Genomic DNA, 57,671 nt, shown 5'->3' on the forward strand with positions numbered 1-57,671 from the left:
AATTCTTTGGTCAGAACTATTTTGAGTGTAGCACAAATGGCTTTTTTAGTTGTCTAGCTTAATTTTACAATCGGCGTAATAAAAAAATTTCATGCACAGAAAACTTTTTGCTCGTCACAGATAAAAATAACTAGTATAATCTAATAGACTAGGATTGACGGATATAAACTGAATAAACTAGTTGGATTCGTTGGTATATTTTGTATTTTTAGTTCATAAAGTAATGATTAGAAAGAGGGCGAGAAAAATGGAAAGAAAGGTACGTTATAAACTGCATAAACGTCGGAAGCAGTGGGTGAAAATTGCTGTAGTAGTTTTAGGTGGTTTTATTCTTTCTGTAAGTGTTGGTGAAGAAGCTAGTGCGAGTAGTGAAATAGAACAAACTCAAGATCCTACTAGCCAAGTAAGTCAAATTATAGAACCAGAGGAAGTTCCAATCTCAACAGAATCTACCATAGAGACTGATACTGTTGAGCCACAGGCTGTATCAATAGAAGGAAGTAAAGAAACAATTGAATCAACAGGGAGTTCGGTAGACACAACAAAAACTCTTGATACGACTTCTTTAGTGGTGAAGGATGAAACAGAACTTACAGGTAATCAGGTTGAATCAACAACTGAAGGAATCGGTGTGGAGCAATCATCAATTTCTGAATCTCCGATTGAAACGACTGGGGAAATCGAAGCAATTAGTGAAGAATCCAGCGCAATCACAGCATCAGATTCACAAGTAGAAACTCCAGTCAAGACACCTGTTGAATCAACTGATTTTAGTATAGTAGATAAAGAAAATGAAACGGTTATCGACTACACAAATGATCAAAAAAGTCATAACGTTTTAGTAAGCGCTAACATAAAAACGGGTGATAGATTAGAAGTGGTGACACCTTGGATTTTTAATGCAATGAGTGATGATGTTATGGGAATGGAAAAAAACAAAGTTGTGGTGGATGTAAGTGAGCAAACTATCACGGAACGTACAGAAGGAAATACTGTATTTACCTATCTAGCTGATAAAAATGGGTTCGTTCAATTTAATGTCACGTTATTAAGTAGGTGGACGGAGATAAGCGCTGATATTCTCAGTGATAATAGTATTTATCCAGTCACTTTGAAAGTAAATGATATCACACAAAGCGTATTGAATTATACTGTCGAAAATAAGACAGAAATCAACTATTCGAAGTTAGCGATTAATGAGACCCCGACAAAGTTAATTACTGATCAAGCTTATTCTTTTAGTATCGATTTAGTTCATAATCAAGTTTCACGTTCTGATTCTGTATTTGCTAAAACTTCTTTTGAACTGGAAGTTCCTGAAGGATTCGAACTAATAAATGGAACGGTAGATAGTGCTACGAACCCAGGTATTTTTCATTTGAGGACGGTAGACTCAAGGGGGTTCTCACAACCAAATGGTGCGGGGACACCGATTGTAATTACTGCTTCGTATTTTTTCAATCAGCCAGGGGAAAGTTTGACAGGATTTGATACGTATGAGTATACTTTTTGGGGGAAATATACTCAACCACTTACTAAAGAAAAAAATATTTTTTCTGTGACTGATGGTGAGGCAAGATTAGTTTTAAGCGATTACCAAGCGATTAGTAGTAACAAATTTTATGGAACAACACCCATCTCTAAGGAGGTCGGTGTAAGCAATGAAGCTTCAAAATTTAGTGAGATTTCACTTGTTGATTCTAGTAAAGAAACGATTTATAGAGATTATTTTACAGAAAGTGGTAAGAAACTATCGGAAACTGGAGAATACTCATTTCCACCTTCAACTTCAGGTACAATGACGGTAACAGCTGCTAATATTGGGAATGTTACACAAACCAATGTGAAAATTACTTATGAGATAGAGCCAGGAACAGAAGCGATAAATGACGACTATGGAAATGGTTATTATTATGAGTTTAGTAAAAATGATTTTAATCCCTTTGATATCTCTATTGTTTATGCAGATGGTACACAGACATCTTATACTACAGATAAGCTAATGAATGGACGACTTTACCTACCAGAAGGAAAAGATGGCTCAGATACAGTTAAAGTAATAGCATCGGCAGACGAGCTTTTTGCAGGAAATTCATTAGAATTTAAGTATGGGACCTATCGTCTTTTAGACACGTTGAAGCCTGTTAGTACTGCAAATTATACGGTTCACTTTGAAAGTGATTTGATACAAAAAGATTCTAGTAAAACTTTAAAAGTATCGGATCCAGAAAAGATTCCTCTATCTAGTTCAATCTTTGGGAGTATGATCTTTTCTAAGGAAATCTATCGCCCTGGAGAGGAATTTACTAACAACTTTTTTCTCACAACTAATTATGCTGCTAATTTAGGAGTGTATTATTTTATTATGCCAGAAGGAATGGACTACACAGACATTGCTTGGTCTCCCGACCCTGTGAGTGATCTTTCAGATCTTCCAGATATCCATAACTATCTTACGGATTTAGGTTATGTGGGTGAAAATGGTGAAAAAGTCCTTAAAGTGGATTTATCTAGTCTCTATTCTGATAAATTTGTTGCCAATTCAATGATTTTATACATGAATAAAATTAGTTTAACAATGAAAGTCAATGAGGATGCTTTACCAATAAACAAGTTGTTGGATGCAAGAGATGTTTCTTTCCTTGCCGTAACAGACACATATCCATTATTAGCTGATGAAATACCTGTATATAAACAATTTGGTTCAGAAAAAATTGAAGGTCATAGCAGTCGGGATAGAGGGAGAGCTATTCCTTATAGTATTGTATTACCAAGTTTTGTTGGAGTGAAAAATGGTATTGACGATCCTATGACTGAAAAACAGGAATTTCTAGCTTTTGATTCTTCAATACCCGAAGAAACGACGGCTCATTTTAATTCTGGAAAAACATTCAAAACAGAGGATGATCTAATAGATAGCCATATTCGCTTGACATCAATCAATGGAATGGCAGGTTCGCTTTCTACAACTCAAAATATTTTAATATTACCTACTATTGAAGCGGGAGATCCTTTTACAATGGTTCTTACTGGTGCCGGAATACTATCAGATAATTTAAGTACGGATACCTCAAAGGTACTTTACTCTTCTGACATAGTTACTGTAGATGGAAATAAAATAATTGATACGTCCGATTTTTTGACTGCGAATCAAGTAACAAATTGGTCAACTATTCGTACCGTTATTTTATCATGTGAAGAGCTCAATGAAGGGGGGTATACATCAGTTATCTTACCGGTTCAAGTTCTTAATATCAACCAAGTAGAAAAAGACAGTGAAGCGATGATCAAAACGGATTTTTTATTTAATTCAGCTGGAAAGGTCCTTTCAACAAGTAGCAATTTAAAAGCAAAAGTGACTGTCAGTGATGCTGTTTTCACGAATGGAATAACCATTATTGACGTAAAAACAAATCAAAGCCCAATTATCATCGACAATAGAGAGCAAGGCTCTTTAGTTCGAAGCTTAAATACAATGGTGCTTCAAAATATTGATGGGACTATTGATAAAACTGTAGATGAATTATTAACTCATTCAATAGAACAAGCATCCTTGAAATTTAACCAGACTGTTAATCTGTGGTCAAAGGTATTTTTACCAACATTGCAAAAAATTACCAATCAAAAACCTGAATTTAATGATTTTTCTTATGCGGTTGCACCGGAATTTATTGCTCAGTGGAATAAAGATATTGTCTTAGACAAGCAAACTTATGAAAAACTCCCAGAGACATTTGAAATTCCGTTAATCGCACAAAATGATCAGATTGCTTTACACTATACTGATGGAGATGGTCATGAACTAGCGGAAACAGATTGGTTTAAGCGAGAGCATAATACTCCAATGATGATATCCGATGTAACTGAAAAAATATCTAATGGAACACTGCAAAAGATTATTGTGGATATTAATGAAGGACAATCCTCTAATCTCTTGGAATCAAAATTTGAGTCAAATCATGATACTGAATTTGTTTTTGGTGATGTTATACCGGAGGAAAATGGGTATGTAGTTTATGATTTGTTCGATCAAACGATCACAACTGGTCACTATTCTATTGATGGAACACGCGTAGGAGGCCAGACGATTTCAATCCCAACGATAGTGAAAGAGATTAAACAGTTGATTTTAGAAAGTGATACAGGAGGGAGATATGCAAATCTTAGTGATGAACAATTAACCGAATTAATTCAAAGGACGTATACAAATCTCCTGGATTTAATTTATTCACCATTTTTATTACATCCTGAAGGTTTTGTGACACAACAGTTAACGAGTGTTGAAGAGAAGCTTGGTTTAAAATTAACTATTTCAGAATATTTCCCTGAAGAGTTTGCAGAAAATCCAGAAGCTGCATTTACCGAGATGGAACAAGTTATGAAATTCAGATTTTCTCAACTTAGAAACTTTGTTGGGCTACTAAATAGTTATCAGGTTACGTATGTGTATACAACTTCTCTAATAGATGAGGGAACAAAACATTATGAAAATACGGTAACTGAATCTGAAGCAAGTAAAGCAAGAGCAGAACTTGAAGTATTACAAGCAGAGAATGAAGCTAAAGGAATTCATACAACAGTTCAGTTAAATGTGCTGCCGAATGAAGCACCGTCTAAAATAACTGTAATACCAGAAAAGCCAACAAAACAGAAAGAAACAACATCGGTATCTGAGCCAGTCAAGAATACGGTAACTCTAAAAAAAGATAATCTAGTGCTGCTTGTTGCTCCAGAAAAAGGAGATTCAATGGCAATCAAGGATGTGATTGTTCCAATGCAAAATACAACTAATGGGGCATCCAAGTTACCACAAACTGGTGAAACTAAGAGCGCGACAGGCTTTATTACAGGATTAGGTATATTGCTAACGTTTGGCTCTGCACTCATTTTCAAGAAAAAACATGAATAGATTTCTTAAAAAAGTTCATAAATAAATAGAAATCTAATAAGAACTCTCAAGTTTAGTTAATGAACTCTAGATGTTAGACCAAAAATCTGATTTTGGAGTCAATTCATAGACTACTTGAGAGTTTTTATATGTTAGGTTATAGATCGTTTAGTAATTCATAGTATATTTATAATTAGTGAGAGTCTTCGTTACATAAACGTCATCGATTTTAAGAGTTCTTATTTTTTTGAGGAAATTGTAGGCGTATTATACGGTGGACGCTATAATAAGAACACTACATAAATAGTTATGAAGAGAGGTGACTTTCTTCAAAAGAGGTATTTAATGGAACAAAATAAAAAAGACCTATCAGTAATAGATCAAGATCTTCCACTGAAGAATAGATTGCCACTGGCGCTTGTGGAAAAGATTGAAGGCTATCCGGAAAATAAACGTCGGCCTGTAAATAAAACCGTTTTTAAAAATGAATATTTTCAATTGACCTATAATACGAAAAATGTTTCGTTGGCGATTTCTTCAAATGGTGATCTCGTGTATTCTGCGATTCCTTATGATACAGGAAGAAACTATATCCAACGAGCCGCTATTCAGTATTTGCTGCATCCTGGGGAAATTCGGCAATATATCGAACGTCATCAGTCCACCTTAGAGAAATATTTAATGCTAAGTATTTTTCAAGTAACAGGTCATCGAGTGATGGAAGATTCAATTGAGGTCAATCACGCTTACCAAGCGATTTTACAAAATCCACTGTTAGAAATACAGATTGCTGGCCGCTTGATGCAACATGATGAGACAGGACCATTATCTGCAAATCTTGCCGGGAAGTTTTTATTTAGAGATAATGTAAAAACAGGTATTGCCGGCTACATTTCTGAATATTTGACTTTTGTCATTCAACTGACTAATTCACTGCCTTTAATGATCGATGGTAAGGTGGTGACATTATTGGACAAACAAGACTCTTTACTAATTAGTAATGGTTTAACAAGTCATTCAGAGATCGACTCAGCTGTGTCGTTATTACCTCAAGAAGTACAAACTGGTATTAAACAGGGACTTGTGGCTGCAGAGAACATCCCAATGACAAATACTCAACCGCTTTTACGATCAAAATATGGTGATGAATTGGCAAATGTCCGCAAAAATTATGTGGCTCATAGTGTTGCACCAGCTGAAGCAGAAAAATATTTCAAAAATATCCACTCGATTGAAAATCAGCATTTAATCAATGTAGTCTCGGACATTCACACAAAGGATAAGAATCTGCCATTTGTGAATCGCCACTTTAATATTTTAGCCGGTGATATTTCAGATTCTCATGCTGTGGACAAAGAAATTGAAGGATTATATGTTATTGGCGGTCATGAGCTGGTCGATGTGTTACCTGAAACGACGGATCACTCAGATAAGCAATGGGATAAGTGGCGACCATTTTTCAACTATGAGTGGTTCACCACATTGTTGCAAAATCCTGATGAAGCTTGGTACCGACTACCTACAGGTGATCATCCCTTTTATGAAGTAGTCAAAACAACACTTGAACCACGGTTTCCTAAAATGAAACTGTTGAATAATGCTAGTTTAATCTATAACAATGTTCGTTATATCGGTTTGACGATTCCTGTAGCATTAACAAAGAGAAAACAAATGCAGCAACGATTTATTTTAGCTGCGCTGGAAAAATTATTAGGAGAAGATACTGCTATTCCAACTGTGATTGTCTCGCATGCACCGTTGTTTAATGAATTGAGCCTTCTATCTGAGTCAAGTAGTGCCTATAACAAAGCATACGTCTGTGATGAACCAAAGATTGAACAGTTATTCCAGCAATACAATATTATTGGTGCAATTCACGGACATCATCATATTCCGGCATCGTCAAGACGATTCAACAAAGTCCAATTTGCTGGAAAAAAAATATTTGTTGTTTGCTCAATTTATTCAAAAGTGAACACTGGTTTTGAATTAATGAGTTTATTAAATAAACAAGGTTGATTAGAAAACTGATTTAATGATACAAGTAGCTGCTAAGTTGGAACGAAAAACCCCCTCATCGTCATTTTTAACGGTGAGGGGGTTTTGTTTTAAGCTAAGACAGCAGCAATCATGTCAGGCAATTCTTTTTTCATGACACGTTTAGTAGCTAAAGCATCAGTATACGTGATTGTTTGATCAGCTGTGATTGTTGCTAATAATTGACGCTCTTTTTTTGGTGGGTTATAAAAGACCTCGATTGCTTTGTCGGTATCTGACCATTCAGCAGAATAATTCGCTTTTGTTTTTAGCGCTTGGTTCAAAACTTCTGCTTGTGTAGCTGTTACGGCTGTGTCAGTCGGTTCTTTGACAACATCGGCTAAGATATCTTGTGCAAGTTCCGCTGCTTTGTCAGTTGTCTCATCGACAGGTTCCGCTGTTTTAAAACTTTCTGACCACAAGTTGTAAATACTATTGGTTAGTTGATTCAACGTATTTGTTTGTGGTTTTTGGATGTGGGCATCGACCAAGTCTTTGAATGAGTGATCCTGCTCGGCACTTTGAATATGACGAGTCTTGCCATCCGGTGTTTTTTCCTCAAGATGGATGCGATGAGTATCTGCTTTGTCGAAATAGATTTTTACATCGCTGTGGATATGGTTTGCAAGAGTTTCTTCCACTTGAGCAAAAGTTTTGTTGATTTGTTTGTTACGATTTTTGATAGATTTTTTGATACTTTTCAAATTCACGAGTATAATTCAGTCGCTTTCTTTTAAGAGTTGTACTAATCCGTTTGTATTATAGCATACTTCGTTAAAAGTGCAGTAATAATACAAAAAAAGGCGGAGATTTCTCCCCACCAATTCTTTTTTTAACGTAAATCATCCAAAAATTCAGTTTTTTCAGGATTAATCTCATCGCGCATTTTAATAATCTTAGCAGGAGTCCCAGCAACAACAGCACCAGCCGGGACATCTTTGGTCACGACAGCACCAGCTGCGATGACTGCGTCTTTTCCGACATGTACGCCTTCTAAAATCACTGCGTTAGCACCAACTAAAACATTGTCTTCTACAATGACTGGTGAGGCACTAGGTGGTTCTAACACACCAGCTAACACGGCACCTGCACCAATGTGGGCATGTTTGCCAACTGTCGCACGTGCGCCTAAAATAGCGCCCATGTCGATCATCGTGTTTTCTCCGATTGAAGCGCCAATATTGATGATAGCGCCCATCATAATTACTGCTTTTTCGCCAATCGCTACTCGTTCACGAATCAGTGCCCCTGGTTCGATGCGTGCATTGATGGTTGAAATATCCAGCATCGGAATAGCAGAATTTCTACGATCGTTTTCCACATGAACAGCACGAATCTTTGCTTGTTGTTCAGTCAAGACTTCTTGGACTGCCTGACTTTCTCCAATCAATATCCAAGTCTCAGCTTGACCAAAAAATTGAACATTTTCTTTGCTAATATCAGTTAAATCTCCTTGGACATAAGCTTTAACCGGTGTGGTTTTCTCAGCATTTTTAATATATTTTGCAATCTCATAAGGATCAGTTAAAGTCATTGAATATACTCCCATCTCGTACTAAAATGCTTCATATTTCAAAATAGGAAAAATGAAGACTGATTTGGCTACCAATACCATCCACTGTAAATGAAACAGCTTGGTAGGGGTTAGGATTCATTTGCATTCTTGGCCAGTGTTAAATTTTTTGAAACATTAGCTCTCGTCAATTAATTTTTCCATGTCATATAAACCAATTGTTTTTTTGCTGATATATTTAGCTGCTTTGACTGCGCCACTAGCAAAAATATTACGTGACAAGGCTAGGTGATTCAATTCAATCACTTCATCTGGCCCGGCGTAAATGACGGTATGTTCGCCGGGAATCGTTCCTCCACGAACAGCGTGGATTCCTAACTCTGATAATGGATTTTCTAAATCATTTCCATGACGGCCATAGACATATGTTTTTTCTGTTTGAACAGCATCATTGACTGCATCAGCTAACAATAGCGCTGTACCGCTAGGGGCATCTTTTTTCTGATTATGGTGTTTTTCAACGATTTCAATATTGAATTCTTCTTCTAAAACAGGAGTGATCTCACGAATCGCTTTCGCTAACAAATTGATTCCTAAAGACATATTGGCGGAAAAGAAGACGGCTGTTTGCGTAGCAACATTTTTCATCTGTTCTTGTATGTCATTTGTCAAGCCAGTCGTAGCGATAACAACGGGAAGTTTTCTATCGGCGCAGTAATCTAAAACTGCTGGTACAGCAGAATAATGAGAAAAGTCGATGACCACATCGGCGTTGATTTGACACGCTGTGATGGTTTGATAAGTAGGGAAATCTGCTTCAAAAACATCACGATCAATCCCGGCAACAATTTGCATTTCAGACTGCTGAGAAATCATTGTCTGTAATACTTGACCCATTCGTCCATTGGCACCACTCAAGATGATATCGATCATTTTGAGACCTCCAAACCATAAGCCGTCATTTCTTTTTTCAAACGTTCTACCGTCTCTGCTTTAGCCGTATAAAGAGGCAGCCGGAAATTTGGCTGAATCTTGCCTAATAAGCCAACAGCAGTTTTGACTGGGATAGGATTTACTTCGCTGAAGATTGTATGGATTAGTGGTAACTGAGCAAGTTGTAGTTTTTTCGCTAGTTGGAAATCACCATCTAGCAATGCTTGAGTCAATTCGTGGGTTTGTCGTGGTGCAATGTTGGCAATCGTTGAGATTGCTCCTTGTCCACCGAGCGCCATGATTGGCAATACTTGATCATCATTTCCGGAATAAATCGCAAAATCATCAGGTGTGATACGAGCAATTTCAGCGATTTGTGAGATATCACCGCTCGCTTCTTTTATAGCGACGATATTAGGAATCTCACTTAGTCTTTTGACCATTTGAGGCGTGATGTTCATATTCGTACGTGAAGCAACAGAATATAAAATAATCGGTAGTTTCACACTTTGGGCGATTTTTTGGAAATGTAAAAAAAGACCTTCGTCTGATGTTTTATTGTAGTAAGGAGTTACGATCAATAGAGCATCAGCACCAACTCTTTCGGCTCCAGTCGATAATTCGATGGCGTGGCGGGTATCGTTTACACCTGTTCCAGCAATTACTGGGATTCGTCCGTTCACCTTTTTGACAACTGCCTCGATTACAGCAATGTGTTCATCGTTGGTCAAGGTGGAGGCTTCGCCGGTCGTTCCACAAGCGATGATTGCATCGGTTCCTTCGTTGATTTGCCATTCAACAAGCTCCTCTAACTTCTTGTAATTTACGGCACCATCGGCTTCCATTGGAGTAACTAAAGCGACACCGGATCCTTCAAATATTTTCAAGGGAGACAACTCCTTCATTATTTTTTCAAAGCTCATCTAAAACTAAGCTTTAATAGTGAAATTATAGCCTAATTATGAGTGAATGCCAACGTAAATCTCATGAAAAATTTAATCGTCTAAGTTTAAAGAGAAGGATGAAAAAACTTGTATAAAATTATTTATTTGAAAACTCCAGAATTAAAAACAAAAATAACTGAGTAACTGAATAAAAATCCTCCAAAAATAAATTAATGACCAAAGAAGCAATTTATACTATAATATGAGAAACTATCAATGGTTTTTTAATCTAATGAACATTATTCTGAGTATATTTATGGAAACGAGTGAGAGAATGATTGATGCAGAAGTCAAAGAATTAGAAGAATTAGTAACTACGATGCGCCGTGAATTGCACCAGATCCCTGAATTAGGCTTGCAAGAAAAACAGACGGCAGCATACATCCGGCAAAAGTTAAATACTTTTGGAATCAACGAGACTTATGAAGTTCTTGGGACTGGTACGATTGCGGTTCTACGAGGAACAAAACTTGGAAAGACACTAGCATTTCGTTCAGATATAGATGCGTTACCCGTGACAGAACAGACGGGGTATAGTTTTGCTTCGAAAACACTAGGGAAAATGCATGCATGCGGTCATGACGGTCATATGGCAACATTATTAGGTTTTATTGCATACTTACATAAGCACCCTGAAAAAATTCAGGGGACACTTGTTTTTGTATTTCAGCCAGCTGAAGAAGGACCAGGCGGGGCAGAATTAATCATGAAAACAGGAATCTTACAAAAATTAGGTGTTGAGGAGATTGTAGGCCTGCATGTATTTCCTGATTTGCCAGCCGGGAAAATCGCTTGTCGTCCTGGAGCGATGATGGCGCGTAATGCGGAAGTGACGATTACAATCAAAGGAGTCAGCACACATGGTGCGCAGCCGCAACTAGGCGAAGATGCAATCGTTGCTGCTGGGGGAGTGATCACTGGGCTAAATAGTATTTTAGCAAGAAATATTGGTCCATTAGATAATGTCGTGTTGACCTTCGGGACAATCCATGGCGGCGAAGCAATGAATATCGTTGCCAAAGAAGTTGTTTTGCACGGGACGATGCGCGCATTTGATGATACAGTTTATGATGAAGTCGTTCGACGAATTGATCTATTGGCTAGCGAGATTGCAAAAGGTTATGGTTGTGAAGCAGAAGTAGTCTTTAATCATATGTATCGTGTAGTCAATAATGATCCAAAAATGGTGAGAACATTGGAAAAAGTTGCGGCTGATTACTATGAAGAAACCTTGCCCTATTTGATTGCGGAAGATTTTTCGATGTATCAGCAAGAGATTCCTGGGATGTTTTTCTTTCTTGGTATTCGTGATGAAGCAAAAGGGTATACGTATCCATTGCATAGCAGCAAGATGAAATTTGATGAAGTGAACTTATTGTTGGGAATCCAGACATATGTAAACTTAATCGCTGGATTGAATGAAATTTAACTTAGGAGGCTTACAATGGAATTTGAAGCAAAAAATGGGCATTTGATGTGGGATGGCTGTGATACCGTCACGTTAGCTGAAAAATTTGGTACACCGTTATATGTCTTTTCACAAACAATGATCGAAGAAAAATGTCAAGAATTGAAACGAGATTTTGTCGATAAATATAAAAATGTTCGAGTTGCCTTTGCCAGTAAAGCTTTTTCAACCTTGGCAATGTTAAAAATTATTCAAAAACAAGGATTCTCCCTTGATGTCGTTTCTGATGGCGAACTATATACGGCGATTAAAGCTGCGTTTCCAGGAGAGCATATTGAAATGAACGGCAATAATAAATCGCTTGAAGAACTAGAAATGGCTCTAGATTATGGTGTCGGTCGAATAATTGTCGACAGTTTACAAGAAGTTGATTTGATTGCAGGAATTGCCAAAGAGAAACAAAAAGTAGTGGATATTTTATTTCGGATAACACCTGAAGTCAATGTTCAGACTCATTCTTTCATTTCAACTGGTCAAAAAGATTCAAAATTTGGAATTCCAATTGATGAGTCGATTTTATTCCCTCAGATTCAACATGCAATTGAGAGACCAGAAGTAAACTTCTTAGGATTTCATTTCCATGTAGGCAGTCAATTATTTGATAATCAATCCCATTTGGCAGCAGTGGAGATCGCCTTGGATTTAGTGAAGATGGTACGAGAACGTTTTGATTATACGATAAAGGAACTAAATTTTGGTGGCGGTTTTGGTGTGCGGTATACTGAAGCAGATCAGCCCAAACCGTTTAGTTATTTCACAGATCCAATGATGGAAAAAGTTTTGGCTTTTTGTCAAAAAGAACATTTTCCGCAACCAGCAGTGGTCATCGAACCAGGGCGCAGCATTGTAGCAGAAGCAGGGATCAGCCTCCACAGAATTGGAGCAATCAAAGAACTTCCAGGTTTACGAAAATATGTTAGTATTGACGGCGGCATGACGGATAATATCCGTCCCGGACTTTACGAAGCAAAATATACCGGTGTTTTGGCTAATAAAGCGGAGTCTGCACCAGCTGAGAAAGTAACAGTCTCTGGTAAGGCTTGTGAGAGCACCGACATCTTAGTCAAAGACATTGAATTACCAACAGTTGAAACTGGCGATCTCTTTGCCACGTTTTCAACGGGTGCATATGGGTATTCCATGGCGAGCAACTATAATAAGCTGGCAATCCCTGCAGTTGTGCTGACAAAAGAGGGGCAGGCAGAAATTATCGTAAAACGGCAAACGTTGGATCAAATCATCCAAAATGAAGTCGTTCCTGATTTTCTAAAATAGAAACAAATGAAATGAGGTTAGCAAATGAGCGTACCATTTTATAAAATACAAGGTGCTGGAAATGATTTTATCTTGATCGACAATCGAGAATTGAATTTTTCTAGTGAACAATTAACAAAATTTACTGCACGGGTCTGCTCGCGGCGTGTTTCAGTGGGTGCAGATACATTGATTGCTATTGAGACGGCTCGTGATAACGGAGATTTTTATGCACGTTTTTTTAATGCAGATGGTTCTGAAGCAGAAATGTGTGGAAATGGTGCGCGTTGTGTCGCACGCTGGGCTTATGAAACAGGTACTACAAAAGATAAAATGGTCATTGAAACAATTGCCGGCAATGTACCGGCAGAACGGTTAGATAGTCGAACATATCGGGTACAATTAAATTCACCGACTGTTTTTGAAGCAAATAAAATGATTCAAGTAGCAGGCAAAGAAGTGACAGTAGATTATGTTGAATTAGGAAGTCCAGGGATCCCTCATCTAGTTGTTCACATTCCAGATCTTGCGATGACCGAATTAGCATCGATTTTTGACTTTGCGAGAAAATTACGCAATCATCCTGCTTTTAAAAAAGGGACCAATGTAAACTTCTATGACATTTTATCTGATCAAACAGTCGTTGAACGTACGTATGAACGTGGGGTAGAAGACTTCACGTTAGCTTGTGGTACTGGGACCGGATCAACTGCATATGCATTGACCAAAAAAGGATTAGTCAAAAATGATCCTGTGGTGATTGAAGTATTAGGAGGACAACTTCAAGTAAATGTCATAAATGAAGAGCTTTACTTGATTGGTGATACGAATTTAATCATCCAGGGTACAATCTTAGATGAAGATTTATAAAACAGCTATTAATCAAGTGAAATCTGAGATTCTATTGTAATCAAAGAGTGTGGCGCTTATGCGTCACCTCTTTTTTTGTGTTCAGTGATTGATTTAAGCTTCAGTTTTAGATAGACAATGACATTACAGCCGTTTGTTGATGGATTTTTTTGCTTCATTTCTGGGAAAGTCGACAGATGAAGATTTTTAGCTATTTTTATTAATAAAAACGGTTATTTCAGTTATAAAAATTGGAAAAAGATGGTAAAATTATGAAAATAATCAAAATAACACGCGTAATAATGATGTATTCTTTTGTTTGTATCTTAGTTCATAAGAGGGTGAATCAATGGATTAGAAAGGATGGAATAGAGGGAAAGGCCAGCTTTGACTTGAATCTAATAGAATTAAAAAATCTCAGTTAGGGTGCACCGAAAAAGAGAAAATTTTAGTAAATCTATACATTTTTTGGAGGAAATTAATGGAAAAGAAACGTTTTAAGATGTACAAAAAGAAAAAAACATGGGTTGTAGCACCGATAGTATTTTTGGGTATATTAGGTGCCGCTGCGTTTTCAACAGATAAAAATACTGCATATGCAGCGGAAACTATGAATGATCAAACTGTGGAAGTGGTTGAACAAGCACCAGCGACAATAGAATCTTCTGAGAGCAGCATCCAAGTTGCAGGAGAACATTCAAGTGTAAGTTCCGAAGCAGCAGTGACACAAAGTAGTGATCAAGCAGTCACTGCATCAGAGCAAGAAACGGGTGAACCACTAGTTACGGTCGATGCTGCTCAATCAGAACCAAGTAAACCATTAAATGAAGCGGCAGTAGAAACTACTTCATCGGGCGAGTCGACAGATAATACTACAAGTGAGCGAACTATCAAAGATACTACCAGTGAGAGCAACGACACTGCGGAACAAAAAACACTAGTTACGGAAACAACTACTGAATCCAATGAGGATACAACAGTTAGTAAGGTACCGATGATAGCTAAGTCGCTTACTCAAAGTAAAACAAGCAGCACAGTTACAGTGAAAAAAGCAAAAGCATTCGCGGTAAAATCAAGTTTGGCTGTTAAGGCCGCACCTAAGGCAGCGCCTAAGCCAGTTAGTGTTCCTAAGATATCCATTTTTCGTGTATATAATCCCAATTCAGGGGAACACTTGCACCACACAATGAATTCGTATGAAAAAGATCATCTCGTGCGATTGGGTTGGCGCTATGAAGGGATAAGTATGGTTGTTTCTAATACTGGGAAACAATTGCTTAGAATTTATAATCCCAATTCAGGGGAACATCATTTTACCTTAAACAGCAATGAGATCACTATGTTAAAGCGTGCTGGATGGCGTTATGAAGGTGTCGCTTGGTTGACACCAACGAGTGGTGTAGCAATGTACCGCGTATTTAATCCAAATGCTAGAGGTGCCGGTTCACATCATTACACTATGAATGTAAGTGAACGAAACAAATTACTTAACGTAGGTTGGAGAAATGAAGGCGTTGCTTGGTATACATTAGGAACAAAAAGCAGACAAGAAGTGATGCTAGATTGGTTCTATGCACGCAAAGGAAAAGTTACTTATTCAATGGCGAATAGAAATGGTCCAAACTCTTACGACTGTTCAAGCGCTGTCTTTTATTCATTAATCGAAGCAGGATATTTATCACCAAATACTTGGATAGGAAATACAGATACTTTGTTCTCCTATGAAGGAAAATTGTTTAAAGCTATCTCTAGAAATGAAGTAAGACGAGGAGATGTCTTCGTTGCTGGTGAAAAAGGAAGTTCTGGGGGAGCCTTTGGACATACCGGTGTTGCTACAAGCGGCAATACAATTATTCACTGTAATTATAAGGATAATGGAATTTCAGAAACGGTGATTTTGAACCGAACAGGAGATCCTTGTTACTGGTTCAGATTTATCTAAACAGATTCTTAAAAACGCACTGAGATTACAGATACATCCTATTGGAGGCTAATGAAATGAAAAGCAATCGATTAAAATTATTTATTGCAACATTATTAGTAGCCGGTGGAACATTCGTCTTTGCTGATAAGGCAGAAGCTTCCACCTTATATCGTGCTTATAATCCCAATACTGGGGAGCATTTATATACTCAAAATCACAATGAAATTCCGGTTATTGTTTCTCATGGCTGGAAAAATGAAGGAACTGCATGGGAAGCGCCTAATAATGGCGCGCTTGTTTACAGAATGTTCAACCCTAATAATGGTGGGGATCATTTTTATACATTAAATTCAAATGAGCGAGATCATTTGAAAAAAGTCGGCTGGCGTTACGAAGGAATCTCTTGGCATTCCGGTGGTTCTATCCCAGTCTATCGCCTGTATAATCCAAACGCAAAATCAGGTACCCATCATTACACGGTACTGACTAATGAACGAGATCATTTGAAAAAAGTTGGTTGGCGTTACGAAGGCGTTGCTTTTTATGCCAATGGTCACTCTGCACCTTCTTCTAGTGTAAAGCCTAGACATGTAGATGTTAATGTGACCGGTGTTGGCGGGAAAGAGCAAAGCATTCCAGGATCTTATCGTTTGCTGTATTCGAATAAACCTTTTGATCAGGCTCAGTTATCAAACGTTGCAACAGTTGATTTCTCAGCAGATGTTACCTTGACAGGAAATTCAAATGATTATGAAACCCAATTTGTCATTGCTGGAAATGGAGAGGGTAGTGGACAAGTAGGCGTAGAATTACACTATCAAGCAGGTTCAGATGCTAATTTTGCACAAGGTCGGATTAACACAACAAATATCAATTTTCCAGCTGGAGCGGGAACGGCTGGCCAACAATATTATTCTGTAAATACAAATGCGCCAAGAGTAGCTAAAGGCCAACAAGTCCATCTCCAAGTGAAATATTTTGCTTCAGGTTATATGCAAACAATTGTGGGTGGAAAATTAGTCGGTCAATATAAAACAAAATTGGTTCCCGGAAGCAATGCGTATATCTTACATGATAGTACTAGAGGGACAGTTAAAATAAGAAACTTAAAAGTACTTAAAAACGGAATAGATGTTACTCGAGAAGGACAAGTTCCTTTTAAAGCTACGTCATTTGATTTTTCAAATGGATCTATTTCTGGAGCGTACTAAACTAGCTAAATAAATAAGAAGCAATTCCAACTGGAATTGCTTCTTATTTATTTTTTAATTGTTTAAAGGAATTCTCAATTCAACTTCAGCATCTTTGGGATTCCCGTTTAATAATGCTTCGACAACAAAGGTATCTTCTTTATATAAGTCAGGATTTTCTGGTACAATCTCTCCGAAAAAAGTTCGAATCAATTGGTCGAAAAGTTGACGGCTAGGCCCGCCAGTTGCTTTTAAAACAATATATTCACCTGCGGGAAGGATGCGTTCTTCAGCTTTGGGATCATTTGTCGTAGTATTGGCACCAGCAAAGTATTCTAAGTAATCTTCTTTCGCTTCACTTAGAGCATAGCCAATCTTATCCGTACTTTCGGCCATCAAAGCAGGAAACTTTCCGCTCGTTGCTAATGAGAGAAAATGGTGGCTCTTTTTTTCTGAAACCTCGCTGATATTTTTTATTGTAGGCAGCGGCAAAACTGCAGCATAACCTGTAATCACTGTTTCGTTAAAAGTTTTAATTTCATAATTAGTCATTTTTTTTGCCTTCTTTCTGTTAGGATGGGTATACTATAACTGATTAAACATGACAACTAGCTGTCATATATTATAAAAAAGAGGAAATCTATGCGTATCGAACGACTGATCAGCATGATCAGATTTTATTAAAACAGGAAATTGTTTCTACTCAGGAATTTGCGGAGCGTTTTGGTGTTTCCAAACGAACGATCCTGCGAGATGTAGAGACATTGAGTCTAGCCAATATTCCAATCTATACTCAAAGAGGGCGTAACGGCGGGATTGGATTGTTGCCGAATTATAAAGTTGATAAAAAATTATTGACTGCTCAAGATATTCAAAATTTATTGATTGCTCTAGCTGGAGTTCAGCAGTTGATTGAAAGCCCGGAAATTCAAGCAACTATTTTAAAAATTCAAGCGATGCAAGACGAACAAATTTCTCCAGAGTCTTTATCCATTCAGCATATAGGATGGCTTGGTTCAGCGGAGTTAAAAAAATTAGCTGAAGAATTGAGTCAGGCAATCAAAAATCATCGATTGGTTACATTTGATTATTTTGATCGGGAAGGTCGGCTCAGCCAACGGACAATCGAACCCTATCACTTGACTTACAAAGGAGAGCGGTGGTATCTGCAGGCGTTTAGTTTAGAGCGTCAAGATTGGCGGATTTTTCGGCTTTCACGTATGACCCATTATGAAATCAGGGATCAGATATTTATCCCACGAGCCTTTCAACCACGAACCTTGACTCTTGATGCAACGATTCATCCAGTTTTTGCTACGCTTACATTAAAAGCAGATCAACAGATTCGGGATGTGCTAGTCGAACGCTTTGGCAAGAAATCACTAACACCAATTGATCAAGAGAGATTTTTGATAGATGTCCGACTACCGCAAAATGAAGATTCTTTTCGTTTTTTACTTTCTCTAGGAAGACACGCACAAATTGTTCAAAGTGACAGCTCCTTTTTTGATGCTTTTAAAAAGTACCTTCAAACTGTTGGTGCGATGTATACGTAAAAAATCAAAATATTCATTGCAAGCTCTTCTAAAGAGGGAGGGCAGTATTTTAGAATAGAAATGGGAATATGTAAAAAGCGTCTACAGATAATTTTTCAATATCTGTAGACGCTTCTGTTTTATTTGTGAGCACAAGTTCCTGTTTCGTGTCACTGAACATTTTTATAGCAGTTGTTTTCTAACGTAGTTTCATGGGGAAGGGTACTACATCAAACTATGCTTCTTTTACTTTTGTTGATTGAACGCCATAACCTAATTTTTCAACAACAGCAGATAATTGTTCTGGACTAACTTCTTCTGGATTGAAATTTGCCTTAATCTTGCTGGCGTTAAATAAAACTTTTGTATCACTGACACCAGGTAGTTGAGAAACAGCATGCTCAATTTTTTGCATACAGCTTGGACAAGATAGCGTATCTAATTGCATAATAATCTTTTTCATAATGATTCTTCCTTTCTTCTTTTGTTTATTATAAGGCGTAACTCGTGGGAAAAAATTGATTTTTATCAAGTTTTCTCTATTTTTTGTGTCCAAAATACAGTAGACGCATAGCATTAAAAATTACTACCAAAATACTTGCTTCATGAACGAACATACCACTAGCCATGTAGATAAAGCCGGCAAACAAACCAATGAGTAAGAATAAAACGACACCAATCGCAATCACAACGTTTTCACGAGTATTCAGCACAGTTTTCTTAGCTAGACGGTAAGCGTGAACCAAGGCTTCAAAGCTTGATTGCATCAAGACAACATCACTGGTCTCAATAGCAACATCGGTTCCTGATCCCATAGCGATTCCAATATCTGCAGTAGCTAAAGAAGGAGAATCATTGATTCCATCTCCAACAAAGGCAACACGGCGACCTTGATCTTGGAATTTTTTGACAAATTGTACTTTTTCATCTGGTAATAACTCAGCGTGAACTTCATCGATTCCTAAAACATTAGCTACATATTCAGCAGTGATTTGGTTATCACCTGTCAACATCACCAAGTGTTTTGCACCAGCTTGTTTCAAACGAGCGAGTTGTTCTGCAACTTCTGGGCGAATGATATCGGAGACACCAATGATTTGAGTGATTTTTTTATCGATCACTACTATGATAATAGAGCTGCCGTTTTTTTGTAATTGGAGCAGATCTTGTTCTTGTTGCGGTGTCAACGAAAGATTATGGGTCGCAATCAATTTAGCATTACCAGCACAAACTTCATGACCATCAATTTCAGCTACAATTCCTTGACCTTTAATGGTCTGGTTGTTTTGGATTGTTAATTGTTGAAAGGCCAGTTTTTTTTCAGTGGCGTAATTAATTACGGCACGACCAAGCGGGTGATCAGATAACATTTCTAAGCGGGCAACTAAGGCTAAACTCAGTTTTTCATCTGTCGTATAATTTTTGATAGTAGAAACAGCAGTCGTACCTTTCGTTAATGTACCGGTTTTATCAAAGACGAAAGTATCGATTTTAGAAAAAGTATCCATCGCTTCGCCGCCTTTGACTAAAATCCCGCGTTTTGCCCCATTACCAATACCTGCAACATTCGAAACAGGTGCCCCAATAACTAAAGCCCCAGGGCAACCAAGCACTAATACAGTGATAGCTAAACGAAAGTCACGACTTATCAAACCGACGATCAACGCAATGAATAATACAGCAGGCGTATAGTATTGTGAAAAGCGGTCGATAAATTTTTCAGCATGTGATTTGGTATCTTGTGCTTCTTCGACCAATTCAATGATTTTTGCAAAGGTCGTATCGTCACCGACTTTGGTTGCTTCGATTTTCAAAAAACCATCGGCTAAGATCGTTCCAGAGAAAACTTCATCGCCAGCCATCTTCACGACTTGTTTAGATTCACCCGTGACCGCGGCTTCATCTGCATAACCTTTTCCATCAACAACTTGTCCATCGACGGGAATTGCACCGCCAGTTTTTACTAAAACGACATCGCCTTCTTCCACATCGTCGATTGCTACTTCTTCAGTCGTACCATCTGCTTGTAGGACACTAGCAGTAGTGGGAGCCATCTCTGTTAGCGCTTTGATGGATTCTCTTGTTTTAGTCAATGTTTTTTGTTCTAAGTAACTTCCAAACAAAAATAAGAAAGTGACAATGGCCGATTCATTGTATTCACCAATGATGAATGCACCGATTACAGCGATGGTAACTAATAAATCAATCGAGATGACTTTGACTTTGACTGCTTGATACGCATGAATCGCAATTGGAATCACAGCGATGATAGAAGCTACAGCCAATGCTATTTTGTATAAAAGGATGACACCAGCAATTTTCCCAACAAATCCTAAGGCAATCAAAATGGCTGATAAAACAGTAATGTGGTTACTATGATCTTGGATCCACTTTTGAACTTTCATTTTTTTTCCTCTTTTCTCTTTCGTTCTTACAAGACATAGTATAGGGCGGTTCTATTGATAAAAAATTGACCAATATCAAGTTTGGTAAAAAATCAGCAAAACTACTCTTGTTTTAATTGAATACTATAAAAGAGATTGATAAATAAGAAGAACATTGAGCTGTTTGCGCACATTTCATGAAGGTCGTCACTACAGTTTAATAAAAAACTTGCTGGAGCAACATTTTAAGTTAATAAAGTAGAGAATGATAATTCTGATGAACCTGTATATTTGAGGAAACAAGTGATGCGAAAAAAGACTATAAATACGCATGATCAGATGAAGTTCCGGAAGAAGAAAGAGGTAGTCATAAAAAAAGTAGAACGAACTTCTGCAGCACTAAACTCTGAAACACCAGGTGAATTTGATATTAATAGGCTAAAATATGGTACTTACTATTTACATGAAACAGTCGCACCAGATGGTTATGTAGTACCAAATTCTGATTTTGCTTTTACCGTTGAGGAAGGATTAGTTGCATTTCCTGATTTGAGAGGAGGACGGTATCGTCTGCAAAGTAAAGCGGTCGATTTATTCATCTACGTGAAGAGTGTCAAAGCCAAACAATTTGATCTTAAATTGAAACAAAAGGGAATATTTGTCTTGATTAATGAAGACGGCTACTGTTTAATCAAAAAGATTTAAGCTGAAATTATAGGGTGATTTTTCCAAAATGATTGTCCTTTTAGTCATATAAAAACTAAAGAATCTTAGTATCTATAACTAAAATCAATGGATAGTCATTGGAAATTAGCATTAGTCAAAACCATTACTGTACAGGTATAGTTAGTATACTGAACAATAAGTAGTTGAAGACGGAGGAGATCAAAATGGGAAAAATTTATCAATCAATTTCAGAACTAATTGGAGAAACACCCATTGTAAAATTAAACAAACTGGTACCAGAAAATAGCGGAGAGGTTTATGTAAAACTAGAATTTTTCAATCCTGGTGGCAGTGTAAAAGATCGAATCGCGTTAAACATGATCGAGGCTGCTGAGAAAAATGGAGAATTAAAACCGGGGAATACAATTGTTGAAGCTACTAGCGGGAATACCGGTGTAGGCTTGGCGATGGTAGGTGCGGCAAAAGGCTATCCAGTCATCATTGTAATGCCAGATACGATGAGTACTGAGCGAAGAAAACTTATCCAAGCATATGGAGCAACATTGGTGTTGACGCCTGGAGCTGATGGAATGAAAGGAGCAATCGCTAAAGCAACAGAATTAGCTAGTCAAGATGGCTTCTTCATGCCTTTACAATTCAATAATCCAGCCAATGTGGTAGCACACCGTGAAACAACTGCCAAAGAGATTCAAGAAGTTTTTGGAAATACAGGGATTGATGCATTTGTTGCAGGTGTCGGTACCGGCGGAACAATCACAGGTACCGGACAAGAATTAAAACGAGCATATCCTAATTTAAAAGTTTATGCAGTAGAACCAGAAGAATCTGCTGTTTTAAGAGGTGGCGCACATTCTCCACATAAAATCCAAGGAATCGGAGCAGGCTTTGTCCCAGAGATATTAGATACAACTATTTACGATCAGATTCTTCCTGTATCTGGTGACGTAGCATTGCAAACAGCGAGAGAAGTTGCTGCAAAAGAAGGAATCTTAGTAGGAATCTCTGCCGGTGCAGCTATTCAGGCAGCTATTCAAGTAGCTAAAGAATTAGGTCCAGATAAAAAAGTAGTGGCGATTGTTCCAGATAACGGGGAACGTTACTTGTCTACAACCTTGTATCAATTTGAGCAATAAACTTTCTTTTATTGAATTTTAGCCCAATCAGCAATGCTGATTGGGCTTTTTTAGATTTAGCAGATGGGTTGTTTTGAAATCAAAAAGTTGTGGGATACCGTGTGGTAAGGATGACGATTGTTGCAACTAATACTAGGAACAATAAACCTGAGACAATCATGTTTATTTTCACTGGTTTTATATTCAAGAGTTTTTCTTTACTAGAGAATAAAGGAATAATCGATAAGCTTACTGGGATAAAATAGCGTCCTTGGACACCTTCAATGGCGTCTGTTCGACCAACCTTGTTCCAAATTTGATATAAAGCAAAGAAGGTCAAAAATGTGTAAGCAACCAGCATAGTTATTAAGATCACACGTTGATGAATAGCTAAGGTCGATTTTTCCTCTTGCACAAGAGCGGCTAAAATAAAGCTAATAATGTACACTATGATCCAATGCAATCCTAATGGAGTATCTAATAATCCAAAATTACCGACAAAAGAATAAATAATGTCATCGCCTTTTATCCCAAATAAATAATTTTCGTGAAAATTATCAAAAAAGATTGCTGGTTTTTTTAAAAACAAGGTTAATTGTTTACCAGGATTGGCAAAATCACGATAGAGCGTCTGTTGATCAATCATGAGTTTATTCCAAGTAACATAAAAGAAGATACTGGCTATAAAAATCGCAATGCCCCAGACAGCTTTTCGTTTAGGATTAAATGATTTGTTAGGTATCAAAAAGAAAAGCAGTCCTAATGTAATCAGAGTTGGTTTCATTAAGACTAAAACGACCATTAAAAATCCACTGAATAAAAGCATCGGATTAGAAATTGTCTGTTTTTTGATCAGGCTTAAGAGCCAAGCAATAAATAAAAAGCTGACAGCGATGATCATACCATCCCCAGATGTTGATGAGGCTAAGAATAAAGCCATAGGATTAAGTGCTAAAACAGTGGCACCTAATTTTGAAAAGGGAAATTTCCAAATCGCGAAAGAGACGATTACGATATATGCAATCAAATTAAAATAGCGTGCCGCATAGTACTGTTCAATTATAGGTTTTCCTAGTACTTTTCCAAAGGAGATTCCGATGATTTGAGGAAGATAACTAAAAAAATGATAGTTTGTGATCCCGCCAGTAGGAACCCACTCACGTCCTTCTTTATTAGCTTTCTTGTTATGGATATAATGATAGGGAGGCTTTTCATACTTTCCAGCTTTATCCAGACTATATGAATTCATACTTTTTATTTCTTTTGGGAGTTTGAATCCAAAAGTATTCCAATTTTTTTTATTTGTTCTTGTCTTTTCGTGGGACTCATTTGAAAAAAATTTCGGTTGAATTTTGAATTCAGAAAAAGCAACAGCTTTAGCGAAATGCCCTACTTCATCGGGTGCTTGTAAGGGAGGGACAGTTTTGATCATTAGTAGCCCAAAGACTAATGCTAGTACTAAAAATAGTTTATTTGGAAAAGGTATTTTTTTTAGTCGCGCAATCATTCTGAAATCCCCAGCTAATATTTTTTCGATTAGAATCTCTCCTAACTTGATACTCAATCATCTAATTATACCTATTATTTTATAGAAATAAAACCGAATAAGTCATTTATTTAAACGGCTACTTATATAGTTCATAATGTATTTGATTCTCTGCTGATCAGAGCTACTTTCAATATGATACAATCGACATTATTGGACTGATATTTATCAAGTAGCCATAGAAAATCCTGTGTATGATTACTATATAAATGAGGTGAGGAAATGATTCAAGATTTGAATCGATTGATGGATTATATTGAAGAACACTTAACCCAAGAAATTTCATTGGCCGAAGCGGCTAAAACGATTGGGATATCGGAATATCATTTAAAACGAACGTTTTCTTTTATCGCGGGGTTATCCTTGATTGACTATATCAAAATTCGTCGTCTGGCGCTGGCAAATGAGGAGTTAGTCCGCGGTGAATCAGTGACAGATATTGCCTTTAAGTATCGATACCAATCAGTAGAAGGTTTCTCACGAGCTTTTCGTGAATGGTCGGGATATTTACCATCAGAGGTCATTAAAAATCGTCAACAAAAATCTTTTCCTCGATGCTCATTTTATATAGATGTTAAAGGAGGAGTTTCAATGGATTTTAAAATTGAAGAAAAAGATGCGTTCAATTTGGTAGGTGTTTCTAAGCGAGTACCGATCCAATTTGAAGGAGTGAACAATGCGATTCAAGAATTGGCACAATCGATTACAGAAAAACAAAAGACTGAAATGCATAAATTAGGTGATTTATACCCAAAACAAGTTATCAATGCATCTTATACTTTTGGTGAGGAACGAATGGAAGAAAAAGGGGAATTGACTCATTTTATAGGCTTTGCTACGACCCAAGAAAATCAGTTCGCTGATTTGACACAATTAAAGATAGCCAAACAAACGTGGGCGGTCTTTCCTAATAAAGGACCATTTCCACAAACGTTGCAAGATACTTGGGGGGAAATTTATTCAGAATGGTTGCCATCTTCTGACTATGAACTCGTTCAAGCACCAGAAATCTCATTTACCAATTTTAGCGACGGTTTAGAAAATTGTTATAGCGAGATTTGGTTAGCCGTAAAAAAGAAGAATTAGTTGATTTGTAAAGACTATTTAATAAAAAATAAATGGATGAAACTTGATAACTATCAATTTTTTTAGAAATGATTCGTTCTATACTTTGAACTGTAGAGAAGAAAAACTTCTCAGCAGTTGAATGAGAAAGAAGGAACGGACATGTCAAAAATTAGTAGCTATTTAAATGAAAATCGAGAAAAACTAGCCCTTTATACCACAGCGATTACCCGTGCACACGGAGCAAATCATCCAGAGGTATTTGAAGTGAAAAAAATTTACGATACTATTTGGGATCAGCTGCAAAATGAAGGATCTGAAGTAAACTTAGACACAGAATTCGAACAGTTACGAGAAACTACGAATAACTATGAGATTCCTTCTGATGTTTGTCAAACATTCGAAGCAACCTATACAATGCTAGCCGAAGCCGATCAATTAAATCAAAAATGAGTGAAATACAGCCTATGTAGGCTGTATTTTTTTGTAATTAATAAGTGAATAGGGATAGTTTATCTGCTTTGTCCTTCAGTTAATTGTATTAACTGCTTAAGAAAAAGTGAGGCAGCGTTTGAGAAGATTTGTTTCTTTTTCCAAATAAGACGGATTTTTGAGGTGAGAGCGGGCGACAGTGGGACAAAGGTCAGACCGCTGTTGTTTGTATTAATGATTCCGTCGATACAAAAAGCGAGACTAGTTCCTTCTTTGACCAATAAAGAGGCATTATAAAGCAAATTGTAACTGCCGACTACATGAAAATTGCTTAAACTTTCGCCTAACCAGTCAGACAGTTGATTATTAACCAGTGTTTGACTAGAAATCAGCAACGCTTGATTTTTTAGATCTTGGGGAGTTACGGCCGTTTTTTTGCTAGCTCATGATGATTATTGACTAAGATTCCCCAACAATCTGAGACCGGTAGGGAAATGTATTCATATTTTTGTTTTTCAACTGGATCGATTACTAGACCAAAATCTAAAAGTCCTTTATCGATTTTATTTTTTACGTCATCGGCATTGCCGCTATACAGATGAACATTGATGTCGGGGTAGGTTTTCATTAGGTCATTTAATACAGTAGCCAAAACCTGGAAGGCTTGAGATTCGCCGCCGCCGATGAGAATGTCTCCACCGATGACTTCATTTTTCTTAAGATTTGCAGTCGTTGTATCGACTAATGCTAGGATTTCTTTTCCACGATTTTGTAAATAGACACCGTCTTCAGTCAGTGAGATTTCACGATTTCCTCGAATAAAAAGTTGGACACCTAATTCTTCTTCCAAATCTTTTAATTGTTTCGACAAGGTGGGCTGAGAAAGATGCAAGACTTCAGCTGCTTTGCTAATAGTTTTTTCTTGAGCCACTGTTAAAAAGTAATTTAATACGCGTAAATCCATCATATCCTCCTATAACTAAAAACGATAGCTAACTATTCTATATAAGTATTTTTTATTGTAAGTATAACGAAGTATACTGGAATCATCAAATAAAGGAGGTCGATAAGTTGGCAAAACAGGAATTACTTGAAAAAATTCAGGGCATTGAAATCTTGCCTGGTTCTGCCATCTATGATGAGATTCATTTATTAAAAGCCAATAATGAACAACTGCTGATGAAAATGAATGGAGAATATCATAGTCCTAAAGAAATACGAATGTATTTGGGGAAAATCACAGGGAAAATGCTTGATGAATCTGTGGAGGTTTCGCAACCGTTTTATACAGATTTTGGCAAACATACCTCATTTGGCAAACATATTTTTATTAATCAGAACGTTACATTTGTTGATTTAGGCGGGATTGAAATCGAAGATCATGTATTAATCGGTCCGATGTGTCGGATTATCACAGTAAATCATCTTGTGGATCCAAAAAAAAGGCGCGGGCTATCTGTGGCAGCTGTTAAAATCAAAGAAAATGCTTGGTTAGGTGCTAACGTCACGATTCTCCCCGGAGTAACTGTAGGTAAAAATGCAATTATTGCCGCAGATGCGACGGTTACTAAAGATGTACCAGATAATGTGATTGTAGCTGGTTCGCCAGCTACAATAATCAAAGAAATAAGTTACTAGATAAATCACTAGTAGAAATGAGGAAAAAAATGACTGAACTTTCAAATAAAGTAATGATTATTATGGGGGCTTCTTCTGGTATCGGGGAAGCAACGGCAAAATTATTAGCTAGTAAAGGGGTAAAACTCGTTTTGGCAGCACGAAGAGAGGAACGTATCAAAACTTTAGCAGATAGTCTAGGAGACCAGGTTTTTTATCAAAAAGCTGATGTAACTGATCGTCAACAAGTACAAAAAGTAATTGATTTGACGATTGAAAAATTTGGACGAATCGATGTAATGTACAATAATGCTGGTATTATGCCACAAGGAAATCTGGCCAAGTTGGAATATGCTAGCTGGCAAAAAATGCTCGATATTAATATTATGGGCGTATTAAATGGAATCGGAGCGGTCTTACCTATTATGCAAAAACAACAGTCGGGTTTGATTATTTCAACAGATTCCGTTGCTGGACATGTTGTTTATCCAGGGTCTGCTGTTTATAATGGAACCAAATATGCCGTGCGAGCAATCATGGAAGGATTGCGTCAAGAAGAATTATCCAACGGTATCCGCTCTACGATTATCTCGCCAGGAATGGTATCTTCAGAATTATTTGATACTGTAGGGGATGCAACGACTGAAAAGGCATTAAGAGAAACTGCTGGAAAAGCAGGATTCAGCTTGGCCTCAGCAGATGTCGCTCAAGCGGTATTGTATGCAATTGAACAACCAGAACACGTAACAATCAGTGAAGTCTTGTTGCGTCCAGCCAAACAAAGTATTTAAACTAAAATATAGTTAGACTAATCGTTTTTCTAGTAATAAAATTCAATGAAAGGTAAAAGAGTAACTACCATACTAGCAGGTACTCGTTACACTTTGTACAAGCGCTTTCTTTGCTTTATCTTCACGATTCTTGCATAATGAATGAAAATTCAAGGGGGTGAACAAATTGTCAACGACGGTATTTGTTAATTTTCCTGTGAAAGACGTGCAAGCTTCGACTGAATTTTATGAAAAACTAGGATTTAAGAAGAATCAAGAATTCTCCGATGAACATGCCAGTTCTATGGTATGGGATGATGCTTTTTCGATTATGGTACTAGATCATGAGTTTTATCGTCAGTTTCTTAGAAATAAAGAAATTACGGATACAACAAGCCAAAGTGGTGTACTGACCGCCTTTTTAGTAGAAAATGCTGATGTAGTAAAAAAAATTGCAGAAGCAGCTAAAGCAAATGGTGGTGACTATTTTTCTGTTGATATGGGAATCCCAGAAGAGCAAATGTTTAGTTTGGAAGTATTAGATCCAGACGGCAATCAACTTGAACCAATCTGGATGAAAACATCTTAATAAAAAGACCACGATGTTAACATCGTGGTCTTTTTTGACTATCCTACAACAAAAATTTATTAAAATAATGGAGTAGAACTAATTTTCTTGGTCAAATGACGGCAATCTACTATTTTTTTGTTTTAATTATAATTATTATAAAAACAAAAGGGCGTTTTCCAGCTGTTAATGATTATCTTTCTCGTTTAGATACTATCATTTTCAATTAGATTATGTGAGTGCTAATCTAATAATGAAGAAAAATGGAGGCGAAAGAGATGAGTAATATAAAAAAACTCTTATTAACAGTGATGGTTGGAATCGTGGCATTGATTTTTGAATTTGGATTCCATCAAAGTCAGTGGGCCTTTTGGTTGGTTTCGATTATTGGTGGTATCATGACGATTTCTATGCTGATCGGTATGATCAAAACATTACGCTCTGGAAAATATGGAATAGATATTTTAGCGGTTACAGCTATCTTAGCTACATTATTAGTAGGTGATTATTGGGCGAGCCTAGTCGTTTTGATTATGTTGACAGGTGGTGATAGTTTAGAAGATTATGCTAGTCATCAAGCGAGTCGAGAATTGCGATCACTTTTAGATAACTCACCGCAGGTTGCTCATCGAATCGATGGAGAAAAAATCAGTGAGTTAGCTGTTGATGAAGTTCAAGTAGATGATCTAGTCTTGATTAAACCGGGTGAATTAGTTCCAGTCGACGGTCGAATCATTGCGGGTGAATCGTTTGTAGATGAGTCTTCGCTAACAGGAGAATCCAAGCCGATTGAAAAGAGGATCAATGATGAGTTGATGTCTGGTTCGGTCAATGGTGATGCAGCACTTCGCATGAAGGTGACAAAAGCTGCAAAGGATAGTCAATACCAAACTTTGGTAAAATTAGTAAAAGAATCTGAAGCCAAACCTGCTCACTTTGTTCGATTAGCGGATCGTTATGCGGTTCCTTTTACGATCACAGCTTATGTAATTGGAGGAGTCGCTTGGTTTGTTTCAAAAGATCCTGTTCGTTTTGCTGAAGTTTTAGTCGTAGCTTCTCCTTGTCCGTTGATTTTAGCAGCACCAGTTGCCTTAGTTGCGGGAATGAGTCGTTCAAGCCGGAATGGAATTGTGGTTAAAACTGGAACCACCATTGAGAAACTTGCTCGTGCAAAAAGTATAGCTTTTGATAAAACTGGAACTTTGACCAAAGGCAGTCTTTCAGTTGAAGAGATCCATATTGAATCGACTGATTTTTCTAAAGAAGAGTTGATTACCTATGCAGCAAGTGCTGAACAAGAATCTAGTCATATTTTAGCTCGTTCCTTAGTCGCTTATGGAAAAGCCAATAAAATTGCGCTATTTCCAGTAAGTGATTTAGAAGAAATCACTGGTCAAGGAATCCAAGCACAAGTCAATGGTAAAATGATTCGGGTCGGCAAAGCTGCTTTTGCTGGTTCCGCGCATGAATTAAGTAATGAGAAAACAGCTGTCTATGTCTCACTCGCTGATCAATACATCGGCTACATCACGTTTACAGATATTGTTCGCGAAGAATCAGCAGAGACGATTACAGAACTAAATAGCTTAGGAATCAAAAAAACGATCATGCTGACTGGTGATCATCAATCTATTGCGAATCAAATCGCAAATCAAGTAGGGATTTCAGAAGTCCACGCGGATTGTTTGCCGGAAGAAAAAATAACTGTTTTAAAAACATTAGTAGAAGAAGATCGTCCAGTCGTTATGGTTGGAGATGGAGTCAATGATGCACCAGCTTTGGCGGTTGCAGATATTGGAATCGCGATGGGAGCTCATGGTTCAACAGCGGCTAGTGAAAGTGCAGATGCAGTAATTTTAAAAGATGATTTAAGCCGCGTTTCAGCGGCAATTCGATTATCCCAAGATACCATGCGAATCGCTCGTCAATCAGTATTGATTGGATTGATTATTTGTGTGATTTTGATGTTAATCGCAAGTACGGGCGTAATTCCAGCATTATTAGGTGCGGCTTTACAAGAAGTAATCGATACTGTTTCAATCTTATCTGCTTTACGAGCACGAAAAGATAAATAAAAATTATGAATCCGCAAAATTTTGCGGATTTTTTTATTGTAAAAAATTATGTTCGATAAATAAAATAACTGAAAAATATAACAAAGAAGCAACGAATCAGCAAAATAATGTTAGTTATCCTACTTATTCAAGTAACAATACTTTAAAAGCGCTTTTTCGTTATGATACACTATTTTTATAAGTTTGATTGATTATTTTTGGGTAGTTTTAAAAAACTTACCGACCATACGTAAAATTAACCAACTCAGTATTGGAGTAATTTTTCAATTTTGGAAATAAATCAATTTGAAAGAATGAGGTGTTTACGCATGTTTTCTTTTCGAGAACGAACAAAACTGATTCAAAAATTGAGTGATCAGACCTTTGATTTAGTAATCATTGGCGGAGGGATCACAGGAGCAGGAGTGGCGCTACAAGCTGCAGCTTCCGGTCTGTCTGTGGCGTTAGTGGAGATGCAGGATTTTGCTGAAGGCACCTCTTCGCGATCAACTAAACTGGTCCATGGCGGGATTCGGTATCTCAAGACATTTGATGTTGAAGTCGTTTCAGATACGGTGGGTGAACGAGCGATCATTCAAAAAATCGCTCCGCATATTCCTAAAGCAGATCCAATGATTTTACCGATCTTTGATGAGCCTGGCTCAACTTTTAATCTGTTCTCTGTCAAGATAGCGATGGATCTTTACGATCATTTAGCAGGAATTACAGGCGGACGTTATGCAAATTATATGTTGAGTAAGGCAGAAATTCTAGAACGAGAGCCGCAACTTGAATCAGAAGGATTATTAGGCGGCGGTGTTTACTTGGATTATCGCAACAACGATGCGCGCTTAGTGATTGAAAATATCAAACAAGCAGTAGCTGATGGGGCTATCGCAGTTAGTCGGATGAAAGTAGAAGAAATACTCCATGATGAAGCAGGTCAGGTATCTGGAGTAAGAGCGAAGGATTTATTAAATGATCAAACGATAACAATCAATAGTCGCCTGGTGATCAATACCGCTGGTCCATGGTCAGATATTGTTAAAAAACTAGATCAAAAAATCGATCACAAGCCGCATATGCGGCCGACTAAAGGCGTACACTTAGTTGTAGATGGGGAGAAACTAAAAGTTCCTCAGCCAACCTATTTCGATACTGGAGAAAATGATGGACGGATGATTTTTGTCATCCCGCGAGAGAATAAGACGTATTTTGGGACAACAGATACGGATTATCAAGGAGATTATGACCATCCAAGGGTGGAAAAAGAAGATGTTGATTATTTATTGAAAATCGTGAATCGTCGTTATCCAGAGGTTGATCTAACGATTCATGATATCGAAGCTGCTTGGGCAGGGCTGCGACCACTAATCAGCGATGCTTCCGGTGATTATAATGGAACGAAAAAAGAAAAAATCAGTGACGCTAATTTTGAAAAAATCATTCAAGCAGCAAAAGATTACGCTGATGGGAAGCAATCACGTCCTAAAGTAGAAAAAACGATTGTTGCAGCAGCAAAAGAAGAGCCTGACGACAATCCATCAGCCGTTTCTCGCGGTAGCGATTTGACTGTCGCTGAAGATGGTTTGTTGATACTATCTGGTGGAAAACTAACAGATTACCGATTAATGGCTGCTGGGGCAATGAAAAAGATTATTTCTTTATTGCCTGATCAAAACTTTCAGCTGATTGATTCGGAAAATTATCCGGTTTCCGGCGGACGATTCGACCCAGAAAAAGTGGAAGAAGAATTAGAAAAAATTACCTTAGAAGGTGAAAAACAAGGATTGAGTACGGAAGATAGCCAATATATTGCCGAACTTTACGGCTCGAATGCGCCAAAAGTTTTTGCACTGAAGGATCAAGGATCGTTTAAGGGATTAACGTTAGCAGAATCGATGGCATTACGTTATGCCATGGATGCTGAGATGACGCTGACACCAGTTGATTATCTGTTGCGCCGAACCAATTACATGTTATTTATCAGCCATCGTTTGATGGAAATTAAAGATGCTGTTGTCGATGCAATGGCTGAATATTTTGCTTGGAATCTAACAATGAAAGAGGCATATCAAACAGAGTTAGACCAACAAATCAGAGAAACACAATTAATGGATTTAAAAAAGCAACAAAAATTATAATATAAGAGGAGTGGGAACATGGATTCATATATCATGTCGATCGATCAAGGGACAACATCAAGTCGAGCAATCATTTTTGACAAAGCTGGTAAAGAAGTCAGTTCTTCGCAAAAAGAATTTACTCAACATTTTCCAAAACCAGGCTGGGTGGAACATGACGCCAATGAAATCTGGAATTCGGTTCAATCCGTTATTGCTGGGGCGTTAATCGAAGGCGGCTTCCGCCCAAATCAAATCGAAGGAATCGGGATCACTAACCAACGTGAAACAACAGTTATTTGGGAAAAAGAAACCGGCCATCCTATCTACAATGCGATTGTTTGGCAATCAAAACAAACGAGTGAAATTGCTGATGAATTAAAGGAACAAGGGCACTCGGAGATGATCCAGAAAAAAACGGGTCTATTGATCGATTCTTATTTCTCAGCAACAAAGGTCAAATGGATTTTAGATCATGTTGAAGGTTCTCGAGAACGAGCAAAAAATGGTGAATTATTATTTGGAACAATCGATACATGGTTGGTATGGAAATTAACAGGCGGAAAAGTCCATGTTTCAGACTATACAAATGCTAGCCGAACAATGATGTACAATATTTATGACTTAGAATGGGACCAAGAAATTTTAGATTTATTGGATATTCCAAAAGAAATGTTACCAGAAGTAAAATCCAATTCTGAAATCTATGGTCATACTGAAGATTATCATTTTTATGGGAATCAAGTTCCAATCGGCGGTATGGCAGGTGACCAGCAAGCAGCACTCGTTGGTCAGCTAGCTTTTGAAAAAGGCATGGTAAAAAATACGTATGGAACAGGTGCCTTTATTGTAATGAATACAGGTGAAAAACCGATTCTTTCAGAAAATGGGTTGTTGACTACGATCGGTTATGGAATTGATGGCAAAGTAACTTATGCGTTAGAAGGAAGTATTTTCGTGGCAGGTTCTGCTATTCAATGGTTACGTGATGGGTTACGAATGTTCCAATCTGCTCCTCAATCAGAAGATTATGCTAAACGAGTCGACAGCAGTGAGAACGTTTATGTTGTTCCGGCGTTTACAGGATTAGGAGCACCTTATTGGGATCAACAAGCTCGAGGAGCGATTTTTGGCCTAACACGCGGTACGACCAAAGAACATTTCATTCGTGCAACGTTGGAATCGTTAGCATATCAAACGACAGATGTTGTAAGAACCATGGCTAAAGATTCGGGCACAGAGATTAAATTATTACGAGTAGATGGCGGTGCGTCAAAAAATGACATGTTGATGCAATTCCAAGCCGATATCATTCAAACACCGGTGGAACGGGCACCTTATTTGGAAACAACTGCTCTAGGTGTGGCATATTTAGCTGGTTTAGCAGTTGGCTATTGGAAAGATATTGATGAAATCAAAAAATTTGCATCAGAAGGACAGCGTTTTGAACCAAAAATGAAAAAAGAAGAAACAGATGATCTTTATGAAGGCTGGCAAGAAGCAGTTAAAGCTACAATGCAATACAAACATCGTCCAAAAGAAAAAAATTCTGATTAATCCGTTTTAATATTCTATAAAAAAGCTAGTACTGTAATAGCTAGGAAAATAAGGAGGAATGTTCCATGGATACAAGCATGTCAACACAGATAATTGGAGAGATCATTGGAACGATGATCTTAGTATTGCTAGGTGACGGTGTTGTAGCAGGAGTTAGCTTACGTAAGACAAAAGCCGAAGGAGCCGGCTGGATTGCTATTACACTAGGCTGGGGAGCAGCAGTTACGATTGGTGCTTATGCGGCAGGATATATGTCATTTGCACATCTGAATCCAGCGGTTACAATTGGGATGGCCATCGCTGGGAAAATTGGCTGGGACATGGTAGTTCCTTATATCTTGGGACAGATGATTGGAGCGATCATCGGTGCAGTCTTAGTATTTATTCATTACTATCCACATTGGAAAGAAACGAAAGAACCAGCGACGATTCTTGGCGTATATTCAACAGGTCCGGCAATTCGTAGTTTAGGTGCAAACTTGATCAGTGAGATCATCGGAACTTTCGTCTTGGTCTTTGCGTTGTTGGCATTTGGAATGAGCAAATTCGGTGATGGATTAAATCCAATTGCAGTTGGTATTTTGATTTTAGTAATCGGGCTCTCACTAGGTGGAACCACAGGGTATGCGATCAATCCCGCTCGAGATCTTGGTCCACGAATCGCTCATGCATTTTTACCGATTCCTAATAAAGGGGATTCCGATTGGGGATATTCTTGGGTACCAGTAGTTGGTCCGATTATTGGAGGAATTTTAGCAGCCTGGTTATTTATGGCATTACCAATGTAATTTTTCAAGGGTAATAGGATGTTTCTATTACCCTGTTCTATTTTTATCCAAAAAATTCATTGCAAGAATTAGGAGGAATCGTAAGTGAAAAAAATTATCAATGATCCTAAAAATGTCGTAGAAGAGATGGTTAACGGATTGGTAGGAGCTTACCCAGATTATGTGAAACAAGTTCCTGAAACTTTAGTGGTCACTCGCAGTGATACATACGACCAAGTCGCATTAGTCAGTGGGGGTGGAAGCGGACATGAGCCATCACATGCTGGTTTTGTTGGTGAGGGGATGTTAAGTGCTGCTGTGTGCGGTCAAGTTTTCACTTCGCCAACTCCAGATCAAATTCATGAAGCCATCAAGGCGACTGATAAAGGAAAAGGAACGTTATTGATTATAAAAAATTATTCTGGCGATGTCATGAATTTTGATATGGCAAAAGATTTAGCTGAAATGGATGATATTCAAGTAGATTCTGTTTTAGTAGATGACGATATTGCAGTAGAAGATAGTACGTATACTCAAGGGCGACGTGGTGTTGCCGGGACAGTTTTGGTTCATAAGATTTTAGGCGGCATGGCAAAAGAAGGAAAATCAGTTTCTGAATTAGCCAGTTATGGAAAAGACTTAGTAAAAGATATTAAAACCGTCGGAATTGCATTATCCGGAGCGACCGTCCCTGAAGTTGGCAAACCAGGTTTTACCTTAGCTGAAGATGAGATGGAGTTCGGTGTAGGAATACATGGTGAACCCGGTTATCGACGCGAAAAGATTAAGCCAGCTCATGATATTGCTCAAGAGATTATTGGGAAATTAAAAGCAGAGTTTAATTGGCAAGCAGGGGATAAATACGGCTTGTTTGTCAATGGAATGGGGGCGACGCCGTTGATGGAATTATTTATTCTGTTCAATGACACGCAACAGATTCTTGCTGATGAAGGATTAGAACTTACTTTCACCAAAGTAGGAAACTATATGACATCTCTGGAAATGGCAGGCGCATCAATTACGATGATCAAATTAGATGAAGAACGTTTACGGTTGTTAAATGAACCAGTTCACACAATTGCTTGGTAATGAAATAAAAAATTGATTGTTTTGATGAGAAAAATTATTTGACTAATGGAATTACATTGATTGAGATCAGATATCCAATCAAATGAGTGTTCAAGGAGGTCCACTATGTTTACACCAGAAAATTTGCGAAAAACCTTAGAATTATTCAATGAAAAAGTCCAAATTAAGAAAGAATATTTGAGTGAATTAGATACACCGATTGGTGATGGAGATCATGGAAACAACATGGCTCGCGGGATGACTGCGGTAATGGCTGCAGATTTATCAGGTGATTTGCCGGACGTATTCAAAGCTGCAGCAATGGCTTTGATCAGTAAAGTAGGCGGTGCATCTGGTCCGCTTTATGGAACGGCTATGATGGAGATGATGAAGGCCAGCAAAGATTCAAGTGATCCAGAATTATTGTTAAAGGCTGCGATTGCTGGGATTGAAAAACGAGGAAATTCTAAAGCTGGTGAAAAAACTATGTTAGATTTATGGGTACCAGCCGTAGAGAATTTAAATAATGGGACCTTGAATCCCGCAACGATTGAAATATTAGTTGAAAAAACGAAAAATATCAAAGCAACTAAAGGTAGAGCCTCATATGTCGGTGAGCGCTCGATTGGACATATTGATCCTGGTGCGATGTCATCAGCTTATTTCTTTGAATCAATGATTGAGGCAGGTGTATTTGATGAGTAGAGGTGTAGTATTAGTTTCTCATACAAAAGAAATACCAGACGGATTGAAACGATTGATTGGTGAAATTGCTAAAGATGTTCCTATTACAACTGCTGGAGGTCTGGAAGATGGTGGGATTGGAACTTCTATGGAGCGAATTTCACAAGCAATTGAAGAAAATCCTGCCGATGAATTGTTAGCTTTTTATGATCTCGGCAGTGCTAAAATGAATCTAGAAATGGCAATGGAAATGACGGATAAAAAAGTAACACTGTTTGATACTGCATTGGTCGAAAGTGCATATACTGCTTGTGCGTTACTAGCTGCAGATGCTGCAGAAACGGAAATAGAAAAACAGCTGGCTGAATTGAAAATAAAATAATGAATTTGAAAAGGATCAATTTTGGATTGATCCTTTTTTTCATGGATATGATTAGATTGTTTATGCAAATAGAATTAAAATTTTCTGGAATTATTACAGATTATATTGAAATTAATTTAAAATTAACCTTTTATCATTTAATAGCTTCTGTTATAATTGTCATCACATCTTAAAGAAGGAGCGAATGAGTATGACAATTTATAATTTTTCCGCAGGTCCCGCAGTATTACCGAAAGCTGTATTGGAGACCGCACAATCCGAAATGCTTGATTATAAAAACAGCGGCATGTCGGTGATGGAGTTGAGTCATCGTTCCTCCTTGTTTGAAGAGATTATCCAAACAGCTGAGAACTTGTTGCGAGAACTGATGGCTATTCCTGACAACTACAAAGTTTTATTTTTACAAGGCGGTGCAAGTTTACAATTCACAATGGTGCCGTTGAACTTGGCTCAAGGGAAAAAAGCTTTGTATGTCAATACAGGATCTTGGTCTAAAAAGGCGATTAGTGCAGCGAAAGCGTTGGATAATGTAGAGGTCGAAGTAATTGCCTCGAGTGAAGATAAAAATTTTACCTATATCCCAGAGATACCTAAAACAATCGATCAAAATGCAGCTTATGTGCATATTACAACGAACAATACGATAGAAGGAACCGCTTTCGAAAAGATTCCTTCATTTGGCCAAGTACCCGTGGTCGCAGACATGTCTTCTAATATTTTAGCGAATGATTACAAAGTGGAAGATTTTGGGTTGATCTACGCTGGTGCTCAAAAAAATATTGGTCCAGCTGGACTGACTGTAGTAATTGTTCGTGAAGATTTAATCAATAAAAAGGCGATTTTTGCGCCGATGTTAGATTATGCTTTGCAAGCAAAAAATAATTCTTTGTACAATACACCGCCGACTTATGGAATCTATATTGCGAAATTGGTCTTTGAATGGGTGAAAGCTCAAGGTGGCGTTGCGGGAATCACAGCAGAAGATCGGAAGAAAGCACAATTATTCTATGATGCGATTGAAAATTCACATTTGTTCAAAAGTCCGGTAGAAAAGAAAAGTCGCTCCATTACAAATATTCCATTTATTACTGGTGATGAAGATTTAGATAAAGCGTTTAATCAAGCAGCGTTAGCCCAAGGGTTTGAAAATTTAAAAGGGCATCGCTCGGTTGGTGGAATGCGGGCAAGTCTTTATAATGCTTTTCCCATTGAAGGAGTGGAAGCATTAATAGCGTTTATGGAAAAATTTGAGAAGGAAAATGGAGGAGAATAGATGTTTCAAATCAAAACATTCAACGCGATCGCTCCTGAAGGAATGGCGCGTTTTGATCAAGAAAATTATCGTATCAACGAAAGTGAAGAGCCAGACGGTATTATTTTGCGAAGTCAAAAATTACATGATTATGATTTCCCTAAATCTGTCTTAGGAGTCGCCCGTGCCGGTGCTGGCACGAATAATATTCCAGTCAAAGAATGTACAGAGAAAGGAATCGTCGTTTTCAATACACCCGGAGCGAATGCTAACGCCGTCAAAGAATTAGTAATCGCCAGTTTGTTATTATCTGTTCGACCAATGGTCCAAGGAATCAGCTGGGTACAAACATTAACTGGTACAAATGTTGACGAACAAGCAGAAGCTCAAAAAGCACAATTTGCTGGAACAGAACTAGAAGGAAAAAAATTGGGTGTGATTGGATTAGGTTCAATCGGTGCGATGGTAGCAAATGATGCATATCGTCTTGGAATGGAAGTCACCGGTTATGATCCATACGTTTCAGTAGATACTGCTTGGAGTATCTCTCGACGAGTAAAACGCGCAAAGTATCTGAAAGAAGTTTTAACAAACTGTGATTTTGTAACGATACATGTGCCCTTAACTGATCAGACTCGTCATTTGATCGGCACAGAAGAATTATTATTAATGAAAAAAACAGCACGACTAATGAACTTTGCTCGTGGTGAGATCGTTGACACAGCAGCAGTTGTTAAGGCTGTAAATGAAGATCGCATTGCTGGGTTTACGACTGATTTTGCTGAAGAAAAATTACTTCACAATGACAAAATCACAGTCTTGCCACATTTAGGCGCTTCAACTGAAGAAGCTGAAGTCAATTGTGCCAAAATGGCCGCTCGTGGCTTAAAACGCTTCTTAGAAACCGGAGTCATCAAACGTTCAGTGAATTTTCCTAATGTTGAAATGGCTTTTGAATCGCCTTATCGAATCACGATTATCAATCATAATATTCCCAATATGTTAGGATTGATCGCTTCTGAGATCGCTACTTTAAAAGTCAATATTGATAATATGGTGAATCGAGGGCAAGATGATTATGCGTATACGTTAGTAGATATTGCAGAAACTGATCCTGAAAAAATCGCAGCAATTGCTGAAAAATTAGCTGAAAATGAAGGAATTATTCGGGTTCGAGTGATCAAACGAGATGAGGAGAGTGAATTTTAATGGTTCAAGTACATCCGTTTAAAAGTATTCGCCCGAAAGCAGAGTTAGCAGATAAAGTTGCGGCCTTGCCCTATGATGTGGTGAATTCGCAAGAAGCACGCGATCTAGCGGCAGCTAATCCTTACAGCTATTTTCATATCGACAAAGCAGAAATCGATTTACCTACAGACCTTTCTCCGTATGATGAAAAGGTCTACCAACAAGCGGAAGAAAATTTAGCGGCATTTTTAGAAAAAGGCTGGCTATTTAAAGAAACAGAAGCCTGTTTTTATTTGTATGAACTAGTGATGGCAGGGCGCAGTCAAACTGGAATTGTTGCTTGCACGTCAATTAGTGATTACATTGATGAAAAGATTAAAAAGCACGAATTTACTCGTCATGAAAAAGAGATTGATCGGATGAACCATATCCGAACTTGCGATGCAAATACTAGTCCGATTTTCTTAAGCTATCGTCCACAGACTGCGATTCAGACAACGATTAAAAAATGGCAGAAAGATCATGTCCCTGTTTATGATTTTGTTAGTTACCATGAAGTGACTCATCGTGTGTGGGTGATTGATCAAGCTGATACAATTGAAGAACTGACTAATCTGTTCACTGAAGTAGATGCTTTATACATTGCTGATGGGCACCATCGAACCGAATCTGCGGTAAAGATCGGTTTAGAAAAAAGACAAACAGGTAAACAAAATCCTGAGACAGAACAATTTTTATCGATTATTTTTCCTGAAGATGAATTGGCGATCTGGGAATACAATCGTGTCTTGAAGACAACTCCGCCAGCTGATTTTATGGCTCGTTTAGCTGAAAATTATCAAGTAACTAAAACAGACTTGAAAAAACCAGCAAAAGCCGGTGATTGCCAGTTGTACGATGGCTCGGCTTGGTACACAATGAGAATCAAACCAGAGAAAGTCCCCAATGATCCGGTGGAAAAACTAGATGTCGCACTACTTCAAAAGTTCGTATTAGAAGATATTTTTGGAATCGATGATATTCGGACAGATAAACGGATTGATTTTGTCGGAGGAATCCGCGGCACAACTGAACTAGAAAAATTAGTAGATTCTGGTGAATGGAAATTAGCTTTTTCCATGTATCCGACTCAGATGACCGATTTGTTAGACGTTGCGGATGCTAAAAAAATCATGCCGCCAAAATCAACATGGTTTGAACCAAAACTGTTGAGTGGGTTATTTTTACATGATTTGGAAACAAAATAAAGAGACTGCGGCAAATTTGTCGCAGTTTTTTTGATTTATAAGTTTGTGAATGTAACGCTTCCGGTATCTTTGATTGTAGTGATTTGAGCACGATCAACCTATTTCCTACCCTCAGTTTCGATCCATTAAATTTCTTCGTTAGTTTCAGTTTTTATCCATTAGAAAGTCCCTAGAATTCCTGATAATAAGCTAAATTTCTTATGGGAATTTCTCCAAAAAGAACGAAAGCGCTTTAAATGATGGTAAGCTAAGCTTGTGAAAAACAATTAAGGAGGATCTGGGATGAAAGATAAGACAAAATTAATTCATGGATACCCTGCGTTTGATGAAGCGACCGGCGCATCTTCAATTCCGATTTATCAATGTTCGACCTTTAAGCAAGTCTCTATCAAAGATGGACAGCCTTATACATATTCTCGTTTTGGCAATCCAACACGAACGGCGTTAGAAGAGGCTGTCGCCGCACTGGAAAATGGAAACTACGCAACAGCATTTGCTTCTGGGATGGGAGCGATCTCAGCAGTTTTGCTGAGTTTCAATCAAGGAGACCATTTAGTTATGTGCAAAAGTATCTATGGCGGGACGTTTCAATTGGTGAATGAGGTCATGGAGCGTTTTGGAATCGAAGTGACTTTTGTCGATGAAACGAAGTTGGAAGAATGGGAACAGGCGATTCGACCAAATACTCGCGGACTCTACTTAGAGACACCGTCTAATCCATTGTTGTCAGTGACCGATATTGCGGGTGTCGTCGCAATTGCAAAAGATCATCAGTTAGTAACGATGATGGATAATACATTCATGACCCCTCAATTTCAAAAACCATTATCTCTCGGTATCGACGTCGTAATCCACAGTGCGACCAAGTTTATCAATGGTCACAGTGATGTCGTGGCTGGGCTAGTCGTGACAAATAATGAAAAGTGGCATCAGCAAATCAAACTGCAACAAAAAGTGCTAGGTGGTATTTTAGGGGTTGAAGACTGCTGGTTAACGATGCGCGGTTTAAAAACAATGGCCTTGCGGATGGAGCAAAGTGCTCGTAGTGCAGAAAAAATCAGCCAAATGTTAGAAGAGCATCCTGCTGTTCAACGTGTCCATTACCCAGGACTGCCAGGTCATCCCGGGTATCAAGTGCATCAACGTCAGGCTTCTTCTGGTGGTGCGGTGTTGTCATTTGAATTAGTAGATCAAGAAGCTGTCTATACTTTTGCTGAAGCACTAAAAATCCCGATTGCAGCCGTAAGTCTTGGCGGTGTAGAATCGATTTTGTCTTATCCAGTTACTATGAGTCATGCTTGTGTGCCAAAAGAAGAACGAGAAAAACAAGGCGTGACTGATGGCTTGCTTCGTTTGTCTGTGGGGATTGAAGACACAGAGGATTTGATAGCTGATTTGCTTCAGGCGTTAGCTAAAGTTCAATTAACTGTGAAATAAGCACGTTGGATTTTTTCAACGTGTTTTTTTTGTTAACAAATTAGTATTAAGAAAATCAAGTATGGAAGATTACCAAAGAATAGACAGCTGCTTTCTTTTTTTTGGAAAAACTAATACCTTAAAATGAACGAGTTCGGTATAATGGAGGCATCTCTTAGAGGAAGTGACCATCATGATTGAAAATTTATTGCGTCCAGAAGTACTGTTTTCAAATGCGCTTGTTTGTTTAGTTACTTTTTTACTGACTCGCTGGGCGCTTAAGCGAAAAAAGGCGCCCCAACAGACAGAAGCAGTCGTTCAAATCCCAAAACAAACAAAGGACGGACAGGCTGTACTGGAAACATCTTTAACTACTCTGCAATCGTACAAAAACAATCTCAATAAGTATGGCTATACTTATTTTCAAGAGACGACACCGATTGTGATTCAACAATTACAAGCAGAAGCCGACAGTTTGATTCCAGGAAACACCAACCAAATAATTATTGAACTATTGCAGAATAATTATGAAAAACTAGCTGCTTTTCAGCAAGAAGAAGTGATAGATACTAAAAAACAAGAATTAGAAGTATTGAATCACGTCAATAAAACAATTATTATTTGGCGGAATTTGCTAAAAGAAAGTCGGTGATTAAAATTTCAAAAGCAACTGAGACAGAGGTCTATCAATTATTAGAAAAATGGCAGATTTCTTATGAACGAGTGGCTCATCGGGCAGTATTTACAGTAGCAGAGATTGATTTTTCAATTGCTGGCAGTGACGTGAAAAACCTATTACTGAAAAGTAAGAAGACGAAGAACTATTACTTTGTTATTTGTCCAGGTGAAAAACGAGTAGCTATTAAAGCTCTGGCAGATTTATTAAACGAGCGTCACTTATCTTTTGCTTCAGAAGCAGAACTTTTTGAGTTGCTTGGGTTAGAAAAAGGTTCAGTGACACCATTAGCTTTGCCTCATGATTCAGCACGTCAAATCAATTTAATCATTGACACAGCCATCGATCAAACAAAAAAGATTGGATTTCATCCGAATATCAATACAGCAACAGTCGTGATTTCATTTGATGATTTTAAACGATTTTTAGCGAACCTAACTATTGAACCGATGTATTTGGCCATTCCAGAAAAACCGCTCGAAGCATAAGCCTCGAGCGGTTTTTTGGTCTCAATGTAGATGCAAGCGGCGCCGAATACTGTCAACTCTTGAGCCTAGTAATTTATCAGCCATTCGTGTTTTTAAGGCTAAAAACATATAAGTCAGCCCGCCGAATGCAGCGACAATCAAAATAATAATCATAGATTGCATTTTCGAATCTGAGCTTAAGATCATTTCACAACCTAATTTGACTATAAAAGCTACAGCCCCCATGACAAGCGACATCATAGTGACTTTTGCGATCGACGCAAAGGTTTGCCTAAATGGAAACTGTGATAAGACATGGATTCGATCCAATAAAAACATGTTGGCCACTAACAATCCAATAAAAGTCGCGATTAACGGACCGTAGGCTTTGAACATAAAAATCAATGGAAATTGCGTCAATACTTTCACTAGCACACCAATTCCTAAAAAAGAAACAGCTTGCATGTTTCCATCTAAACCTTGCAACATTGTCGAACAAACCATAAGTAAGCCCATCATGACTCCTACTACACAAGATGCTGCCAATAACTCTGCTCCAAGAGGATTGGGACGATAGAACAAAGTGTTTAGTGGATAAGCTAGAACGATCATTCCAACTGTTGCGGGCATCATAACAAAGAACAGTAATTGGATATTATTTGTCACTAATTTTGCTAATCCTTTTTGGTCTTTTTTTGTGAACCGTTCTGTGATTAGTGGGAGGCCCGCAGTTGCCATCGCTGTACCAAGAGCGATGACTACCATAGTCAATTTATCTGGATTGGCAGAAATCAAAGCGAATAATTCTGCATTTTTTGCAGCAGAATAATCTGTCACAAGCGACATGATTTTTTCAAAAGAATATTGATCGATCAGTTTAAAAATACTGATGCCGCTACCTACGATAATGAAGGGGATTGCTTGGGCAATCATTTGTAAAACAAGTTGGCGCCCAGAAAACGTAATTTGATTGTTACTTTCTTTGACCAATTCCCTAAATGCGGAGCGTTCCTTGAAGAGGGAGAATAGTAAGACTGCCATGGCAAAAGCAACTCCGATAAAAGCCGCAAAGGTTGAATAGACGACTGCGGTCTTATAGCTGCCATTGTTGATACGCATAATAATGAAAGCCGACGCTAGCATATAGCAGACGCGTGCAATTTGCTCGACAATCTGTGAAATCGCATAAGGTTTCATGTTATTGTTTCCTTGGAAAAATCCGCGGATGACGCTCATCGCTGGGAAAATCAATAACACAACACTCAAGGAACGCATAACAGGTACGAGGTCTGGATTTCCTTGAGATAAATACGGAGCGCCTAAAAACATGACTCCTGCAAAAAGGATTCCTCCAATAGTCATTAGTCGCATCGTATAGAACAATAATTTCTTACTTAACCCATATTCATTCATTGAATTATAACGAGCAGTTTGTTTGGCGACTGCAGCCGGGATCCCAGCTGTTGAAATCATCAAAAATAAGGCATAGACATTGTAACCTTTTGTATATAAATAGTTGGCTGCTTCACCATGAGGTTGCATCCACATATACCAAGGAATAACGTAGACTGCTCCTAATAATCGCGAAAAAATATTGCCGACAGTCAACCAGCCGGTACTTTGTACCATTTTTTCTTGCGTACTTTGTGTTTTTGGTGCTGCCGCGGCTGTTTCTTTCTGTTTTTTTAAGGGTGGTGCAACCGCTTGGGCATGGTAACGAGCCATGCGTGAAGGAGTATCGGACAACTCATCTTCGTGTCTAATCTTAGTCATATAAACCAACTTTCTACAACAGTATCCTCCATATTTTACCTGTTCTTGCTAACACTTACAATCCTGTCTGATGATCTTTAAGATTTAGGTAAAAAAGGAATGATATGATCAGCTAGGCTTTCTATGTTCCGTGTTTGGATGTAGACAGTGCCGCGGCCATGAAATTCATTGACGACGCCTTCACCAGTTTTGAAACCAAAAGTCCCGGAAGCTACTTTGATTTGATAGTCTAATGAGCTGCTCCAAGCAATCACGTGTTGGTTGTCGATAGTGACTGGTTGACTGCCATCAAGTTCAATTTTTTCAATATCACCAAAAGCCGAAACCAAAATCTGGCCATTTCCTGATGTTTCCATGATAAATAAGCCGCCGGTTCCGCCTAATAAAGCTCCAGAAAGTTTTTGACGCTTCATTTGGAAATTTACTTGTTCTTCACTGGCAAGAAAAGCGCCAGTGTTCAAGCACCAGTTTTCAGCAGCAATGTCTAGCGAAAATATTTTTCCAGGGACAGCAGGTGCAATAGCAATCATAGCATTGTCTGTATGCGCGGTAGCCGTGCTGATAAAAAAGCTCTCGCCACTAGTTACAGAACGACCCAAAGCACTCAATGCACCACCGAGTCCTTTTTTGCCATTTGAGTTCATGTGTCCTTCTAATTCAATCTCACCGACTTGATAAACCATAGCTCCTGGTTCGATTCGTAATTTCTCCTCTTGTTTTAGATAAATCTTTGCAATCGGTGCAAAGGTACTGTCTGATAATTCATATTTCATAAGTAAGACTCCTCTCAAATTCATCTGTTAAATTATACCATTTTTCCTATCTTTTCTGTGAATTTTTGTTAGGATTGTTAAAGGGAAGTAGGGAGGAAAAAAGTATGAAAATTTTAGCTTTTGAACATGTTCAACTTATTCGTCAACAAACTGTACTCTTACAAGATATCAATTGGCATATCAACTCTGGTGAAGACTGGGCAATCTTAGGATTAAATGGTGCCGGCAAGAGTTTGATGTTAAATATGATCTCAGGGAATTTATGGCCGTCAAAAGGGCGTCTGACTGTTTTAGGGGAAGTGTTCGGAGAAACGTCTATTCCTGACTTAACAAAACGAATCGGCTGGGTAAGTCAATCTTTACAAGAAAAAATCCATCGTGAAGAACAGTCTGAATATATTGTTTTATCAGGGAAATTTGCTAGTATCGGTATCTATCAAATGTATTCAGAAACCGAATTAGCCGAAGCCAAACAACTTTTATGTTCACTTGGTGCGGAGAAACTAATTGGAAAAACTTTTCAAATTCTATCTCAAGGAGAAAAACAGATTGTTCTGATTGCTCGTGCATTGATGGCAAAACCAGAATTATTGATTTTAGATGAACCATGTAATGGAATGGATCTGTTTGCCAGAGAAGACTTGTTGGCACGTATCCAGAAAATGAAACAAGCTGCGGACGCGCCTAGCTTGTTATATGTGACACATCATACGGAGGAGATCTTACCGTTTATCAATCATCTATTAATGATTCGAAAAGGGCAGGTCTTTAAACAAGGTCATCGAGAAGAGTTACTAAAAGAAAACATATTGAATGAATTTTATCAACGGCCAATTGCCATCCACAAAATGAGTGAGAATCGTTTGATGGTTATTCCTAAATAAAAAGTTCGCGCTTTATTAAACACTAAAAAAATCGCAAAAGAAATAATATAAAATAAAAAGACTGTAAATTCATCACAGTCTTTTGATTTTGATAGCTTGTTTAATCAGTTTTAAATAAGATAATTTTAAAGAATTAAACTAAATTTGTTTCGGGGATATTACTTAGATAATGATCAACTACTGATAGCAGTTCAGTCATTTTTGTTCGTTCAAAAGGAGATGCAAGATGGCCTAACGCTACGGTTTCTAAAAATGTTTTGCTCCCACCAATGCGGCAAATTGTTAAATAGTCTTTCCAAGCAGTAGAATCTTTATCGACAATCGTTCGCTTCCAAAATTGCAGAGCGCAGACTTGTGCTAAGGTGTAGTCGATGTAATAAAAAGGGACTTCAAAAATATGGCCTTGTCGGTACCAATAAATACCGCGTTCTAAGGCTTCTGAAGCTTGATAATCCCGTTCAGGACAATATTGTTTCTCTAATTTTCGCCAACAAATTTTCCGTTGAGCCGAGGTCCACGCTGGATGACGATAGATTTCTTCTTGGAAATGATCAACTAAAGCGCCGTAAGGTAAAAATTGTAAGGCACTGCTTAAATGAGCAAATGTATATTTTTGATGATCTGCTCCAAAAAACTTATTCATCCACGGCCAAGTGAGAAATTCCATACTCATCGAATGAATCTCAGCAGTGTCAGAAGTTGGGAAAACCAATTCAGGTTCTTTGATCCAGCGAGAGAGGTAACTTTGGAATGCGTGTCCGGTCTCGTGAGTCAAGACGTCGACGTCATCTGAAGTTCCATTAAAATTTGCGAAAATAAAAGGCATTTGAACAGTATCGATGAACTCACAATAACCACCACTTTGTTTGCCAGGACGACTAGCCAAATCCATTAATTCTTGGTGGATCATCTGATCAAAAAAGTTTCCCGTTTCATTCGACAATTCGTGGTACATGTCTCGGGCTTGTTGGATCAATTTTTCACCAGTTTCCTGTGGTTGAGGATTACCATTAGGATAAACAAGGGGCAGATCATAATGTAAGAGTTTTTCAACTCCTAGCCGAGTCTTTTGTCGCTGATAAAGCTTTTGATTGATTGGGACGACTTCTTCTAAAATGAAGCGCCGAAATTCATGGAGTTGCTTTCGGTCATAGCCCCAACGATTCATCAAACGATCACCATAGTCGACATAATTTTCAAAACCTAATTTTTGAGCTTGCTGGTGGCGTAAATGGACCAACTGATCAAAATACTCATCAAATTCTTGCTCATGAGTATTGAAGAATTGCTCATAGACTGTTTGAGCTGCTCTACGAATAGCACGATCAGGAGCCGTAAAAAAAGCAGACAACTCCGATAGAGTATAGTTAGTGCCATTAAATACCAGTTCAGCTGAAGCAATCAATTGCGTATAACGGCTGATGACTTCATTTTCTTGTTGCTTCAGTTCAATAACTGAGTCATCTAATAAACGTAATTGATCTTCTGCAAAAAGGAAAAGTGTTGCCGGAAATTCATTTTCTAGTTGTGTACGAAAAGAAGAGGCTAGCAGACTTTCGTAGAATCGATTATGAATTTGATCAACTAACGGTCCATGCTGATCCCAAAAATCATTTTCCTTTTGATAAAAATGGTTTTTTGTATCGATCGAATGTCGAATGTACGCAAGCTTCATGTTTTTAGCCATTTCACTGCGTAACTGATTCAGCTCCTGCAGCGCCTCTTTCGCGTCTTGATAATTATTAGCTGTGATAAATCGCTGATTGGTGTGAGTGAACACTGTTTTATATTGTGATAAATCAGGACGCTGATAAGAAATATCAGAAAAAATCATAAGTAAACCCCCTATAATAAAAGAATCAGTTTTATTATAACAAAAAACCTGTCAGCCTACTGCCGACAGGTCCTTCCTGTTGTATGTTTAGTTGCTTTTTAATAGTTCATCAATTGAAGTGTATGGCATAGCTAAATCTTTAGCTACTGGTTCGATCGTAAGTTTGCCATTATAGGTATTAACACCACGACGAAGAGCTAAGTTGTCTTTTAATAATAGTTCTAATGGAGTATTAGCTAAGAGATTTGCATAAGCCATCGTACTATTACTCAAGGCATAAGTGGCTGTCTGCGGTACAGCACCAGGCATGTTTGCTACAGCATAATGAACAACGCCTTCTTTGACATAAGTTGGATCGTCATGGGTTGTTACGCGGTCTTCTGTTTCAAAAATACCGCCTTGGTCAATCGCGACATCGACGATTACACCGTGGTCAGGCATGTTTGCTACCATTTCTTTAGTAACTAATGTTGGTGCTTTGTGACCTGGGATCAATACAGCACCAATCACTAAGTCAGCTGTTTTTAAGCACTCTTGGATATTGAAGCTGTTTGACATCATCGTCTGAACGCTATTACCAAAGATGATATCTAATTCTTTTAAGCGTGGAACACTCACATCTAAAAGAGTAACATTTGCCCCTAAACCTACAGCTAGTTTCGCCGCATTCAAGCCAACAACACCGCCGCCGATAACGACAACATTTCCACGACGTACACCAGGAACACCAGAAAGCAAGATTCCTTTGCCGCCTTTAATCCGTTCTAGAAAGTTTGCTCCGATCTGTGCTGCCATTCGACCAGCAATCTCACTCATTGGAGCAAGTAATGGTAGTGTATTATCAGCTGGTTGAACATTTTCATAAGCAATCGCTGTTACACCGCTGTTTACTAAAGCCTCGGTCAACGGGCGATTTGCCGCTAGATGTAAATAGGTAAATAATAATAATCCTTTACGGAAATAACGATATTCTTCTGGAAGGGGTTCTTTGACTTTCATGACCATTTCAGCCGCCCAAACATCTTCAGCGTTGTCTATGATAGTAGCACCTGCAGCAACATATTCTTCGTCTGAAATTGTGGAACCTTTACCGGCATCTTTCTCAACTAATACTTGATGACCACGATTGGTTAAATCAAATACACCAGATGGGGGAAGGGCGACACGGTTTTCGTTGTTCTTAATCTCTTTTGGAATTCCAATAATCATTTGACACACTCCTTCTTGACTAATTGTGCACGAAAAGAATTCGCTTACAAGATAATTGTACAAGACTTTCACACAATTTCAAATAAGAATTTAAAAAGTTTTTCATGCTGATGGCCAGTGAGAAACAAATGAAACCCTTTACATTTTTTAATTTTTTGATTGTTAAAAACTCGCTGGGGAAATCTCTTGCAAAAAGATTATTATTTTTATAATGATAAATAAAATATTTGCGAAAATAACAGTTACTAGCGATAATATGGAAGAAGGAAAATAAGGAGCGAAACTACTATGCCGGATAATCAACGGATTGATCTACTAAAAGAACAAGTCAGCTTTTTAGAAGCACGCTTGACTCGTTATGAAGAATTGCTACAAGGTTCAACACTAAAACGAATGCTATTTGGCGGCGGGTGGAGAACCAAACTAAGTCTTTTGGAAATTTTGATCGCTTTGATCGTGCTGTTATATACGCTAGTTAAAATAGAAGTAAGTCTGATCTTTGCGGTGATTATTATTTTATCACTAGTCATTATTTTATTTTCTGCACTTCAGTTGAATGTCATTCGTAAGAAAAATGGGAAAGAAAAATATCAACGGATGATCGATAGTTTAATGGCAGAAAAAGCTTCGATGGACAAGGAATTAGATCGATTAATCACCCAAAAAGGACTTGAGTAAAATGCTCAAGTCCTTTTTACTTTGATCGTTGCTACCCTCGTTTACTTATTTGATCTACTAGTTGTTGGATTTTATTTAATGATTGGATACTAGGGCATAGCTCCACTGCAATAATCGGTGTCTGACAATTAGGAACATCAAAAGTAGATGTACTGATAACAATGTCGTATTCTTCAAAAACTGCTAAATAACTTCGTTCATGTAGTTGTTGGACGCTCATTTGTTGAATTTCATAGTTTCCTCGAATAGAAAAACGTAACAGTTCCGTTAATAAACTTTCTTGCATTTTAGAATCCGTTGCGACGACTAATAAAGTGACTGGCTTTTCTGACTGTTTCATCCCATTCAAGCAGGTAGGGACTGTCGCGACGATCTGATAAATGTAATTGTCAATAAATTCAGGAGAGTCAAAAAGTTGGTAGTCCTCAGTGAACGTAAGAACTAAATTACGAAGCTGATAAACACAATGAGCATGAAAAGTTTCTAACAGTCTTAGACAATCTTTTTTTCGATCTTGCAATATACTAATAAATTCCTTCGTTCCGGCATGGAACAAGTGTTGGTTGATCAAGATGAGTACCAGTTGTTCTTTTTGGTCATCCGTTAAAGGCTGAATTAACATCTGACTTAACTTTTCAGCTAGTTCATAATGTGTCTCGTAATGATAGGCTAATGAATAATTTGTTTTTAGACTGTTCTTTTTTTGTGTCTTACCTAGTAAAAATAGATCGGAATAAAGCAGCCAGAAGCTGTCTTTCATGATATCTTCTGAATAGAGAATTTGCAGTTCTTTTCGCAAATAAAGCCCAAAACGAGTGAGCGTATCTTGATCTGGAGAGATGATACTGGTTGATTTTAATAAGCGTGAACTGATTCGATGTCCATTAGCGCTTCGGATAAGACTGATGTAAAAAGATAGACTTAAACGATTATACTGAGCCAGTGATACAGAAAGCTGATTGTTTTCGATCATTGAATGGAGGACGTCATCACCAAATTGAAAAAAATCAGAACTGAATCGAGTGTCCTTACGAGTGATTTTTTTTTCCGATAAATACAAAAAGAATAAATGTCGAATGGCTACTTCGTTACCTGTTAATCGAAATGGTCGACGTTGGATGGTCAGTTTCCAATGGCTGAGTGCATCTTGTAAATCTTTCATGGCAACTTGGATTGTAGTCAAACTACAGAAAAATTTTTGAGAAAGTTCGGATAAACTATAACATTCTTCAAATAAAATAGCTTCCAAGACTTTAAATGCTACAGATTGATTGATCAGTGTCGAATAGAGAACATCCATCGTAGCGTTATCTTTTAGTTCCAACTGATACAGACTATTCCTTCGAACAATCTGGTAGTAATCACTTTGAGTATTGGTGGAGCGAATATCATTTAAAAGAGCTGGCGGTGTACAACCGATAATATTCGCCAGTTCTTCACTGGAACGGGCACATTGAGAATAATAAAGTGTTTCAATCAAGTGTAATTGTCGTTGACTGTCTCGTTTCAATAGACGACGTAAATTCATTTTATCTTTCCTTTCGGGCTGGAAGTGTTTCAAATTGATTGATGAATTGTTGAATCTGGACAAGTTCTTTTGTTGTCGGATAAGTATTGACTGCAATGATTGGCTTGGCCAGCTTTTCAGTAACAGTTTTATTTGTAATGATCAGATCGTAGGCTTGTGCTAAACTGGTCAGTTTATTTTGTAAGAGTGTAGCAGCATCGAGTACTTCATAGTTGACGACTCCTTTAATAGAATCGGCAAAAAGTGAAGACCAGAAACGTTGCTGAGGTGCAAAAGTATCTGGCAACAAGAGCACATTGACAGCTTTATTCGTACCAACTAAACGCGGTAATAAGTTATCTATCGTGGTAATGAGGCAATTGAGATAAAGCGGGACTAGTGACTTTTGTTGACGAGGATTCAAAAAGTCACTAACGATCTTTTTGAGTGTATGAACTTCTCGGTTATATGTTTTTTCAATCACTGTCACCATCATTTTATCGATTTCTTGAATGATTGCAATTGGTTGTTTATTAGGAAAGTAGCAAAATAACTGATTCCCTAAAAATCTTAATGTTTCAGTAATCTCTATTTGTGAAAGAGGTTCAGTCAACAAATAACTAATTTTTTCCAATAGTTGCTGATGCTGAACATAAAAACGTGCGAATGACTTATTTTCTTGCTGTGCAAGAATCTGTTGTTGCTCATTTACAATCAACTGATGTGAAAACAGAGGCCACAAACAATCTTTTAAGTGAAGCATGGTAAATTCCAAAGCTGTTTCACGTTTGATCGCAGTTACCATTTGATCAAATTCGGCAGTTTTGGGAATACTCATCCCGGATTCCAATAAAGGCTGTTTCAAAAAATGACCTCTTTTTTGCCGATACAAGGCGATTAAAAAACTGTGCAGCAATTGAGAATGGACAGCTAAATCATTTGTGTGATCATTTTCTACTAAAAGTTGTTGGATAAACTGATCCAGTGAAGCTACTAATGTCTGTGAAAATCCGTAATCTGCAACGTTTTTTTGAGACTCTTTGAAGAAAAGAAAAAAGAATCGACGAATCAAGCTTTCCTCTCCCACAACATGCAAAGGTCGATGACAAACAGAAAATCCCCAAACCCGTAATAAGTGTTTACTGCTTTGTAAATAACGCTGCATGTTTGAAAAACTACAATTTAAGTGAAGAGCCGCAGCTTGGATACTATAATTTTTTTCAAAAAAAAGACTCTCGATTGTTTGAAATTCCAAGCCGCTGTGTAAAAAGTATGCATAGACCGTGTCGATCGTAGCATGAGACTCAAAGTTAATGGTATAAAGTCCGTTAGTTTTAGTGATTCTAAATGGTAGGTTTGCTTCATTTAGAAAATGAATGTCGCTAATCAGTGTAGGTCGCGAGCAAGCTAACACGGCCATCAATTGTTCAGAAGAAAGAGCGTCTGTTGCATAGTATAGTTTCTCTACTAATTGTAAGCACCTGATTGTTTCTCTTTTCATTAATGCTCTAAGGTTCATCGTTAAGGCTCCTTAACTAATTTTTTATTTAATATAATGTTCAAGAAGGGATGAGACAAGCATCAGTGGCTATAATTCTGCTTTTCCATGTTATTTAACTAATGATAGATATGATGAATTATAAGCTAAGGAGTTTATTTAATAAGGATAGTGGCAAAGAATCCTAGAAATGTTTCCATAATTTATTTATTTTTTTATTTTCAATAAATAAAAACGAAAGAATTGGAAAATAGGGGAAAAAGAGTGTTAACTGTTGCCTTTCTCCGCAATAACGAATAAAATTGTTTTGAAATACATTAAAAAGATAGTGGAGGCTATATATTATGATTAATAAACAAAGCTTAGTTGAGAAAGTAGCAGAAAAAACTGGATTGACAAAGAAAGACGCAGCATCTGCTGTAGATGCTTTATTTGAAGGAATTCAATCATCATTGAAAGATGGCGAAAAAGTTCAAGTAATCGGTTTTGGAAACTTTGAAGTACGCGAACGTGCCGCTCGTAAAGGTCGTAATCCTCAAACTGGTGAAGAAATCACCATCGCAGCCAGCAAATCTCCAGCATTTAAAGCCGGTAAACAATTAAAAGATGCCGTAAAATAATATCAACATCAAACCTGTTGGGGCTGTAAGGCTCTAGCAGGTTTTTGTTTTTCTGTGAGGTCAAAAGGGGCAGAAAAGGGGCAAAAAAAGAATGGTTATAGACCATTCTTTTCTAATTGACCGATTAAGTCAGTCTTCATTTTGTCAGTGATATGTGTATAGATTTTATTCGTCACATCTGCATCTTCGTGGCCTACTCGATCCATACTCGCTTTCAAAGGTGTGTTCTGTTCAGCGAGTAACGACACATGAGTATGTCTAAGTACATGGGAAGTTAATTTTTTTTGAATTCCACTTTTCTTACCTGCGGCAGCAAAAGATTGATTGAATGAGCTATTTTGCATGGGTGTACCTGAACGAGTCACAAAAACAAAACCGTCATTACTAAAATTCGATTCGGATAATAAATCTAGTTTGTTTTCCTCAAAAGTACATTTTACTAAATTAGAACGCATCATAATTTGCTTTGCAATTGTCTTGTTATCATCACTAATATTTGTAGAATTTGTACGTCCTAATAAATAATCGACAGACACATCAGAATATCTAGTTGTTCGGAAATGGATGCAACGCTTTTTATAATGTCACGCCTTATCCAAATTATAATTATTTTCCATCAATGGATGGCGCAGCAATTTACCAGTTTACTAGCACTTACGTTGCAGGCGGGCTTGATGGCAATGTCGATTTGACCGGCATTACAGACAACGGTTATTCAACATTACCTGATCCAAATCCAACAGAAGTTACAGACGTTTATCGAACTGGCCAGAACTATTCTGTGATGGAAGTCAAAAATGATAAAGGTCATGTTGATGGTTTCGGCGCAGTGAATGGAAAAATCAAAGCAGAGGGTTGGAGCACTCGCACTCATAAATATCAGTATGCCTTTATTTTAGATCGCACGACTGGTAAAGAATTGAAGCGCATTAAATTAAAAGATTTGCCTCGTGCTGATGCTACAAAAGTCTATAATCGAAATGATGTAGCTGGATTCAATATTGAGTTCAATCAGAAAGATGTGAAGGGTCATTCGATTATTATCATGATTCGAAGTACCAACGACTCAAAAGGCGATGTCAAAGATGGATTTAATGATTTAACTGAAATACGCTGGTACTTAGATATATAGATGAAAAGACCTCTCAGCCTATTTGGCTGAGAGGTCTTTTTTTCTTTGTTCAATTAAACTTTCCAATTCCTCAATAAAAAACAAAAAAGCCCGAAAATCAGGCTTCAATAATTAAAAGTAATTCTAAAAATCATCCCAGTGATCATCTTCATTATCACCGTTATCCTCAAAATCATTATCGCTGTAATCGAACTCTTCTTGTTCTGCTGGTTCTTCATTACGTCTAGTGCCTAATCTAATCAAAGATACAATCACCACAATTATTAAAGCTATGACAGCAAAGACAGGGAAGAAGGGAGCTAAAATAGGGATAATTAAGGCAGCAAGTAATAATGTCCAACAACCGCATCCAGATTTTTGCTCATTCCCGTATTGCCCTCCACTTGAATAGTTCGAACTTGATACTTTTTTTCGTTTTTTTGTAGATCCAAAATCCGTAACAGATTTAGTAGTCTTGTTATACACTTTATTGTATGCTGTTTTTTTCGGATTGTTTACCCAACCCATACCTTTTTTCCCGTAAGTTGGATTAATAGATCTTTTAACCGCACGTTTTGCTTTACCCGTTGTGCGTGCTTTGATGGACTTTTTAACACTTGGTTTTCTAACTCCGAACTTCATTAATTTACCCTCTTTTCCGATGAACTTTACTAATGCAATTGTACCATTATAATTTTAGTTTTGTTAGATTACTGGAAAGGGGCAGAAAAGGGGCAGAAAACTCTAACTAGTCCGTTCTAGCTCAAATTTTTTTCATAAATATAGCCTTATTAAACGTTGATTTAAAGCATTTTTTGATTAGTTTGGATAAGCCGAGAATCAGCTATGATAAAAGATGCCGTAAAATAATTACCATTGCCTGCTCGCATGAGCGGGTTTTTTTATTTTTAATCGATCTAAATAATAAAAAGAATTTAAAAAAGTGCTGTAATTTAAATTTTTCTTGTGTCTTCTGCAAAAAGAGAGTATATCTTTAAACAGTGAAAAATTTGGAGGAGACACATGTTTGATTTTTTACCACACTCAGTTTTACAAATGAGCACGATCTTTTTATCGATTGTCATTGAAGCAATTCCCTTCGTTTTATTAGGCTGCATTATTTCAGGAGCTTTGCAAGTTTTTTTGACACCAGAAAGAGTTCAAAAACTTTTACCTAAAAATAAATTTTTAGCAATTCTTGTCGGTTCGGTTTTAGGATTCTTTTTTCCGTCTTGCGAATGCGGCATCGTACCGATTGTGACCCAGTTTATCCGAAAAGGTGTTCCAGAATATACTGCTTTTGCCTTCATGGTAACTGCACCAATCATTAATCCAATCGTCTTATTTTCAACGTATATTGCTTTTGGCAATAGTATGAAGTTTGCTTTGTTACGAGCATTAGGAAGTTTTATCGTCGCATTGATTATTGGTATGTGGATTGGTTATTTCAACCGTTTACCAATTTTAAAAACAAAACTAGCTGATCATATGGAACACATCCACACCGATGAAAAAGAAAGAACTTTTAGTAGAAAACTTTGGTCCGTTTTAGTTCATGGAATTGATGAGTTTTTCGATACCGGTCGTTATTTAGTCATTGGTGCTTTGATCGCTAGCGGAATGCAAGTTTTTCTTCCTACTCAATTCATGCTGCAACTTACTTCAACGAAGATTATCGGTATTTTAGTGATGTTGATCCTAGCTTTCACGATGTCTCTTTGTTCAGAAGCAGACGCGTTTGTAGGATCATCTTTATTAAGTCTGTTTGGTCCCAATGCGATTGTAGCTTTTTTAGTTTTTGGGCCAATGGTAGATATCAAAAATTTAATGATGATGAAGCGGAGTTTCCACGGAAAGTTCATTGTTCAATTGATCGCTTTAATCAGTTTGATCGTAACGATTTATGCATTAGTGATATAGGAGGGCTTCATGATACGTTTTCTAATTTTATCAGGTTATTTTGAATTAATGATGTACTTGCAAGTTTCGGGTAGGCTCGATCAATACATCAATGTCCATTATCGCTATTTGATCTTTCTGACGATGTTTCTATCGTTAATTCTTGCGCTAGTTCAGTTAAAAATTTGGACAGAAGGAGAGAAGCATGGGGAAAAGATGCATGCTGGACACGATCATGGAATGACAAGACCCTATCAACGAGGGATTGCCTATTTATTACTCATTCTG

General features: G+C 37.7%; 48 protein-coding genes and 4 pseudogenes (1 of these 52 running past the window's edge). 35 read left to right on the forward strand and 17 right to left on the reverse strand.

From position 1 onward, the window contains the following. The first annotated feature begins 247 nt into the window (after positions 1–247). Both P7D84_RS10200 and P7D84_RS10205 read left to right on the forward strand, forming a co-directional pair. Entirely contained in the window at positions 248–4,909 is a 4,662-nt protein-coding gene (locus P7D84_RS10200) for an LPXTG cell wall anchor domain-containing protein (protein WP_311806339.1), read from the forward strand. Positions 4,910–5,233: 324 nt separating this feature from the next. Further along, positions 5,234–6,907 carry a metallophosphoesterase family protein gene (locus P7D84_RS10205; RefSeq protein WP_311806340.1) on the forward strand — a complete coding sequence of 558 codons (1,674 nt, stop codon included), beginning with the start codon at positions 5,234–5,236 and terminating at the stop codon, positions 6,905–6,907. Between the two features lie 89 nt (positions 6,908–6,996). Here the strand turns inward: P7D84_RS10205 and P7D84_RS10210 are convergent, their stop codons facing one another. From P7D84_RS10210 to dapA, 4 genes are all read right to left on the reverse strand, one after another. Then, the gene (locus tag P7D84_RS10210) at positions 6,997–7,635 is read right to left on the reverse strand and encodes a hypothetical protein (protein ID WP_311806341.1); all 639 of its coding nucleotides are present in this window, start codon (positions 7,633–7,635) and stop codon (positions 6,997–6,999) included. Between the two features lie 122 nt (positions 7,636–7,757). Continuing rightward, positions 7,758–8,459, reverse strand: a complete 702-nt coding sequence (gene dapD / locus P7D84_RS10215; protein WP_311806342.1) for a 2,3,4,5-tetrahydropyridine-2,6-dicarboxylate N-acetyltransferase — start codon at positions 8,457–8,459, stop codon at positions 7,758–7,760. 156 nt (positions 8,460–8,615) lie between these two features. Then, complete coding sequence (gene dapB, locus P7D84_RS10220; RefSeq protein ID WP_311806343.1) at positions 8,616–9,371, reverse strand: 4-hydroxy-tetrahydrodipicolinate reductase; 756 nt, start codon at positions 9,369–9,371, stop codon at positions 8,616–8,618. Then, complete coding sequence (dapA, locus tag P7D84_RS10225; protein WP_311806344.1) at positions 9,368–10,258, reverse strand: 4-hydroxy-tetrahydrodipicolinate synthase; 891 nt, start codon at positions 10,256–10,258, stop codon at positions 9,368–9,370. The genes dapB and dapA overlap by 4 nt, the downstream gene beginning before the upstream one ends. A 331-nt stretch (positions 10,259–10,589) precedes the next feature. Here dapA and P7D84_RS10230 point away from each other — a divergent pair, with 331 nt between their 5' ends. The 5 genes from P7D84_RS10230 (at position 10,590) to P7D84_RS10250 (ending at position 17,021) form a co-directional block, all read left to right on the forward strand. Further along, complete coding sequence (locus tag P7D84_RS10230; RefSeq protein ID WP_311806345.1) at positions 10,590–11,744, forward strand: M20 metallopeptidase family protein; 1,155 nt, start codon at positions 10,590–10,592, stop codon at positions 11,742–11,744. A 15-nt stretch (positions 11,745–11,759) separates the two neighbouring features. Continuing rightward, on the forward strand, positions 11,760–13,058 hold the full coding sequence (lysA, locus tag P7D84_RS10235; RefSeq protein WP_311806346.1) for a diaminopimelate decarboxylase: 1,299 nt from the start codon (positions 11,760–11,762) through the stop codon (positions 13,056–13,058). A 24-nt stretch (positions 13,059–13,082) separates the two neighbouring features. Beyond that, positions 13,083–13,907 carry a diaminopimelate epimerase gene (gene dapF, locus P7D84_RS10240; RefSeq protein WP_311806347.1) on the forward strand — a complete coding sequence of 275 codons (825 nt, stop codon included), beginning with the start codon at positions 13,083–13,085 and terminating at the stop codon, positions 13,905–13,907. A gap of 460 nt (positions 13,908–14,367) precedes the next feature. Then, a complete protein-coding gene (locus P7D84_RS10245) occupies positions 14,368–15,828 on the forward strand; it encodes a peptidoglycan amidohydrolase family protein (protein ID WP_311806348.1) in 1,461 nt (486 codons plus the stop codon). A gap of 56 nt (positions 15,829–15,884) precedes the next feature. Further along, complete coding sequence (locus P7D84_RS10250; RefSeq protein ID WP_311806349.1) at positions 15,885–17,021, forward strand: hypothetical protein; 1,137 nt, start codon at positions 15,885–15,887, stop codon at positions 17,019–17,021. Positions 17,022–17,075: 54 nt separating this feature from the next. Here P7D84_RS10250 and P7D84_RS10255 read toward each other — a convergent pair whose 3' ends face one another. Further along, a complete protein-coding gene (locus P7D84_RS10255) occupies positions 17,076–17,552 on the reverse strand; it encodes a GyrI-like domain-containing protein (protein WP_137604158.1) in 477 nt (158 codons plus the stop codon). A gap of 140 nt (positions 17,553–17,692) precedes the next feature. Here P7D84_RS10255 and P7D84_RS13840 point away from each other — a divergent pair. Continuing rightward, positions 17,693–17,755: pseudogene (locus P7D84_RS13840) on the forward strand (DeoR family transcriptional regulator); the annotation flags it as partial. A gap of 9 nt (positions 17,756–17,764) precedes the next feature. Further along, positions 17,765–18,556 carry a helix-turn-helix transcriptional regulator gene (locus P7D84_RS10260; RefSeq protein WP_311806350.1) on the forward strand — a complete coding sequence of 264 codons (792 nt, stop codon included), beginning with the start codon at positions 17,765–17,767 and terminating at the stop codon, positions 18,554–18,556. A gap of 214 nt (positions 18,557–18,770) precedes the next feature. On the opposite strand, the gene P7D84_RS10265 is transcribed toward P7D84_RS10260, so the two are convergent. Both P7D84_RS10265 and P7D84_RS10270 read right to left on the reverse strand, forming a co-directional pair. Further along, positions 18,771–18,998, reverse strand: a complete 228-nt coding sequence (locus P7D84_RS10265; protein ID WP_311806351.1) for a heavy-metal-associated domain-containing protein — start codon at positions 18,996–18,998, stop codon at positions 18,771–18,773. Between the two features lie 76 nt (positions 18,999–19,074). Beyond that, complete coding sequence (locus P7D84_RS10270; protein WP_311806352.1) at positions 19,075–20,940, reverse strand: heavy metal translocating P-type ATPase; 1,866 nt, start codon at positions 20,938–20,940, stop codon at positions 19,075–19,077. Positions 20,941–21,225: 285 nt separating this feature from the next. Between P7D84_RS10270 and P7D84_RS10275 the strand changes: the two genes are divergently transcribed. Both P7D84_RS10275 and cysK read left to right on the forward strand, forming a co-directional pair. Next, positions 21,226–21,624, forward strand: a complete 399-nt coding sequence (locus P7D84_RS10275; protein WP_311806353.1) for a prealbumin-like fold domain-containing protein — start codon at positions 21,226–21,228, stop codon at positions 21,622–21,624. 185 nt (positions 21,625–21,809) lie between these two features. After that, the gene (gene cysK / locus P7D84_RS10280) at positions 21,810–22,739 is read left to right on the forward strand and encodes a cysteine synthase A (RefSeq protein ID WP_311806354.1); all 930 of its coding nucleotides are present in this window, start codon (positions 21,810–21,812) and stop codon (positions 22,737–22,739) included. A gap of 79 nt (positions 22,740–22,818) precedes the next feature. Here cysK and P7D84_RS10285 read toward each other — a convergent pair whose 3' ends face one another. After that, positions 22,819–24,225 carry a DUF2142 domain-containing protein gene (locus P7D84_RS10285; RefSeq protein WP_311806355.1) on the reverse strand — a complete coding sequence of 469 codons (1,407 nt, stop codon included), beginning with the start codon at positions 24,223–24,225 and terminating at the stop codon, positions 22,819–22,821. Between the two features lie 261 nt (positions 24,226–24,486). Between P7D84_RS10285 and P7D84_RS10290 the strand changes: the two genes are divergently transcribed. Beyond that, entirely contained in the window at positions 24,487–25,350 is an 864-nt protein-coding gene (locus P7D84_RS10290; RefSeq protein ID WP_311806356.1) for an AraC family transcriptional regulator, read from the forward strand. Positions 25,351–25,491: 141 nt separating this feature from the next. After that, positions 25,492–25,782, forward strand: a complete 291-nt coding sequence (locus P7D84_RS10295; RefSeq protein ID WP_137604166.1) for an iron-sulfur cluster repair di-iron protein, ric — start codon at positions 25,492–25,494, stop codon at positions 25,780–25,782. Between the two features lie 59 nt (positions 25,783–25,841). Here the strand turns inward: P7D84_RS10295 and P7D84_RS10300 are convergent. Then, positions 25,842–26,725: pseudogene (locus P7D84_RS10300) on the reverse strand (LysR family transcriptional regulator). 107 nt (positions 26,726–26,832) lie between these two features. Between P7D84_RS10300 and P7D84_RS10305 the strand changes: the two are divergent. The 16 genes from P7D84_RS10305 to P7D84_RS10380 all read left to right on the forward strand — a co-directional run bounded on the left by P7D84_RS10305 (position 26,833) and on the right by P7D84_RS10380 (position 43,618). Continuing rightward, positions 26,833–27,399, forward strand: coding sequence for a DapH/DapD/GlmU-related protein (locus P7D84_RS10305; protein WP_311806357.1), 567 nt, complete (start codon positions 26,833–26,835; stop codon positions 27,397–27,399). A 29-nt stretch (positions 27,400–27,428) separates the two neighbouring features. After that, the gene (locus tag P7D84_RS10310) at positions 27,429–28,169 is read left to right on the forward strand and encodes an SDR family oxidoreductase (protein WP_311806358.1); all 741 of its coding nucleotides are present in this window, start codon (positions 27,429–27,431) and stop codon (positions 28,167–28,169) included. Positions 28,170–28,335: 166 nt separating this feature from the next. After that, positions 28,336–28,737: a VOC family protein gene (locus tag P7D84_RS10315; protein ID WP_137604170.1), complete on the forward strand. Its 402-nt coding sequence runs from the start codon at positions 28,336–28,338 to the stop codon at positions 28,735–28,737. 257 nt (positions 28,738–28,994) lie between these two features. After that, positions 28,995–30,791, forward strand: coding sequence for a heavy metal translocating P-type ATPase (locus tag P7D84_RS10320; protein ID WP_311806359.1), 1,797 nt, complete (start codon positions 28,995–28,997; stop codon positions 30,789–30,791). A 308-nt stretch (positions 30,792–31,099) separates the two neighbouring features. Further along, a complete protein-coding gene (gene glpO, locus P7D84_RS10325; RefSeq protein WP_311806360.1) occupies positions 31,100–32,914 on the forward strand; it encodes a type 1 glycerol-3-phosphate oxidase in 1,815 nt (604 codons plus the stop codon). A gap of 18 nt (positions 32,915–32,932) precedes the next feature. Next, the gene (gene glpK, locus P7D84_RS10330; RefSeq protein ID WP_311806361.1) at positions 32,933–34,450 is read left to right on the forward strand and encodes a glycerol kinase GlpK; all 1,518 of its coding nucleotides are present in this window, start codon (positions 32,933–32,935) and stop codon (positions 34,448–34,450) included. Positions 34,451–34,515: 65 nt separating this feature from the next. Further along, positions 34,516–35,238, forward strand: a complete 723-nt coding sequence (locus P7D84_RS10335) for an MIP/aquaporin family protein (protein WP_137604174.1) — start codon at positions 34,516–34,518, stop codon at positions 35,236–35,238. Between the two features lie 84 nt (positions 35,239–35,322). Continuing rightward, a complete protein-coding gene (dhaK, locus tag P7D84_RS10340) occupies positions 35,323–36,306 on the forward strand; it encodes a dihydroxyacetone kinase subunit DhaK (protein ID WP_311806362.1) in 984 nt (327 codons plus the stop codon). A 105-nt stretch (positions 36,307–36,411) separates the two neighbouring features. After that, a complete protein-coding gene (gene dhaL, locus P7D84_RS10345; protein WP_311806363.1) occupies positions 36,412–36,990 on the forward strand; it encodes a dihydroxyacetone kinase subunit DhaL in 579 nt (192 codons plus the stop codon). After that, a complete protein-coding gene (gene dhaM / locus P7D84_RS10350) occupies positions 36,983–37,351 on the forward strand; it encodes a dihydroxyacetone kinase phosphoryl donor subunit DhaM (RefSeq protein ID WP_311806364.1) in 369 nt (122 codons plus the stop codon). The genes dhaL and dhaM overlap by 8 nt, the downstream gene beginning before the upstream one ends. A gap of 190 nt (positions 37,352–37,541) precedes the next feature. Continuing rightward, on the forward strand, positions 37,542–38,624 hold the full coding sequence (gene serC / locus P7D84_RS10355) for a 3-phosphoserine/phosphohydroxythreonine transaminase (RefSeq protein ID WP_311806365.1): 1,083 nt from the start codon (positions 37,542–37,544) through the stop codon (positions 38,622–38,624). Further along, entirely contained in the window at positions 38,625–39,812 is a 1,188-nt protein-coding gene (locus P7D84_RS10360; protein WP_311806366.1) for a 3-phosphoglycerate dehydrogenase family protein, read from the forward strand. Beyond that, positions 39,812–41,038, forward strand: coding sequence for a DUF1015 domain-containing protein (locus P7D84_RS10365; RefSeq protein WP_311806367.1), 1,227 nt, complete (start codon positions 39,812–39,814; stop codon positions 41,036–41,038). The genes P7D84_RS10360 and P7D84_RS10365 overlap by 1 nt, the downstream gene beginning before the upstream one ends. Before the next feature lie 282 nt (positions 41,039–41,320). Beyond that, entirely contained in the window at positions 41,321–42,475 is a 1,155-nt protein-coding gene (locus P7D84_RS10370) for a trans-sulfuration enzyme family protein (RefSeq protein WP_311806368.1), read from the forward strand. Between the two features lie 172 nt (positions 42,476–42,647). Beyond that, positions 42,648–43,106: a hypothetical protein gene (locus P7D84_RS10375; protein WP_137604182.1), complete on the forward strand. Its 459-nt coding sequence runs from the start codon at positions 42,648–42,650 to the stop codon at positions 43,104–43,106. 5 nt (positions 43,107–43,111) lie between these two features. Beyond that, positions 43,112–43,618 (forward strand): prolyl-tRNA synthetase associated domain-containing protein, encoded by a 507-nt coding sequence (locus tag P7D84_RS10380; protein WP_311806392.1) that lies wholly within the window; start codon positions 43,112–43,114, stop codon positions 43,616–43,618. Between the two features lie 21 nt (positions 43,619–43,639). Here the strand turns inward: P7D84_RS10380 and P7D84_RS10385 are convergent, their stop codons facing one another. Both P7D84_RS10385 and P7D84_RS10390 read right to left on the reverse strand, forming a co-directional pair. After that, a complete protein-coding gene (locus P7D84_RS10385; protein ID WP_311806369.1) occupies positions 43,640–45,370 on the reverse strand; it encodes a putative polysaccharide biosynthesis protein in 1,731 nt (576 codons plus the stop codon). 77 nt (positions 45,371–45,447) lie between these two features. Then, positions 45,448–46,143 carry a TIGR00266 family protein gene (locus tag P7D84_RS10390; RefSeq protein WP_311806370.1) on the reverse strand — a complete coding sequence of 232 codons (696 nt, stop codon included), beginning with the start codon at positions 46,141–46,143 and terminating at the stop codon, positions 45,448–45,450. A 104-nt stretch (positions 46,144–46,247) separates the two neighbouring features. Here P7D84_RS10390 and P7D84_RS10395 point away from each other — a divergent pair, with 104 nt between their 5' ends. Next, on the forward strand, positions 46,248–47,027 hold the full coding sequence (locus tag P7D84_RS10395) for an ABC transporter ATP-binding protein (protein ID WP_137604185.1): 780 nt from the start codon (positions 46,248–46,250) through the stop codon (positions 47,025–47,027). A gap of 133 nt (positions 47,028–47,160) precedes the next feature. Here the strand turns inward: P7D84_RS10395 and P7D84_RS10400 are convergent, their stop codons facing one another. Further along, positions 47,161–48,861 (reverse strand): M3 family oligoendopeptidase, encoded by a 1,701-nt coding sequence (locus P7D84_RS10400; protein ID WP_311806371.1) that lies wholly within the window; start codon positions 48,859–48,861, stop codon positions 47,161–47,163. A gap of 87 nt (positions 48,862–48,948) precedes the next feature. Next, entirely contained in the window at positions 48,949–50,070 is a 1,122-nt protein-coding gene (ald, locus tag P7D84_RS10405; protein WP_311806372.1) for an alanine dehydrogenase, read from the reverse strand. Between the two features lie 288 nt (positions 50,071–50,358). Here ald and P7D84_RS10410 point away from each other — a divergent pair, with 288 nt between their 5' ends. Beyond that, complete coding sequence (locus P7D84_RS10410; RefSeq protein WP_311806373.1) at positions 50,359–50,748, forward strand: hypothetical protein; 390 nt, start codon at positions 50,359–50,361, stop codon at positions 50,746–50,748. A 31-nt stretch (positions 50,749–50,779) separates the two neighbouring features. Here P7D84_RS10410 and P7D84_RS10415 read toward each other — a convergent pair whose 3' ends face one another. Both P7D84_RS10415 and P7D84_RS10420 read right to left on the reverse strand, forming a co-directional pair. Next, on the reverse strand, positions 50,780–52,276 hold the full coding sequence (locus P7D84_RS10415; RefSeq protein WP_311806374.1) for an AcpB/EbpR/MafR family transcriptional regulator: 1,497 nt from the start codon (positions 52,274–52,276) through the stop codon (positions 50,780–50,782). A 1-nt stretch (position 52,277) separates the two neighbouring features. Then, entirely contained in the window at positions 52,278–53,774 is a 1,497-nt protein-coding gene (locus tag P7D84_RS10420; protein ID WP_311806375.1) for an AcpB/EbpR/MafR family transcriptional regulator, read from the reverse strand. Between the two features lie 323 nt (positions 53,775–54,097). Here P7D84_RS10420 and hbs point away from each other — a divergent pair, with 323 nt between their 5' ends. After that, positions 54,098–54,373: a non-specific DNA-binding protein Hbs gene (gene hbs, locus P7D84_RS10425; protein WP_137604191.1), complete on the forward strand. Its 276-nt coding sequence runs from the start codon at positions 54,098–54,100 to the stop codon at positions 54,371–54,373. A gap of 95 nt (positions 54,374–54,468) precedes the next feature. Here hbs and P7D84_RS10430 read toward each other — a convergent pair whose 3' ends face one another. After that, positions 54,469–54,828, reverse strand: coding sequence for a tyrosine-type recombinase/integrase (locus P7D84_RS10430; RefSeq protein WP_311806376.1), 360 nt, complete (start codon positions 54,826–54,828; stop codon positions 54,469–54,471). 122 nt (positions 54,829–54,950) lie between these two features. Between P7D84_RS10430 and P7D84_RS10435 the strand changes: the two are divergent. Continuing rightward, positions 54,951–55,505, forward strand: a pseudogene (locus P7D84_RS10435) (GH25 family lysozyme); the annotation flags it as partial. Between the two features lie 432 nt (positions 55,506–55,937). Here the strand turns inward: P7D84_RS10435 and P7D84_RS10440 are convergent. Next, positions 55,938–56,126: pseudogene (locus tag P7D84_RS10440) on the reverse strand (hypothetical protein); the annotation flags it as partial. A 381-nt stretch (positions 56,127–56,507) separates the two neighbouring features. Between P7D84_RS10440 and P7D84_RS10445 the strand changes: the two are divergent. Further along, the gene (locus P7D84_RS10445; protein WP_311801454.1) at positions 56,508–57,404 is read left to right on the forward strand and encodes a permease; all 897 of its coding nucleotides are present in this window, start codon (positions 56,508–56,510) and stop codon (positions 57,402–57,404) included. 9 nt (positions 57,405–57,413) lie between these two features. Next, positions 57,414–57,671, forward strand: partial view of a TIGR03943 family putative permease subunit gene (locus P7D84_RS10450; protein ID WP_311806377.1) — the start only. It continues 576 nt past the right edge of the window; 258 of the gene's 834 nt are visible here — the first part of the coding sequence; the start codon lies at positions 57,414–57,416; its stop codon lies beyond the right edge, outside the window.

The organism is Enterococcus dongliensis (assembly GCF_031927985.1).
Lineage (GTDB): Bacteria > Bacillota > Bacilli > Lactobacillales > Enterococcaceae > Enterococcus_A > Enterococcus_A dongliensis.

Bases quoted from the DNA above. Each gene is read 5' to 3' on its own strand.
- P7D84_RS10200 (WP_311806339.1), top strand. From the start codon at position 248: ATGGAAAGAAAGGTACGTTATAAACTGCATAAACGTCGGAAGCAGTGG.
- P7D84_RS10205 (WP_311806340.1), top strand. From the start codon at position 5,234: ATGGAACAAAATAAAAAAGACCTATCAGTAATAGATCAAGATCTTCCA.
- dapD (WP_311806342.1), bottom strand. From the start codon at position 8,459: ATGACTTTAACTGATCCTTATGAGATTGCAAAATATATTAAAAATGCT.
- dapB (WP_311806343.1), bottom strand. From the start codon at position 9,371: ATGATCGATATCATCTTGAGTGGTGCCAATGGACGAATGGGTCAAGTA.
- P7D84_RS10230 (WP_311806345.1), top strand. From the start codon at position 10,590: ATGATTGATGCAGAAGTCAAAGAATTAGAAGAATTAGTAACTACGATG.
- lysA (WP_311806346.1), top strand. From the start codon at position 11,760: ATGGAATTTGAAGCAAAAAATGGGCATTTGATGTGGGATGGCTGTGAT.
- dapF (WP_311806347.1), top strand. From the start codon at position 13,083: ATGAGCGTACCATTTTATAAAATACAAGGTGCTGGAAATGATTTTATC.
- P7D84_RS10245 (WP_311806348.1), top strand. From the start codon at position 14,368: ATGGAAAAGAAACGTTTTAAGATGTACAAAAAGAAAAAAACATGGGTT.
- P7D84_RS10250 (WP_311806349.1), top strand. From the start codon at position 15,885: ATGAAAAGCAATCGATTAAAATTATTTATTGCAACATTATTAGTAGCC.
- P7D84_RS10255 (WP_137604158.1), bottom strand. From the start codon at position 17,552: ATGACTAATTATGAAATTAAAACTTTTAACGAAACAGTGATTACAGGT.
- P7D84_RS10265 (WP_311806351.1), bottom strand. From the start codon at position 18,998: ATGAAAAAGATTATTATGCAATTAGATACGCTATCTTGTCCAAGCTGT.
- P7D84_RS10270 (WP_311806352.1), bottom strand. From the start codon at position 20,940: ATGAAAGTTCAAAAGTGGATCCAAGATCATAGTAACCACATTACTGTT.
- P7D84_RS10275 (WP_311806353.1), top strand. From the start codon at position 21,226: ATGCGAAAAAAGACTATAAATACGCATGATCAGATGAAGTTCCGGAAG.
- cysK (WP_311806354.1), top strand. From the start codon at position 21,810: ATGGGAAAAATTTATCAATCAATTTCAGAACTAATTGGAGAAACACCC.
- P7D84_RS10285 (WP_311806355.1), bottom strand. From the start codon at position 24,225: ATGATTGCGCGACTAAAAAAAATACCTTTTCCAAATAAACTATTTTTA.
- P7D84_RS10290 (WP_311806356.1), top strand. From the start codon at position 24,487: ATGATTCAAGATTTGAATCGATTGATGGATTATATTGAAGAACACTTA.
- P7D84_RS10295 (WP_137604166.1), top strand. From the start codon at position 25,492: ATGTCAAAAATTAGTAGCTATTTAAATGAAAATCGAGAAAAACTAGCC.
- P7D84_RS10310 (WP_311806358.1), top strand. From the start codon at position 27,429: ATGACTGAACTTTCAAATAAAGTAATGATTATTATGGGGGCTTCTTCT.
- P7D84_RS10320 (WP_311806359.1), top strand. From the start codon at position 28,995: ATGAGTAATATAAAAAAACTCTTATTAACAGTGATGGTTGGAATCGTG.
- glpO (WP_311806360.1), top strand. From the start codon at position 31,100: ATGTTTTCTTTTCGAGAACGAACAAAACTGATTCAAAAATTGAGTGAT.
- glpK (WP_311806361.1), top strand. From the start codon at position 32,933: ATGGATTCATATATCATGTCGATCGATCAAGGGACAACATCAAGTCGA.
- P7D84_RS10335 (WP_137604174.1), top strand. From the start codon at position 34,516: ATGGATACAAGCATGTCAACACAGATAATTGGAGAGATCATTGGAACG.
- dhaL (WP_311806363.1), top strand. From the start codon at position 36,412: ATGTTTACACCAGAAAATTTGCGAAAAACCTTAGAATTATTCAATGAA.
- dhaM (WP_311806364.1), top strand. From the start codon at position 36,983: ATGAGTAGAGGTGTAGTATTAGTTTCTCATACAAAAGAAATACCAGAC.
- serC (WP_311806365.1), top strand. From the start codon at position 37,542: ATGACAATTTATAATTTTTCCGCAGGTCCCGCAGTATTACCGAAAGCT.
- P7D84_RS10360 (WP_311806366.1), top strand. From the start codon at position 38,625: ATGTTTCAAATCAAAACATTCAACGCGATCGCTCCTGAAGGAATGGCG.
- P7D84_RS10365 (WP_311806367.1), top strand. From the start codon at position 39,812: ATGGTTCAAGTACATCCGTTTAAAAGTATTCGCCCGAAAGCAGAGTTA.
- P7D84_RS10370 (WP_311806368.1), top strand. From the start codon at position 41,321: ATGAAAGATAAGACAAAATTAATTCATGGATACCCTGCGTTTGATGAA.
- P7D84_RS10375 (WP_137604182.1), top strand. From the start codon at position 42,648: ATGATTGAAAATTTATTGCGTCCAGAAGTACTGTTTTCAAATGCGCTT.
- P7D84_RS10385 (WP_311806369.1), bottom strand. From the start codon at position 45,370: ATGACTAAGATTAGACACGAAGATGAGTTGTCCGATACTCCTTCACGC.
- P7D84_RS10390 (WP_311806370.1), bottom strand. From the start codon at position 46,143: ATGAAATATGAATTATCAGACAGTACCTTTGCACCGATTGCAAAGATT.
- P7D84_RS10395 (WP_137604185.1), top strand. From the start codon at position 46,248: ATGAAAATTTTAGCTTTTGAACATGTTCAACTTATTCGTCAACAAACT.
- P7D84_RS10400 (WP_311806371.1), bottom strand. From the start codon at position 48,861: ATGATTTTTTCTGATATTTCTTATCAGCGTCCTGATTTATCACAATAT.
- ald (WP_311806372.1), bottom strand. From the start codon at position 50,070: ATGATTATTGGAATTCCAAAAGAGATTAAGAACAACGAAAACCGTGTC.
- P7D84_RS10410 (WP_311806373.1), top strand. From the start codon at position 50,359: ATGCCGGATAATCAACGGATTGATCTACTAAAAGAACAAGTCAGCTTT.
- P7D84_RS10415 (WP_311806374.1), bottom strand. From the start codon at position 52,276: ATGAATTTACGTCGTCTATTGAAACGAGACAGTCAACGACAATTACAC.
- P7D84_RS10420 (WP_311806375.1), bottom strand. From the start codon at position 53,774: ATGAACCTTAGAGCATTAATGAAAAGAGAAACAATCAGGTGCTTACAA.
- hbs (WP_137604191.1), top strand. From the start codon at position 54,098: ATGATTAATAAACAAAGCTTAGTTGAGAAAGTAGCAGAAAAAACTGGA.
- P7D84_RS10430 (WP_311806376.1), bottom strand. From the start codon at position 54,828: ATGCGTTCTAATTTAGTAAAATGTACTTTTGAGGAAAACAAACTAGAT.
- P7D84_RS10445 (WP_311801454.1), top strand. From the start codon at position 56,508: ATGTTTGATTTTTTACCACACTCAGTTTTACAAATGAGCACGATCTTT.